This window comes from Streptomyces sp. MI02-7b (assembly GCF_033793585.1).
Lineage (GTDB): Bacteria > Actinomycetota > Actinomycetes > Streptomycetales > Streptomycetaceae > Actinacidiphila.
On the sequence record NZ_JARAWX010000039.1, the window covers coordinates 1 to 57,671 of the forward strand.

The following is a 57,671-nucleotide window of genomic DNA, read 5'->3' on the forward strand; positions in this document are numbered from 1 at the left end:
CATCCGCTGCTTGAAGCGGTACCTCGCCCGAACCGTCTTCAAGATCCTCCGGGCCAGCTTCTCCCAGCCCAACACCACTTGAAATCCATAGGGGCATCGCACTGGACCTGCCTCACGCGCTCGTTGAGTGGGTGACGATGCTGATCGTCACCCGGGAGGGTGACCGCCGCTGCAAACTCCGGCCCTCGCAGCGTGCCCTGGTCGCGCTGGTCTACCTGCGCAAGCACGACACCCTCGCGCAGATCGCCGCCGGCTTCCGCATCAGCGTCGGCACCGCCCACGCCTACGTGCACGCGGTCATCGACCTCCTGGCCCACCGCGCGCCAGGCCTGACCCGCGCCCTGCGCGAGGCAGACGCGGAGTACGTGCTCGTCGACGGCACGCTCGCCGAGTGCGACCGGGTCGGCGACCAACGCGCCGACTACTCCGGCAAGCACCGCCGCCACGGCGTGAACCTGCAGGTCATCACCGACCCACACGGCGAGATCGTGTGGATCTCCCGAGCGCTGCCCGGCCGCACCCACGACCTGACCGCGGCCCGCACCCACCGCATCGTGGCCACCTGCATCCGCCTCGGCATCCCCGCCCTGGCGGATCTGGCCTACCTCGGCGCCGGCGGCACCTTCGCCACGCCAACCAGACGCCCGCCCCGCAAGGAGCCCACCGCCCGGCAAAGTCGACAGCAGCAAAGGCCATCCTCACCCTGGAGAAGCAACGCTGAAAAAACCCAGTGAACCGCGAAGCCCGCCCCGGCGATGCCCGGCAGACTGAAGTGGCTCTCTTATGAGTGGAATTGACGGCTAGTCAGCGAAGCAGTCCGCCCGTGCACATCCGTGTCACCGAGGGTCGCGCATGGGTCTGTACCTGCCTTTCCGGATACCGAGCACGTTGGATCAAAAGTGCCGTAATGCCACGGATAAATTCACCGGACGGCCACCCGGCCGCCGGCACCCTATGCAAGATCAAAGCGTTGACACCCTCTCGGAACTGGTGCTTCGCTGTGCGGCGCACCCCAAGCCACCGTGGAACCAACGCGTCGGCACGGGGCAATGGAGCGAGAGGAAATCGTGAAGTTCACGTCCAAGAGACCTGCGATCGGCACGGTCTTGGGAATCAGCATGCTGCTGGTCGCCGCTACCCCGTCGGCGTCATTGGCACTTGCCACACCCAACGGCACGGCCTCGTCCGCCGCATCGTCCCCAGCCTCGGTTTCGGCCTTCGGAGCGGGCACCGAGATCAAGGCGACTTCGGTCGCCACCGGCGTGCAGCGGTGGATTCCGCTGATCACCGGGGACCGGATCGCGGTGAACGCGAAGGGTGAAATCGTCGGCGCGCGTCCCGCCAAGGGGCGCGAGAACATACCCATCCGGGTGGAGTCCCGCGACGGCCACACCTACGCCCTGCCTGACGACGCCCGGGATCTGGTCCGCATCGGCCGGGTGGACCGGCGTCTGTTCGACATCACCACGTTGAGCTCGCGGGCCTACGCCGACCGCAAGGACTTGCGGCTCATCGTGATGTACGACGCGGCCCGTCCGGCGGCCAGGAAGGCCCTGCGCTCCACCGGCGGCGCCGACGTCGAGCGCACGCTCACCAGCGTCAACGCCGACGCCGTCGCAGCGCCCGCCGACGGCACCGCGGAACTGTGGTCCGCGGTCACCAGCGGTCCCGCCGGCGCCACGAAGCGCTCCGTCGCCCCCGGGATCGCCTCGGTGTGGCTGGACAGCGTCGTCCAGGCGAGCCTCGACAAGAGCGTTCCGCAGATCGGCGGCCCCGAGGCCTGGGCGGCCGGCTTCGACGGCACGGGTACGCGTATCGCCGTTCTCGACTCGGGTATCGACACCAGCCACCCCGATCTGGCCGGTCAGGTCGTCGAGGAGAAGAACTTCTCCGACTCCCCGGACGTCGGGGACCACTACGGTCACGGCACGCACGTCGCGTCGATCACGGCCGGCACCGGCGCCAAGTCCGCTGGCAAGTACAAGGGCGTCGCGCCGGGAGCCCGCCTGCTCAACGGCAAGGTCCTCGGCGACAGCGGCAGCGGCAGCCTGTCCCAGATCATCGCGGGCATGGAGTGGGCCGTCGCCGAGAAGGCGGACATCGTCAACCTCAGCCTCGGCGCCTACGACTCCCCGGAGATCGATCCGGCGGAGGCCGCGGTCAACACACTGTCGGCCGAGAGCGGGACGCTCTTCGTCATCGCGGCGGGCAACAACGGCGAGCTGGGAGCCGGCACCATCAGTACGCCGGGCAGCGCCGACGCCGCGCTCACCGTCGGCGCGGTGGACAAGCAGGACCAGCTGGCCCCGTTCTCCAGCACCGGGCCGCGCGTCGGTGACGGCGGCATCAAGCCGGATGTGACGGCGCCCGGTGTGGCCATCGGGGCCGCGGCCGCACACGACAGCTACCTGGGCAGTGTCGCGCCCTCCGTCGCGGACGGCTACATCGCCCTCGACGGCACCTCCATGGCCACCCCGCACGTCGCCGGCGCCGCCGCGATCCTCGCCCAGCAGCACCCCGACTGGACCGGCGAGGACATCAAGGACGCGCTGGTGTCCTCGACGACGTCCGGCGGGTACACGGCCTTCGAGCAGGGCTCGGGCCGGATCGACCTGCGCAAGGCGATCAAGCAGACCGTCGTCGCCCGCGAGACGTCGCTGTCGTTCGGTCTCGCGCAGTGGCCGCACACCGACGACCAGCCGCTCACCAAGAACCTCACCTACCGCAACACGGGCGACGCCCCCGTCACCCTGAAGCTGACCGTGGACGCCACCGGCCCGGACGGAAACGCCGCGCCGGCCGGGATGTTCACCACTGACGAGCAGGTCACCGTTCCGGCGCACGGCGAGGCGACCGTGAAGGTCACCGCCGACACCCGCCTCGGCGGCGACACGACCGGCGCCTTCACGGGACGGGTCACGGCCACCGGCGACGGGCAGACCGTCGGCACCGCGGTGGCCGTGGACCGCGAGTCCGAGATGTACACCCTCACGGTCAAGACCCTGGACCGCAAGGGCAAGCCGGCGCCGGCCCCCGCCTGGGACGCGCAGATCCAGAGCATGACAGGGCCCACCAGGGGCTCCAACATCTCGCTGTTCGGCGACACGCACTCGGTGCGCGTCCCCAAGGGCCGGTACTTCCTCAACAGCATGGTCCGGGTCGACCCGGAGGGCTCGTACGACCAGGGCGGTGACTGGTTCAACCAGCCCAACCTCGACATCACCGCCGACACCACGGTGACGGTGGACGCGCGCACCGCCAAGCCGCTCGACGTCACCGTCCCCGACCGCTCCGCCGAGTCCGTCCTCGGCTTCTTCAGCGCGGGCATCGAGATGCCCGACGGCTTCGGCACCCGCTACGGGGTCTTCACCAACTCCCTCGCGCAGTACCGCACCGCCCACCTCGGCCCCAAGGCTGCCGAGGGAGACCGGCTGACCCAGCAGCTCATGACGACCTTCTCCACCGGCGTGGATGGGCACGACGAGTACCACCTGGTGTACCAGCCGACCGGCGACCGCTACCTCACCGGCTTCACCCACCACGCCAAGGCACGGGAGTTCGCCGACGTCGAGGTGAAGCTCGGGGCCCCGGCCAAGGGCAAGTTCGGCTTCGTCACGCCGGCCACCGAGGGCGGTGCCGGCCTCGGCACCGTGCACGCCCTGCCCTACACCGGAACCCTGCACCTGCTCTCGGGGAACCCCTCGTGGCAGCTGGGCTTCATGCAGGTCGACGCGAACGACTCCTACGAGTCCTCCTACGACGCCCTGCCGAGGACGTTCACGCCAGGGCGCTCCTACGAGCACGTGTTCAACGTCGGTGTCTTCGGCCCGGACCTCCCGGAAGGCGCGGGACTCGTCGGATTCGTCCGGTCCGACGAGGCGATCGACGGGCGGCTCCCGCTCTTCGCGGACGGCGAGGGGAACATCAACGACAACAACTCACCGATCGAGAACGCGCGGACGTCCCTCTACCGCAACGGTGAGCTCGTCAACACCAGCATCTACCCGCTGGACGTCTTCTACATCGCGGAGAACGAGCGGGCGGACTACCGGGTGACCGTCTCGGTCGACCGCGGCACGGTCGCGGATGTGTCCACGAGCATGACGGCGAGCTGGACGTTCTCCTCCGAGTTCGCCCCGGGGATCACCAAGCTCCCGACCTCCGCGGTGCGCTTCACCCCCGCCCTGTCCCTGGACAACACCGGCAAGGCCCGGGCGAAGGTGTGGGTCCCCGTGAGCGTCCACGGCACCGCCGCGGGCAGGAACCTCAAGTCCCTGAGCGTGTGGGCCTCCTACGACAAGGGAGCCCACTGGCAGAAGCTGAGCGTGCACAACGGCCGGGTTCGGGTCACCAACCCCGCGGCCGGCGGCAGCGTGTCGTTCAAGGCCCAGGCCGTGGACAAGCAGGGCAACACCGTCGACGAGACCATCGTCGACGCCTACCTGACGAAGTAGGGAAGCACACCGAGGACCCGCCTCCCCGAGAGGAGGCGGGTCCTCGCCGCGTGCCGCGGCGTCAGGCCTCGCGCACGTCGCGGTAGGACTCGAGCACGCAGCCACACCTCGGCCCTGCTCCGCCTGGCCGAAATGCTCAACGTGACCGTTTGAGTGGGAATCGCCCTGCACGGGTAGCGTCTGGGGGCACATCGGGCACGGTGTGCCCCCAGACCAGAACAGGACCCCCTGCAATGCGCGTTTCTGTGATCGGCTGTGGCCACCTGGGCATCCCCCACGCTGCGGCAATGGCCGAACTGGGCCATGAGGTCGTCGGTGTGGACGTCGACCAGGCCAAGGTGGACCGGCTCAACACCGGCGAGTGCCCCATCTTCGAGACCGGTCTCCCCGAGCTGCTGGCCCGTCACACCGCGAGCGGTCGACTGCGGTTCACCACCGACATCCGCGAGGCCGCCGCCTTCGCCGAGCTCCACTTCATCGGCGTCGGTACCCCCATCGACGCCGACGGCCGCTCATACGACACCGGCCAGGTATACGGCGCGATCCGGCAGCTCGCTCCCCACCTCGACCGGCCATGCACGATCGTCGGGAAGTCCACCGTGACGGTCGGCACGACCGCTCAGGTCACGGCTCTGACTCAGCGCCTGGCCCCCGCCGGTGAAGCTGTCGAGGTCGTGTGGAACCCGGAGTTTCTCCGGGAGGGCCACGCCGTTGAGGACACGCTCCGTCCGGACCGCCTCATCGCCGGCGTGACCACCGCGGAAGGCGAGAAGGCCATCCGCGCGGTCTACGCCGGGATCATCGACACCGGGGTACCGATCTTCGTCACCGACCCGCAGACCGCCGAGTTGGCCAAGGGCGCCGCGAACACCTTCCTCGGATTGAAGATCAGCTACATCAACGCGGTCGCCGACATGTGCGAGGCCGCCGGCGGCGACGTGTCCCAGATCGTGGACATCCTCGGTATCGACCCCCGTATCGGCGCCGGGGGCATGCGACCCGGCATCGGCTACGGCGGCGGCTGCCTCCCCAAGGACATCCGGGCCTTCACTGCTTCGGCCCGGCAGCTCGGTGCCGACTCCGCTGCGGCCCTCCTGCGCGCTGCCGAAGTGATCAACGAGGACCGCACCGACGCCGCGATGGGCCTCATCACCCGCGCCCTGGGCGACACCATCAACGGTGCCCGCGTCACCGTGTGGGGTGCCGCATTCAAGCCCGGCACCAACGACGTCCGCGAATCCCCGGCACTCGCTCTCGCCCACGCCCTCCAGCACGCTGGTGCCGCGGTCACCGTTCACGACCCGCAGGCCGTGGCCACGGCCATGGTCCGCAACCCCGAACTCGACTACACCGACGACCTGCCTACGTCCGTCGACGGGGCCGACCTCGTGGTGCTGGCTACCGAGTGGCCCGAGTACCACCAGGCCGACGCGCAGGCCCTCGCGCACCGCCCGGCAAGCCCGCTGCTCGTGGACTGCCGGACCGCCCTCGACCCGGAGCCCTGGAGCACGGCGGGCTGGACCGTCCACCAGCTCGGCCGACCGGGGAAGTAGACCGGCCCCGCAGCGCCACTCCGCCGCGCGCTCCCAGCGTTCCCTGGAGGCGCGCGGCTGCTATGCGGGCGTCTGTCGTACCGGGGCGCGGCCCGCTCACGCATCCGGCGGTCGCCGCACGACGCAAATCCCGTCCGGGTTCCACCAGTAGGTGCGCCGGCACACCACCGGGAAGTCGTCGTCCTCCCATCATCTTCACCTGCACCGCGTGCCGCCCGCCCCGGTAGCGGATCTTGTACCAAGCCACGCCGTCGTGCCATCGGCGGCCGACGGCCCCTCGCACGTGGCGGCCGGGTGACCGGCGCGGCCACCGATGGTGAGGTACGTCGCCGCGGCAGGGCGATGGCCGAGAAGGCGTGAACACGACACGCGGCGCCAAGTCGCCAACTCCACCCATTGACCTGGTCGTCGAAGGCACGCGATCTTTCTTCCGGCAACGCGTCACCCGCCCGACAACGTTGTCGGAATTGCCCTGTCCACTCCGTCCTCCATCGGAGTCGCCCCGTGCTCGTTCCCCGTCTCCCACGCCCCCTCGCCGGATACGTCAGGGGTGCCCCTGCCCGGCCATCGGGACCCCGGTGGCGAAAGGCCACCGGCACGGCCGCGGCCCTGCTGCTGGCCGCCCTCGCGGTCCAAGTGCCGCAGCAGAGCCCTGCCGTCGCCGACGACGCCGGGGCCGCGACGCAGTCTCTGTGCGGCACCCCGCAGCCCGGCCACTTCAGTTGCTTCGCGGTACGCCGAGCTGACACCGGCAGCGGTCGCAGCGCCCGGACCGCCGCACCCGACGGGTTCGGGCCGGCCGACCTGCGCTCGGCGTACGACCTGCCCGCGGATGGCGGCGCCGGGGTGACCATCGCGATCGTGGCGGCCTACGACAACCCGATGGCCGAGCAGGACCTCGCGGCTTACCGGGCCCAGTACGACCTGCCGCCCTGCACGGCCGACAACGGCTGCTTCCGCAAGGTGGACCAGCGCGGCGGCACGGACTACCCGCAGCCCAACGACGGCTGGGCCGGCGAGATATCCCTGGACCTGGACATGGTCTCGGCCGTCGCACCGAAGGCGCACATCCTCCTCGTCGAGGCCGACGGCTCCGCCACGGACGACCTCGGCTCCGCCGTCAATACGGCGGTGGCGATGGGCGCCCGCTACGTGTCGAACTCCTACGGCGCCTACTACGACGGCCCGGACCTCGGCGCCCTGGACGCGGCGTACTTCGACCATCCCGGAACCGCCGTGGTGTTCGCCTCCGGCGACTACGGCCACGGGCTGAGCTACCCGGCGTCCTCCCCGTACGTGACGTCGGTCGGCGGCACCTCGCTCAGCAGGAGCGACACCGGTGCGCGCGGCTGGACGGAGACGGTGTGGAGCGGCACGGGCTCGGGGTGCTCCGCCTACCAGCCCAAGCCGGCGTTCCAGACCGGCACCGGCTGCGACAAGCGATCAGTGGCGGACGTCAGCGCGGTCGCCGACCCCGACACCGGCGTGGCGGTCTACAACACCTACTCCGGCGGCGGATGGGGCGTCTACGGGGGCACCAGCGCCTCCGCCCCGATCATCACCGGCATGTACGCGCTGGCCGGGACGCCCGTCGAGGGCACCTACCCGGCCGGATACCCGTACCGCACTCCCGGTGCGCTCAACGACGTGACCACCGGCAGTAACGCCCACTGCTCCGACGACGCGCCCTGCGATCCGGACGGCACGCCCGCGTGCGAGCCCGCGAACAGCTGCACCGCCGGACCCGGCTACGACGGGCCCACGGGCCTGGGCACGCCGCACGGCGTCGGCGCCTTCCGCCCCGGCCCGCACGGCACCGTGACCGGCAAGGTCACCGACAAGGCCACCGGCAAGGCGCTGTCCGGGGCGACGGTACGGCTGGGCGCACTCTCGGCGGTCACCGGCGCGGACGGAAGGTGGTCACTGGCGGCGCCCACCGGCTCGTACCCGCTGGCGGTCAACGCCTTCGGCTACTCCAACAAGGACCTGGGCAAGGTCACCCTCACCGACGGCACGGAGCTGACCAGGAACGCCGCGCTCGCCGCCGTGCCGACCACCACGGTCTCCGGCACGGTCCGGGACGGCGGCGGACACGGCTGGGGCCTCTACGCCCGGCTGACCGTCGACGGCGTACCCGGCACCGTCCACACCGACCCGAAGACGGGCCGCTACTCCGTCCGCCTCGAGCGCGGAAAGACGTACACGCTGCACGCCACCGGCCTCTACCCCGGCTACCGGCCGGCCGAGACGAACGTCAAGCTCGGATCGTCCCCGAAGACCGCCGACCTGACGCTCCCGCTGGTCGGCTCCGGCACCCTCCCACCCGGCTACGCCGTCGACTACCACGGCGGCGGCTTCCAGTCCTTCGACACCGCCGCGAAGCCCGCCGGGTGGAGCATCGTCAACCACACCGACGCCGGCGGCTGGGGCTTCGACGACCCGCTCACCCGCGGCAACCAGACCGGTGGAGACGGCGGCTTCGCCCAGGTCGACGACTACGCCCTCGGCTGGGGCGAGGTCGACACCGAACTGATCAGCCCCACCTACGACTTGTCGGCGCAGACCCAGCCGGCGCTGGAGTTCGACACCGCGCTGCCCAGTCTGTGGCGCTTCAACGACCCCACGGCCGACATCGACGTGACCACCGACGGCGGGGACCACTGGGAGAACCTCTGGCACCACACCGACGTCGTGGAGGGCCCCTCCCACCAGGTGGTGCCGCTCACCGCCTACGCCGGGAAGCCCTCGGTGCGGCTGCGCTTCCACTTCGCCGGCTCCCTGACCGGCATCTGGCAGCTGGACAACATCGCCGTCGGCACCCGCTCGCTGGTCACCGTGCCCGGCGGGCTGCTCACAGGCCGGGTGACGGACGCCAACACCGGCGCCGCGGTGGTCGGCGCGACCGTCTCCGCAGCGAAGACCCCGGAAGACAGCGGCCACAGCATCGCCACACCGGACGACCCGGCCGTCGGCGACGGACTGTACTGGGCCTTCTCCTCCCGTACCGGCCGTCAGGACTTCACCGCCGCCCTGCCATCCTTCGGCTATCCGACCGGGACATCGGCCGTGAAGGTCAAGGCCGACGCCGTCACCGCCGCGGACTTCGCCCTGCGCCCGTCCCGGCTGAAGGCCACCCCCGGCGCGGTGAGCATCACCGTCCCGTGGGGCGGGAAGAAGACCGTCACCGTGAAGGTGCGCAACACCGGCGGCGCCCCGGCCTCCCTCGCCGTCGGCGAGCAGGCCGTCGCGGGAACCTCGGCCCGCGTGTCCGGCGCCGTCAGGGAGCGGACCGCGGCCAGGCCCGATCCGCTCGACGTCGCGGCGGGCACCGCCACGACGAACACCACGGCGGCGGCCCGGACCGCCGGGGCGACCGCCGGGCAGGCGTGGCAGCCGCTCGCGGACCTCCCGCAGCCCATGACCGGGGGGATCGCGGCCACGTACGACGGCGTCCTCTACACCGGTCTCGGCCAGACCCCCGACGGGCAGTGGACCACCGCCCTGCACTCCTACGACCCGGCCACGGCGACCTGGAAGGACCTCGCCCCGGCCGTCACCAAGCGCAGCGGCGCGGCCTACGGGTTCGTCCGGGGCAAGCTGTACGTCGTCGGCGGCAAGAACCGCGCGGGCACGCCGATCGCCGGGGGCGAGGTCTACGACCCGGCGAGCGACACCTGGTCGCGGATCGCCGACGCACCCAAGGCGTACGGGAATTCGGCCGCGGCAGCGGTCGGCGACCGGCTCTACGTCATCGGCGGCTGCACCAGCGTCTCCTGCGGCACACGCGACGTCCAGGTCTACGACCCGGCGGCCGACACGTGGTCCCCGGGTCCGGCCTACCCTCTGCCGACCTCCTGGCAGAGCTGCGGAACCGTCGACGGGACGCTGTACTGCGCGGGCGGTGTCCACCAGAGCGACGGGCAGCCTCCGCACGCCACGGCCGTCGGCTACGCCCTGGACCGTGCCGCGGGCCGCTGGACGCCGATCGCCGACCCGCCGGTCGACTTCTGGGGTGCCGCGACGGCGAGCGGAGGGGGCCGGCTCATGGCCGCCGGCGGCGTGCTGGTCGGGGCCGCAGCGGTGACCAACGAGGCCTACGCCTACGATCCGGCCGCGGACGCGTGGAGCGCGCTGCCGAACCTGCCCCAGCCGCTGTACGCGGCGGCCGGAGCGCCGGGCTGGTCCGTCCTGGGCGGCCTGAGCGCCGACAGGGTGATGCAGACCTCCGCCCTCGAACTGCCCGGCTACGACGCGCCCCACGGGGACGTGACGTGGCTGGCGGCGAAGGCGGGCTCCTCCTCGGTCGGCGCGGGCAGGACGGCGGAGCTGACCGTCACCGTCGACGCCGGCGACATGGGGCCGGCGGACGCGGGCGTGCACCAGGCACGGCTGGTCATCGACAGCGACGGGCCGTACGCCTCCGTCACCGTGCCCGTCACCATGACCGTGGTGGCGCCTCCCGGGTGGACGCACCTCAGCGGCACCGTCAGCGGCGCCGGGCGACAGGGCGGGAGCACCCCGCTGGCCGGAGCCACGGTCCGGGTCGGGACCGCGACCGGCGCGCACACGCTGAGCACCGGGGTCGACGGCACGTACCAGCTGTGGCTCCCGGAAGCCGGACCCACCGTCTCCCTCACGGTGAGTGCCGAGGGCTACCGGACGGCCGAGCACACCGTGCGAACGCGCGGTCGCGACGCCGTCACCGCCGACGTGGTCCTGACCAGGCGATAGGCGTCCTTGCAGAACGCAGTGGGGCCGGCCCGGCGACGGGCCGGCCCCACTGCGTCGAGCGGGGTGGTGACGGACGGGGGGCGGCAGCGTGCGGCGGCGGTGAACGGCATGCCGGTGAGGTCCATCGAGCGGCCCTCGCTCACCGCGGCCAGCAGCGACATGTGCGGGCGGAGCAGCTGCCAGAGTCCGGCGCCGACGACGGTGGCGGGCTTCGGCTCGGAAACGGCGGCGCGCACCAGGCGGGTTCCCGTGCCGTCCGCGGGTTCGAACACCGCGTGGACCTGTGCCTGTACGGCGGTCGCGTGCTCCTGCAAGTCGATGCCGAGGGGCAGCAAAAGGCCCGTCGCCGTGCCGACCAGGGGCACGGCGGCCGCGCCGGGGACAGTGAGCAGCATCGCGCGCGACCACAGGTCGCCCAGCGGCGCGCCGGGAAGTGCTCCATGACCGCGCCCGGGCACGAGGCCGCCAGCTCGGCGGCGAAGCCGTCGAGGAGCGTCGCGAGGCGGCGCAGTGCCGGGTCGGGCAGCATCGCGAAGACCACCTGCGCCGCCCCGGCGACCAGGTCGTGCCAACGAGCACCGGCTCAACCGAGGCGGCGACCGCCAGCTGAACCGAGCGATGCACACGATCACTTTGTGCAGCAGGCCAGGGCGGCGGCAGAGCAGCGGCGGCGTGGACGGCCTCCTGATCCGTGCCAGTGTCCAGGTCCGTTCCGGCCCGCCGATTGACACCGGTCTGGAGGTCAGGCGCCAGGACAGTTCCGGGACCAGGCACTGCGCCACCGCTGTACTGACGTCCGTGAGCGATGAACGGGGTGCTCGTCGCCCTGCCGGAACCGCTCAGCCGCCTCCCTTCTCGACTTCTCACGCATAGCCGGCCGTTCGCCGGGTCAGTCCGCCCGTGCGCGTACCTCATGCCATCGGTGTACCGCAGAGATCACGAATCGTCTGCCCTTCCAGGACTGCGTCCGAAGGCCAGTGACCCGACGCCGCGAGGCCCCCGGATCGTCGGGAATCCCCGCCATGACATGCGGGTCCCATGTAATGGCATCGGTGTTCTATACGAAGCCCCGCGCGTGTGGTTGTGTGCTGAATGCGCCTGCGTTGAGATCTTGACTTTTTGACGCGAGCGCCTCCGCGCATGCCGATCGACCGAAGAACTGATCGTGTCCCACGACACAATTCATCCGGTCGTTTTGCTGCGATTTCCTCCTTCGATAGAAAATGGTATGCCGTGAACGTTCTCGAAGTGGAAGCACTCGACGAGATCGAGCTGCTCGAGATGCTGATCCAGCTTCCCGAGGCCGAGGTTGACCGAGACAAGCGCGAGGTCCGCGCAGCATGCGCAAGCTCTGGAAAGTTCAGCTGGCGATACACCATCTGAGCAGGCGCTGACTGACATTGCGGTGACCCCCGTCACGTGGGGTCACCGCAATTTTTATTGAGCTGTCGGCCCTCTTTGATGTGCACCGCGGGCTGCATGGCGACGAACAAGGGATCATGGATTTGGGTACTATGCAAAATGATCAGGATGAATCGCAGCTTCGGGACCTTGCGCGAGACGCCTTCAGTGGGCGGAATTGGAATGCCATAGACGGGGAGTATTGGTATGAAGTATCGCCGCAGGGTCTGGGTGACCGTATTCAGGGATGGAAAATCCATCTGTCCGCAGTTCCGGATACAGCCTTGGAGGTTTTGCGCCGAACGATAGAAATCGTCACAGCCGAGTGTTGCGCTTTCAAGTTCGTGAGGTCAGTCGCCGACCTGCGGTCCTCTCTTTCTCGCAGCTTCGAAAGATCGGCAAGCGGGAAGTTCATTACAATATATCCAGCCAACGATGATAGATTTCGCGTCCTTGTTGGGCTGCTTGACGATGCCACCAGCCATCTGGCCGGTCCTCGAATATTGTCTGATCGCCGCCTGACGCCCACCAGCCTCGTCCATTATCGCTACGGCGGTTTCAGCCCCATCAGGAAACTGACGGACCTGGGGCAGGAGCAGGACATGCTGGTAGCTCCGGATGGTGGCCTTGTCCCGGATGAACGACTGCCGTACTTCACACCGCCCGCTTGGGCGGTGGACCCCATGGCACCGCCAGAAAAGAAAGTCACCAGAAATTCTGAATCAAAAGCACGTGACCGACGTCTCAACGGGCGTTATATCGTAACGGAAGCAATCCGCCACACCAATAGAGGGGGAATTTATCGGGCATTGGACACCGAAAATGACGTGAAGGTGATAATAAAGCAGGCGCGACCGCATGTGGATGTCAGCCAGGATGGCGACGCTCAAGTGTTGTTGCGCAATGAGGCTGCCGTACTCGCCCGTTTGCGTGAAGCAGGGATTTCTGCCCGGCTCATCGACCAGTTCTTCGTCGGTGAGGATATCTTCATTGTGCAGGAAGAGCTTCGAGGCGAGACCCTCGACGACTGGGTACTCCGTAACGCTTTGCGGGGAAGGAGTTTGAACCCCGCAGACGTCCTCGCATGCTGCCACAACCTCGTAGAACTCGTATCACGTATCCACGACGAGGGTGTGGCAATTATGGATTTCACGCCGTCGAACATTATCAGGTCCGACGACGGGAAACTGCTGCTCGTTGACCTCGAAGCGGCAGCTCCTATAGGGGAGGCTGCGAGCGCTCTGGCGACCCGCTCCTACAAAGCTCCGGAGCTCGGGGACCACAAAGGCATGCCGGCTGCCAACACATACGCCGACCTTTATAGCCTTGGCGCGATTATCTGTTTTCTGGTTCTCGAGCAAGAACCGTACCTTCCCCCCGACGGGGGATCAGGCCGCTCGGATGCTGAGCGACTGCACATGTGGCTTTCGGTCGCAGTTCGTGAAGGAATGGCTCTGGCCGGGAAACTTGCCCCTCTGATTCTTGGCCTCATGGACCCTGATCCCAAGGAGCGATGGGATCTTGAACAGGCATCCCACTTCCTTAGGAGTGGGTACGAAATCCATCGTCGAGGAGGAGATCTTTCGCCGGAAAACGAGGATCTTGACATCATACCCGGAACGCTCTTTCATCTGATTGCTGAGCAAAAGTCAAACGCCGTTGAAATGTGGCCTTCGGGTGCGACAGGACGCGGTCTTATCCCGGCGTCTGTCATGTATGGGGCCTCAGGAGTCGCGGCGACCCTACTTCGAGCGCATAAATCTGGCACCGCTGCGACTGGCGTGAAGCACGATCTGCTTGCCCAGGCCGTCGTGAGAGCCAACCGATGGTTTGATTTCCGTTTCGCCAGACTGGGCCAACGTGTCCTGCCAGGTCTATATGTCGGGCACGCGGGATTTGCCTGGGCGGCTTTCGATCTCGCAACCGCTGTGGGAGACGAAGTAAACAAGCATCGCGCGATTGAGCTCGCGAAATCCCTGCCCGTGAACTGGCACAATCCTGATGTGTTTCACGGGCTCGCCGGAGCTGGTTTGACACTTCTTCATCTATGGCAGGCAACAGGTGACGAAGAACTGGGGCGCAACGCCCGCTCATGCGCTGATGCGATCCTCGATGCCGCGATCGTCCGTGAACACGTCTACTGGCCGCTGCCCACTGGGCCCACGACCACGCACGGTCCCACATCGAAGAGCATGATCTACCAGGGCTTCGCCCATGGCACTGCAGGAGTGGGGAGTTTTTTGCTGCTCTCGGCACAGGTGTGGGGCGACTCAAGGTACCTTGAGTTCGCGATGAAAGCCGGGGCCGGTCTTGCCGCTAATGCGACCGTGGAATCCGATTGGAACGGTCGCGCGCTTGAGTCTTCCTGGTGGGATGTGGACCCGATGAAGCCAGGGGAGCGATATGCCAGCTGGTGCCAGGGTTCGGCTGGAATAGGTGGATTTTTCCTCCGGCTCTGGCAGCACTCAGGCGAAGCGGCTTACCGTGTACTAGCTGAACAGGCAGGTGCGGCGGTTCGTATGTCTGCACGGCATTCCGGTGGCGGCATCTGCCACGGGCTTGCGGGCGCCGGCCACTTCCTTCTGGATCTCGCGGATGCCTTGCAAGAGCCCCGATACCGAAAATGGTCCCACGATGTAGCAGACTGGTTGACAGCGCGCCATTCTCGTGTGGATCATATGCCGATCGCAGGAATCGAGCCGCTTGGCCGCGATACGAAGAGTCTTGATTTTGCATCCGGAAGCGCGGGAGATCTCGATTTTCTTCTCCGCCTGAGATTCGGTGGCGGTGCGCCGTGGATGCCGGTCCTCGATGGCGAACCGCCCACGGCCTCTGACGCCCTGGGCTAGTCGTGCTTGGTCAGGTTGGTATTGGGGCGGCTTTCCGGGTCGGCCTGAACGCGCGGGGGTGGTGATGAAGTGGGCCAACGCCTGTCGGTTACCCTCCTGGCCCAACCGAGATGCCCAGGAGGCCTCAACTTCGGACGCACCCCCCGGTCCGCTGCCTGCTGACGACGTACCATCCCACACCTCCATGCGTACGAGGTGTTGCGACGACCGGTTGAATCCGCCCTCCGATCCGCGATCGGAATGCGCGATGCATCCGGGCTGGAGCCGACCGCGTCCCGCGGCCGTCGTCAGCGCGTCGACGACCAGGGAGGCGCGGTGGTGGTCGGCCAACGAGTAGCCGACGATCTCGCGGGTGGCCAGGTCCAGCCAGGTCGCCAGATACAGCCAGCCCTCGTCTCGTCGGTGGGGAGGTAGGTGATGTCACCGACCAGTTTCCGGCCCGGGGCCGTCGGCCGTGAAGTCGCGGCCGATCAGGTCCGCGGCGGGCACCGCCTCCTTCGCCGGGCGGGTCAGCGACCGGCGCTTGCGCCGGGTGACCCCGGCGATGTCGCGCTCACGCATGATGCGCTCCACTCGCTTGCGGTTGACCCGCCGGTCCAGCCTGCGCAACTCGGCATGGATTCGCGGCACCCCGTAGGTGCACCGGGAGGCGATGTGCAAGACGGTGATCTCGTGGGCCAGGGCGTCGTCGGCGGCCCGGCGGGCGGCGCGGGCCTGCTCGCCGGCCGACCAGGCGTAAAAGCAGGACCGGGCCACTTTCAGCAGCCGGCGCAACAGAGCAACGTTGTGGGTGGCTGGTTTACGACGGTGTGATGAGTCCGGGCGGGCGAGGCCGACCGCAACGAATGGCGCACGTATTCCCAAAAGTGACGCTGAAATTCAATACTTCGCGATTGCTTGCCTGGCATCTTAGGCGGTGCTCACGTAAGGCGTTGAGTTGGACATGTTGCCGCGGAATAGTTTGTCGTCCTCGCCCGCCTGGGCCGCGAGAAACCACACAACTTCTCAAGCAGGCGCCCCAGCGGGGGGTGTGCCATGATTTCTCTGTTCTCGCGCAAAGCGACGCGACCCACGATGCCTTGTCAAAAATTTGAGTGATCGCCCATGGTGTATGCGTTCTCGGTGCCGACTGCCGTGCTGCCGTGCTGCCGTGCTGCCGTGCTGCCGGCAAGGAGAGCTCACCGTAACCGCTTTTCGTGGCCAAGCCGAGGGAACGACAGCAGTCAGGGTGTCCGAAAATTCGGCCGCCAATCCCTCGTCTGGCCATCGTATTTCAATAAGGGGAACAATGGGACTTTTGAGCAAGGTTCGTCTGAGCACCGTCACGGCTTCGGCAGTGGCTCTTGCGGGCGCACTCGTATTGGGGATTCCGACAACCGCATCCGCATCCGAAGTTTCTCCCGGTACGCTGCGGCTCTGCTCTGGGAAGAATTTTGACACCATTTACTGGATCAACGGGACGTCAGCGGCTTACATCGTCCTGCACAACGCCCCCTGCACGAGCCTGAAGGGAAATTCTGTGGTCACCGTCGATGCCCGTGTGTTCGACCACGATTCCCGCTACATTGCCTCTGCAGTGGTGAACATGGGTCAGGGAGCTGGACTGCAAACCGGAGGCACTCTCGGCTCTCCTTACCTCTGGTCATTCTAAGCCTGGTGTAACCTTGCCGGTTCACCTGACCCGCTGATCTTGGATTCTTCCTGAGGCAGCAGGGCGGCCGTTCCTCACGCTTCGAAGTGCCGAGCAACGTCGCGTGAAGTAACGGCCGCTGGTGAAGAGTCTGGCTCCCGAAAGGTCCCGTAGACGCCGGCTGAGCGTGCTGTCCCACTTTCGTGTCAAGTTCTACGGCTGCCTGTACATAAGGCGAACGCGTTCTTCGAGCGTCACCGACGCAGTGCCGTGCGCGGACAGTCCGTTGACATCGCTGCTCGACGTGGCCGTCGAAGATGTGCAGCGAGCCCGGCACCTCTCTGATCGCCCCCGCTTGACACAGAGAGGTGCCGTTCAATGGACAGACCCAATGCCGGTGGTGTTCTGAAGGCTTTTTGTGTACCTCTAGACGGCCAGCCTCCCGTGAGGTGCGGCTGGTGTACTGGGTCCCTGGTCCGGGTCATTGAAGTCCGCCACGGCGCCGTATGTCGCCTGCCGCGGCAACTGACGCGGCAGCACCCGCAAATGCCGGGCTGCCGGGCGCCAACGGAGCCAGCGCCTTTCCAACTGGCTCATTCAAGAGCCGGAGTTCGGACCAGCGACCTGACGGGCCCCCGGGCAGAAGGGCTGAGCGCCCGAGGGTCTCAGTTTCCCACGTCCACCGTGCCTTCTACGGTACGCGGGAGGACCTGGGCAGGTCCGTGTGCGACCTGCGCCGCGTACTCCACTGAGTTCGACAGGAGTTCCGCGTGGCGCGCGTATAGTGCGCGCCCGTTGTGCAGAAACAGCACACGATCCGAGCGCTCCGCCGTGCTGACACGGTGAGCGATGACGACCAGGACACCGCCACGATCCGCGAAGGCTTGCTCCGCCCGAGCCTCGGCTTGCGGATCGAGGCTGCTGGTAGCCTCGTCGAGCACCACCACCGCCGCCGGGGTGAGGTGGACACGGACCAGCGCGACCCATTGCCTCTCGGCCGCGGACAGGTCGTGCCGGGATATCTGTGCGTCGAGTCCGCCCCTGGACCTGAAGGCTTCCGTCGCACCGATCTCGGCCGCCGCGGCCTGGATCTGCTCGTCAGTCGCCTTCGGTGCGAAGAGGCACACATTCTCTCGGAGGGTGCCACGGAAGACGTACGACTCCTGCGGCACTAGGGCGACAGCGCGGTGAACGCCATCGGTGTCAGCAGCGGGCAGCGGGATGCCGCCGAGACTTACCGTGCCCTCGGTAGGGGGGAGCAGCCCGGTCAACAGCCAGGCCAGGGAGGACTTGCCCACGCCGCTCGGGCCTACGACTGCCATCCGCTCGCCCGGGTTCAGGCGCAGGTCAAGGTCCCGAACCACCCAGTCGGCGGCGTGCCCGTACCGGAAGGACACTGATTCGGCTGCGAGGCCGGGCAACGGTGGTATCCGCGCCCCGTCCTTCCTCTCCGGAACGGTGTGACCACTCGTGGAGTGGTGGAGACGCCGGTGGGCCGCAAGGAATGGCGCCAAGGCGCTGCCACCGGATTGCACCAATCCCCGGATCGCCGGGACGAGACCGGTCAGCAGGTAGGTGACAGTGCCGGCCAGTTCGCCCGTGGACAGCCCGTGCCCATCAGGTTGGTACGGGGTGAGGGCAAGGAGGACGACGACGGGCAGATAGCCGCCCACGCCGACTGTGAAGCCCCGGACCAACCCGGTGCGTGCCAATGCTTCGAGAGCGCGGGCCTGTTGGTCCACGGCCGAGTGGAGCTCACGTCGCGCCCGGTCTTGTGCGCCGAGGGCGAGGATGTCGCGGAAGGCGTGCAGGGAGCCGCTGACCCGTCGAGACAGATCCTCGTCGGCGGTGAGCGCGGCAGAGTTCGCGGTCACCAGTGCGCCAAGTTGCCAGGCGAGGCCGCCCAATGCGGCGGCTACACACGGGACCACCACGACCAGGGTTTCGGGAGCCAGGACTGACAGGCCGATGAGCGTGCCGAAGAGCAGTACGGCGGCGTCGAGGCCGACGGCCAACAGAGCCCCCAGCCGGCGGCGCACCGACTCCACCTGGGAGACCAGTTTGGCGGCGGCTGCGTTCCCCGGCGCTCCCGCCCGCAGCGGGGCCGTGACGAGGCTGGTCGTGACGACCCGATGGGTCAGCCGTTCTCGCGTGAGTTCCGACAGGCGTCCCGTACGGCCGACCGATAGGCGGTTCGCCAAGGCGCCGAGGAGCAGTCCGAGTGCCTGAAGGCCCATCCAACCAAGGACCGCGTTCGGGCTGCCGCCGGTCACGACGGTGTCGGTGGCTTTGGCGAGGGCGTATCCCGACAGAGCGGCAGGACCGCTCTCCAAGAGCAGTAGCACGGCCAGGGCTGCGACGCCCCGGGCAGGGAACGAATCCCGTGGTGTGCGCGAACCGCGCCCACGCGTGTTGCCGTGACCATCACGCTTCATGATGCCGTCTTCCCGCACCCGGCGGCGAGTGTCGGCGCGGTCATGAAGACCGCGCAGTAGTCCGGCTCGGCCAGAAGGGTGTCGTGGCGGCCGACTGCGCGGACCCGCCCGCCGTCGAGCCAGATCACGACATCCACCTCCGCCGCGTCCGGGCGACGGGTGGCCAGCAGACGCATGGAGTCCTCCGTGCCTTGCGCCGTCGCCCGCAGCACAGCGGACTCGCTGACGGCGTCGAGGCTGGAGGTGGCGTGGTCGAACACGGTGAGACGGCGGCCGTGGAACAGCGCTCGGGCGATACCGAGGCGCTGCATCTCCCCGCCGGACAGTGCGAGTTCGTCGAGCGGGGTGTCGAACCCCTGCGGAAGGCGTTCGATGATGTGGCGGACGCGTGCGGCCTCGACGGCCATGTTGAGATCGTCCAGGTCGGTGAGGCCGTTCTCGGTCTGGGCCTGGCCGTAACCGAGTGCCTGCCCGAGGGTCTCCCCCACCAGCTGCGGATGTTCGAAGGCCACGGAGACGTCACCAGGCCGCACGGGCGTCCCGTCCAACGTGACCGTCCCTTGGTCCGGGACCAGTAGTCCGGCGGCAACGCGCGCGAGGACTGACGTTTCGTGCGCCGACACACCGACGATCGCCGCCGTGCTTCCCGGCGCCAGCTGGGCATCGACACCGTCCAGAACCGTCCGGCCGTTCTCGGTGACGCGAACGCCTCGCATCTCCAGGCCTGCACGGACCTCCACGTCGCGCGACGCATGGACTGGGCTGGGGACGGGCAGATCGAGCACCTCACGAACCCGCCCGGCACTGACCAGCAGCGCGGTAACGGCGGCGAGATCGGTGGTCTGCGCCGCGAAGGGGATGCCCACTCTCACATAGGCAACTGCCGCGACCACCTGACCGGCCGTCAAAATACCCTGGGCGCCCGCGATCGCCGCGGTGGCCAGGACTGCGATCTGTGCGGCGCCGATGAAGAGAGCCGACCGCCGCCCCACCCGACCGCCGATGCGCCACATGGCCAGACCGGCCGCCCGCTGCTCCGGCAGGCTCGCCAGGATGCGATCTGTCTCCTCGCTGGTCCTGCCGCTCGAACGGATCGTGCGAACGCCTACGAGCGCGTCGTCCAGTGCCTCGACGACCGCCGACTGGTGTTGCTGATAGGAGATGAGTACCGGGGTCAGGCGGCTCCCCACGTGTGTCTGCACGGGCACGCTGACGGCCAGGACAGCAAACAGGACGAGAGCGAGCGCCCAGTGGATGAGCGTGAGAGACACCAGCACATACAACACCGCCGCCACGGCGATAGCAGACCCGATCAGTTCGTAGCTTGCGTCCGCGACGTCCTGTGCGGGTCCACTCAGCCGCGCGCCGACGTCGCCGACCGAGAGACGGCGCAACGCGGGCAGTCCGGACTGCAGCACGCTGTCGATCATGGCGTGGCGCAGTCGGCGCAACGACTCGGCGCGGGCACGGCTGCGTGCCCAGCTGGCGGTTGCGGTAGCGGCACCACCTGCCACGACAAGGAGACCAAGGAGCATGAGACAACTCCACAGTTCCTCGTGGGATGCAGCCACGGCCCGGTCCACGGCGGTACCGACGACGGCCGGTACCAGCAATCCGCTCACGGCGCTCACCACGGAGGCAACGGCGGCCGCAAGGTTCCACGCCCAAGCTTGCCGTGCGGTGTCCAAGAGGAGACGCGCGGCCGCCGGGGCGCCGCTGGGGACATCGGTAAATGCAGTCCGCAGCGGTCTGGTGAGCCACATGGGTCCAGAGACCTTTCATCGATGCAGGCCGGCCGAACAAGCGGTGCGGCGCTGCAAAACATTGTTCAGGTGAGGTGCGGGGTCCACGGACGACCGCCGCCGTGCAACAGACGAAGCAGAAAGGAGGCACTGCCGGCTGCTCCGGAAGCATGCGAGTGGTCAGCACCCGACTCGCCGAACGCGACGAGATGCCGGTCACCCTTGTGGACAGCCTGAGCCGAGACGACAGCCGCGCAGTGCTCGGCCCAAGAGAGGTAGGGCCCATTGGACTTGAGCTCGGCCATGTCCAGGAGGAAGTGGCCCTGCCCCGCAAGTCCATGACACGCGCCGGCTGGGGCAAACGGCACCCCATACGCGACCGCAGCGGCGGCCTGGTCGGCTGTGGTCAAAAAGCGGTCGTCCCTCGTTTCTTCCCATAGTCGCGCCATGAATGTGCCCACTCCCGAGGAGCCGTGGCACCAGTACTCACTGACGGCAGCGATGTGTGGGCCCGCGGGCCACCATGCTGCCTCGGCCTCCACCGACGTTTCCGGCCCCGTGGGAACCCGCACGGTCCGCGTGACAGACGCGCGCAAGAGTGCCTCGCCCGCTCGCAGTGCCGCAGCGAGAAGCTCCGGCTCCTCCAGTTCGCGTGCCACATCGGCCAGGAAGGTGCCGATACCCGCTGCACCATGCGCGAAGCCGTAATAGGTCCTGCGGCCGTCCTCGGCACTCGATGACGGCACAGGCCACAACTGCTCGCCGTCCATGGGCAGCAGACCAGCCAAAACCCGGGCGATCGACCCGGCCCGGTCCAGGAGTACGCGCTCACCCGAGCGCGTCCCGAGGTGAAGCAGGGTCATCCCGGTGCCAGCGAGCCCGTCCATGGCGTCTGGGTTCGGCCACCTGGTCGGGAGATGCAGGGCAAGGTCCAGGGCCCGTTCCCGGGTGATGGTGTCCCCGCACGCATCGGCCACCTCGTACGCAGCCCAGGACAGCCCGGCGTGACCGGAGTACAGGCCGGGAACCAGCCGTGTCTCAGGCTCGACCCCCATGGAGCGGTCGAACCAACGGCTGATGCCGGGCAAGGCGTCGAAGAGAGCGCGCGACAGGTCGCTGTCGTCTTCGTTGAGTAGCGTCGCCGCTCTGGCCACCAGTGTCGCGGGGCCGGACGAGCCGACGTGGACGGTTCGCGGGTCGCGGCCGCGTTGCGCCGGGTCGGCCGCCCACAGCCACCGCTCCTGGGGCGCCGCTGTCCTCGCCAAGTAGCGCAAAGTGTCGCTGAGGAGAGCGCCGGGCGCAGGCAGCAGCAGGGAGGTGGACGAGGAGCGGGACCGTTGCAGGGTGGCCGGCGTGTCGTTTGACGCGCGGCACAATTCCTCCTGAGCACGGTCGAGTGACAAGCGTTCGGCCGGATCGCTTCGTAGGAGTCCCTGGATTACGTCCAGCAGGGTGGAGGCGCCCGACCGCCCCGCGAGAGCGACTCGCAGCCGGCGGATCAGTCGGTCCCCGTCGGCTTCGCCGTCATCCGAGGCAGCCGGCGCGGGGTCCTGCCGCAGACAGAGGAAGGCCAGGATGCCTCCGACTGAGTAGGCATCCAGGGCAGACCCTGCCAGGACCTGCCCTTCCTTGCCGCAGCGTTCAGGTGCTGCGTAGCCGGGGGTGCGCAGACCAGGCACGGGCTGGCCGAAAGGGGTGGCGGTCTCCAGGTCCACCAATCGCAACCCACCGTCAGGAAGGACCATCAGATTGCTGGGGCTGAGATCCACGAGACAGTACGCCTCGGCGTGCACACGCGCGACCAGCGAGCACAGGGCAACGCCCAGGGCGCGGATTTGGCCGAACGTGAACTCCTCTCCGAAATCCCGCAGTTCAGCCACCCTGCGTTCGAGGTCCATGCCGTCGACGGACTCCGTGACGAGGAAACGGTCACCGCTCGCCTCGAAGCAGTCCACGGGGTGCGGGACGGGCACCTCGGGTCTGAGCGCCCGCAGGACACTGGCCTCGCTGATCAGAGCGTCGCGCGCATCCCGTCCGGTTCCGTCCGGCTCGATATGCGACCGTGCCTGTTTGACCACGACGCGCTGGTTGGTTTCCTGATCGATCGCGCGGAACACTCCGCCGCGGTTGGTATGGCGGATCGCACCAGTGATCCGGTACCTTCCGGCCAGCAATGGTTCGCCGCTCCCGGCGGACTCCTCGGCACCCTCCTCGACGGGGAAGGGATCGGCGGCCCACCACGGCGGCTCGAACCAAGCGTGGCGTGGGTCGGGTACCAGACTGCCGTCCGGTGCCACCAGGACTTCCTCGTAACCGCCGCCGGCGTCGGCCAGCGTGCGCGTAACCGTGAAACGCCCGTAGCGGTAGTGGACCAGGCTCTCTGAGTGGAACCGGCGATCGGACAGGATACGTGGTCCGCTCAGACCGACGGTCGCCTCGTGGAGGGCCTGGACGGCTTCGCGGAAGGAACCACTGGCCGGGTACGCGGTGATGAATTTCCCGCTGGTCGCGCGATCGACCGACCGTCCCAGATCGCGCCGGACGGAGTCCTCGTCAGGAAGGTGCTTGAAAGGTATCCCGCGTTCGACGAGAAGCGCTGCAACGCGGTCCAGGACCGTGGCCGCATCCCGGGGAACGCTGGAGATGTGGATTTTCCATCCTTGCGGCGGCATCTGGTGACCGACCGGGGCGAGAAAATGCCAGTCGGATGTCAGCGTGCAGAGCCAGGCATCCTCACGTAGGTGTGCGCGGCTCACCCGCACGAGATCAGGCGTGGCGTCGATCATGAGCGAGGGTGGTTCCTTACGGGTATTGCGCGCCGTGGGCAGACCGGCAGAGGGTTTTTCTGCGGATACAGGTGTGCCGGCGAGCAAGCCCGCCGGCACACCGCAGAATCTCAGAGAGTCCAGCGGGTGAAGATGCTCATGTTCTTGTCGCCGCAGAGAGCGGCGGACACTCGCTCGGCGTCCATCTTGTCGAGCGCGCTGAGGAGATTCATGGCAGTTCCTTTCATCACGAATACTTTCAACGTCGAGGTGTGCTGTCCACGGACCCGGGACACCAACGAGTGGCGGCGTTCACAGAGTGAGGGCACGACTCATTGCCGCGGCGCACTAAATGCCCATGAGGTGCGTGGCCGGAAGCCGGCACCCCCCTCGACGCGTCTAGTAACCATAGGTGGTCATCCCATCTATGGAATAGAACTCTGACGCCAGTTCACCGCCCTTGCGAGCGGAGTCGCCTGCAACCGGGCCGTGTGGCGACAGCAGTGCCGCCCATCGACGATGCCGACCGGCGCCCCACACCCGACCAGGTCCTGCCGCCTCCCCAGGTCTCGCCCACACTCCCTCGGTCAGGTCCGCGACATGGACCGGTTCTGGGGGCAATGCGGTCCGGGACAGACCAGCTGCCCGTCCAGGAGGTTCACCGGGGGGCACCGCTGGGTCCGGCGGGATCGAGACAGTAGCCCTGAGGCCCTGTCGGGAGTGTCTGATAAACGGCGGACTGTCGATCATGGAGTCGCCAAGTAACTGAGATGACGATCGAGCACGAGTCCGTGGCTGATCCGCCCACGTCGGACGGGCAGTTGATCGCGATGCTGGTCGACCGGGCTCGGAGCGAGGGCCTGCAGTTGACGGGCGAGGGCGGACTGCTGCAGCAGTGGACCAAGAGGATGCTGGAGTCTGCCCTGGAAGGCGAGATCACGGACCACCTCGGTTACGAGAAGCACGACGCGGCCGGCCGGAACACCGGCAACAGCCGTAACGGGACCCGGTCCAAGACCGTGCTGACCGATGTCGGACCGGTCGAGGTCAGGGTGCCCCGTGACGTGGAGGGCAGCTTCGAGCCGCAGATCGTGCGCAAGCGGCAGTCTGAGCCGGCACAGTCGCGGGCTCTACTGCCGTATCAGGCAACGTTCGCCATGCTGTTGCTGGGCTGGACACTGCCATACTCGGCGCTATGGGGAGAGCTTCGAGTCGCACCCGATCGTGGGGACCCGGTGATCTGACCGGTGGGCTGGTCGATCAGGTTTTCGCGGAGGTGCGTCACACCGTGCCCGGGTTGATCATCGAACGTCTGGCGGTCGCGCACGCCAATGATGACGACAACGTGTACTACCTGGGTGATGCGGCCATCCTGGATCGCGTCCAGCTCGATACCGGCCCGGATGGTCAGCCGCCCTTCCTGGTTGAGGCCGATGATCGGGTGGTGACCTCAGATGTCGCAGAGGCAGTCGCGGCTGCTTCGCGGGGGCTGGGTTCAGGCGACGTTGATTTTGGCGACGATCTGACGTAGGCGGTTGTCGTTGGCGTGGCGGTTCCGCCAGATGATGTAGCGGCGGATCATGCTGCCCTGTTCTTTGTGGCTGTCGTGGTCGGTGCCGTCGAGGGTGAAGTAGCGCAGGGCGGTGAACTGGGCTTCGATGCGGTTGAGCCAGGAAGAGTTGGTCGGGGTGTAGGCGAGCTCGACGTTGTTCGCCTCGGCCCAGTCCGCGACTCGGCGGCAGCGCTTGGTGGTCAGGTGCGGTGAGTAGTTGTCGCAGACGATAGCGATGCGCTTCTCGGCCGGGTAGAGGCTGCGTAGGTAGCGGCAGAACTCCAGGAACTTCGAGCGGTTCTTGGTCGTCTTGATGTGCCCGTAAAGCTTGTCCTTGCCCAGGTCGTAGGCGGCGAACAGGTGCCTGACCCCGTGTAGTCGGGTGTAGTTTGCTCGTCGCCTCGGCCTGGGACCGCGCTCGGGGTCTTTGTGTGTGCCGCCGCGCTCGGCCCATTGCCGTCCGGGGTGGGGCTGCAGGTTGAGCGGCCCGAACTCATCAACGCAGAAGATGACGGTGGGCTCGCCGTCCTCGGCTATGACCTCGCCGTCGGCGATCGCGTAGAGGTGCTCGACCCGGGCCTTCTTGGCCTCGTAGTCGGGGTCGCGGGAGGTCTTCCAGGTCTTCACGCATTGAAACGAGACGCCCTCCTCGCGGAGCAGAACCCGAAGGCCCTCGTGGCTGATGTCGTCGACCACCCCCTCGGCGACCAGGAAGTCGGTCAGCTTGGCCAGGCTCCAGGTCGAGAACGGCAGGCTGTGCTCGGCCGGCTTGGACTTGGCGATCTTCTTGATCTCGCGGCGCTCGGGCAGGGTGAAGGTCCTCGGGCGTCCGCCTTTGTACTTCGGGTAAAACGCCTCGAAGCCGTCGTTGTTGAAGTCGTGGATCACATCCCGGACCCGGTCCGGGCTGGTGAACGTCACCTCGGCAATCTTCGTCACCGGCATGCCCTGCGCGGACAGCAGTAACATCTGTGCGCGCCGCCAGGTCACCACTGAGCCGGTCCCTCTGCGGATGATTCGCAGCAGGCGTCGGCCCTCGTCATCATCAATCTCACGAACCCGTACGCGTTCGGCCACCCGCACAGCGTGGCGGCCCGCGACTGCCGCAGCGATCACCCAGGCGGCGCGTCACATCACAAGAGGGCAAACGTTGCCTGACGCGGCACTACCTTCCGCTTCCGGCGTTCGCTACCGCGCAAGCTGGTTCTGGCGCTTGCCGCGTCGGTGGCCGTCGCGATCCTCGTGGGGACAGAAGTCGTGCTCTGGTGGTGGTGATGGGGCGTCTTCGGGGCGAAGACTGGCCGTTCACCCCCGCGAGGCAACTCGCGCGCTGCGGTCCGGCGACCTGGTGTGGTCGCCGGACCGCGGGGCCTTCGTCTGGGTCGACGCGCTGACCCAGAAGGTCCGCGAGGACGGCCGCATCATCAACGTCGCCGCGCTGGTCGCGGTGGGTGTCAACGCCGACGGACACCGCGAGGTCCTCGGCCTGGACGCCGCCACCGCCGAGGACGGCGCCGGCTGGCCGGCGTCACCGGCACCCCGGCGCGCAGATCCAGTCCGGCACTCTGGCCCAGTACCCCACGGCGGACGAGCACGCATGACAGCTCGCGCCGCCGGTAGCTTGCGACGCCGGCCGCGTGGCACCCCGCACGGTCCCCCGCATGACAAGCTGTGCTTCCCACTGCCCAAGTCCAGGAGGTCACCATGACTGCAGCGTCTCCATCGCAAGAAGGTTCCGAGCCGGCCAACACCGAGCGCCCCGCCCTGACGCCCGACGAGGACGGTCAGTATGACCTGAAGGCCAAGTTCCGGGAGGCCCTGGCGCGCAAACGCGGCATGCAAGCGGAGGCCACCGCCCTCGCTGCGAACACCGACGCGTCGAAGGCCCGCGGCGCGCACGGCCCGGCTGCCAGCCAGCGGTCGTTCCGACGCAAAAGCGGCGGCTGAGAGGTCGTTCTCGGTGGCGTTACAGCCACCGGATCTTCACCAGCGCGCCCACCACCTGAGTCCACCCGGCGGCGGGTGCTGCGTACCCCTGCTGGTTGCGGGTCAGGTGCCGGTGTCACTGCTGGTGCCGTCGTGGGGCATGGCCAGCGCTGCTGTGTGAGTGCGGATGCGGCGGTATTTCTGCTCGGTGGTGTGCCCGTCCCACTGGGCCCACGGGTCGCCGGCTGGAACCGGCTGGACGTGGTCGAACAGAGACAGGTCGCCGGGCTGGTCGAAGCCGACCAGGAGGGTGAGCTCGGCGATGATCTCGTCGGTCAGCGGCCGTGCCAGGAGATCGCATCACAGCGGCGCCGGTACCCGCCGCTCCCTGGCGCAGACCGGGACACCACACGGCCGCGTCGACCCAACAGCCGGACGCACGGATCTCGCGGCGTCCCTGCGTCAGTTCCGCAGCGTCGTTCCTTGACGACGCCCGATGTCCCACGCCGCGCGGCGCCGGACCGTGGAACAGCTCACCTTCGTCCGCCCCGGGCGACATGAGGGTCACTACGGCACGTCGGGCCGCCCCCGCTCCGGGAGCGGGGCGGCGAACTGCCAGCCGGGGGTGAGGAGCGCGTCGACGGCGGACACTGCTGTGCGCAGGCGGTCCTCGTGCGGGCCGGTCAGCAGCACGTGCGGGAGGGCCCTGCGGGTCAGTTCCTCGTGGAAGCGGGTCGTCATCCAGGTGCGGAGGTGCTCGCCATCGCGGAGGCCGTCGTCCTCGAAGGGGACGCCCGCGTCGTCCGTAAGGAGCCAGAGGTGGTGGCGGGCGCGGGCCGCGATGGATTCGACCTGGGGGTTGGGGGTGCCCATGTAGCGCTCGTGCCAGATCGTGGTGGCCAGGGGGTCCGTGTCGCAGAACAGGACGGGGGAGCCGGCGCGTGCTGCCGCGTTCTCGTCCGCGAGTTGGTGTTCGGCGATCACCCCGAAGTCGGGCGAGGTCCACGTGACTTCGTCGAATGTGGCCTCCGGGCGGACCGCCAGGAGCTCTGCGTACTTCTCCTCGCTGTACGCCCGGCCGTACTCCGGCACCCACCGCGTCGCCGCCCACGCCCCGCCCCGCGCCCGGTAGTGCTCCGCCAGCGCCTCCGCCATCGTCGTCGTGCCCGTCGACTCCGCCCCCACCACGACCACCCTGCGGGTCAGCCCAGCCCGCACCGGGGCCGCCAAGTACGGCCAGCAGCCCACGGGGTCCCTGCGGACGGCCGTGCCCGAGACCGGATAGGTCGTGCGGGCGACGTCGACCGTCACCGGCGTCGCGCCGAAGCGGCGGCCGAGTTCCTCGCCGTACGGCTCCGAGGTGAAAACGGCGTCCACCAGGTCGGGTACCGCCGCCCGGAAGATGGCCATGTGGGCGTCCCACACCGCGGGGTCGGTGACGTCGACGGGGATGTCGTCGACCGCCCCCACGACCTCGATGCCCACCTCCGGGTGCTCCTCGCGCATCCACGCCACCCGGTCCGCGAGCGGGATCGACTCCACCGCGGAGGCGCACACCAGCACCGTGAGCCGGCGGCATCGCGCGGCGGCGGTGCGGACCAGGTGGTGGTGGCCCGCGTGCGGCGGGTAGAACTTGCCCAGCACCAGCCCGTGGTCGAACTCGCTCATGCCAGCGCCTCCTTACGGGCAGCCCCGGCCTCGCTCAGCCACGCGCGCAGTCCGACCGCGCACAGCAGCAGGAAGCCCGCGTAGAGCAGCGAGGTGAGGTAGAGGCCCTTGTACGCGTACAGCGGGATGTAGACGACGTCCGCGGCGATCCACAGGTACCAGGACTCGATCTTCTTCCGGCACTGGCCGTACGTGGCGGCCAGCGACAGCGCCGTGGTGAGCGCGTCCCAGAACGGCACCGTGGAGTCGGTGGCCCGGTCGAGCAGCACGGTCAGGCCCGCGGTGGCGAGCACCGTCGCGGTGGCCAGGATGCGCCAGGTGCGGGCGTCTGTGCGGCTGACGGCGAGATGCCCCGACGCCCCGGCGATCCAGGACCACCATCCGTACACCGCCAGCGCCACGTACACGACCTGCAGGGCCGCGTCCGCGTACAGCCCGGCACCCGCGAAGAGCAGGATGAAGAAGAGGTTGTTCCCGATGCCGACCGGCCAGTTGGCGATGTGCCTTCGGGCCACGAGCCATACGCAGAGCGCTCCGCTGCCGAAGCCCAGCACCTCCACCCAGCTGACGGGCGTGTCCAGCAGGGTGAACAGGGGCTCCTGAAGCGGGGCGAGTATGTCCGCGAGAACCACGCGGTGACCTCCTAAATGTCACCCTGACGATAATCCCCCTGGAGTGCCGGGACAAGCGACTTTTCCCCGCCGCTCAGAGCCACCCCCGCCGGGCCGCCGCCAGCCCCGTCTGGAAGCGGGTGGCCGCCCCGAGTTCCGTCATCAGGCGGTGGATGCGCCGCTGCGTGGTCCGGGCGCTCCAGCCCTGGGTGCGGGCGATCGCCGCGTCCGTGAGCCCCGAGGCCAGCAGGCTGACCAGGGCCAGGGTCTCGGCGTCCGGCTGACCCGCTTCCGCAGGAGTCGGCCCAGCCGCCTCCCCCAGCGGGATCGCCCGCTCCCACTGCGCCTCGAAGAGCGCCTGCAGCGCCACCAGCATCGGCGACGGATGGATCAGATACGCCGCGGACTGGCCGCCCGGAGCCAGACTGAACGGGATGATCGCCGCACGGCTGTCGCTGATCACCAGCTTCAACGGCAACTCCGGCCGCATCCGGGCCTGTTCCCCCGCCCGAATGCTCGGCATGATGTCGTCCTGCAGCCTGCCGGGCCACGCCACCGCCTCGCGGTCGTAGATCACCCGGTGGGTCACCCCGGTCCGCTGCCGCTCCAGCTGGCCGTCCAGATTGCTGCCGGGCCGGTCGACGTACGGAGGGCGGTCGAAGGCGCACACCTCACGGCGCGCCCCCGTCGTCAGCCGGTGCACGGCCTTGCTGATGTCGTCGCGGTCCGTCAGCAGTTCCGCGGCCATGTCCGGGTGGCTGATCCTGGCCGCCTCCCGGTGCGTCTCGACCAGCCGCTGCACCAGTGCCCGCGCGTCGCCGAGCTGCTGCTCCCGCTCGTGGATCAGCGCGCCGACCGCGACATCGGGAGCCGCGGCCGAGAACCTCGGCGGCCGCCCCGCGCTGCGCACCGCCAGGCCGTCCCTGACCAGGCCGGACAGCAGCTTCCCCGCCGCGGGCGCGGCCAGGCCGCACGCGTCCGCGACCTCCGCCGCCGTGCACCGCGGCATCCCCACCAGCGCCGTATATACGCGCTCCGCCTCCGCCGTGAACCCCAGTACGGTAAATTCCATGCCTTCTCCCACACCTCCGTGGCACCAACCGGCCACCTGGCGGAGGTAGGCCACCTTTCCCACCTTGCGTCTCGTCCGCCGCACTTGACATCTTCCAGCAACGAGCGCGCTGCCCCGCGTTGAGGTGGGCGTCAGCGCGCCGCGGTGTGTCCCCCCGCACACCCTCGCCCCGCTGAAAAGGTGTCCCATGTCGCGTGCCCATCCGCACGGCAGACGGCGGCTCGGTGCCGTGTCCGTCACGTCCGTCGTGTTCCTGGCCCTCACCGCCGCACTCCCGGCCTCCGCCGCTCCCGGTCCCGGTCCCGCGGTCGGCGGCTCCGTCCCGTCCCTCGACGGCACCTCGCCGCAGAAGGCGCCGCCCGCCCAGCGCGCCGGCGTCGTCCCGGGCCAGGTGCTGGTGACTCTCTCCCCCCAGACCGCCGTGACCGGCCGCAAGCTGCCGGGCAACCGGGCCCAGGCCCACGCGCCCGGGACCAGCAGCGCCGCCGTGAACGAGAAGCTGAACGCGGTCGGGGCCACCTCGCTCCAGCCGCTCCTCCCCTCCCTGTCGGCCGCGGCCACCGAGTCGATGACCACATCGGCCCGCACGCGGCTGGGCGCCGACGCCGCCGACCTGTCGCGCACCTACGTCGTACGCACCGGGAACCGCGACTCCGCCGCCGTCGCCCGCACCCTCCAGGGCACGCCGGGGATCGCGAGCGCGGAACCGAACCGCTACGTGAACACCATGAACACCGGCGGGCAGCAACTGCCCACCACCGCAAGGGCGTCCGCGAAGCGCACTCCCGCGACCGCTCCCACGCCCGCGGCCTCCCCCGTCCCCGCCAACTTCGCCCTCACCGACTCCGCCCAGGCCTTCCTCAACGCCGGCGGGGTCAACGCGGTGGGCGCCTTCGACATCCTCCAGGGCCGCTACGGGCAGCAGCCCGGCGCCGGCCGCACCATCACCAACGTCTCCGTCGGCGACCTCACGGACCAGGCGATGGCCGACGCCGGTGACGCCTACGTGCAGAACCACGGCCCGACCACCGTGCTCCAGGACGGTCAGCGCTACCTCGACCTCCCCTCCATGCCGCTGATCCCCGCCTACGTCGCCGCTCCCGACGGGAGCCTCAGCGGCACGGCGTCCACCGAGGACCAGGACCCCGCACTCGGCGAAGTCCTCCTCGACTTCAGCGTCATGGCGCCCCTGGCCCACGACCGGCAGCGCCCCGGCCGGACCGGCAGCGACTACACCGACCTGCTCGGTGTCGCCCCCGGTGCCGACTACCGCCTCGTCGTCCCGCAGCAGCCGACGATGGACCAGATCGCGACCGCGCTGCTGGCCGCCGCCCACCAGTCGCCCAAGCCGGACGTCATCACCGCCAGCCTCGGCTTCGGCACCGACGCCCAGGGCTTCCCGGGCCGCTACCTGGAGGACGACCCGTACATCCGGTCCGTCGTCGCCTCGATCGTCCAGAAGGACCACGTCGTGGTGGTGATCTCCTCCAACGACGGAACCCGCCTCTACACCCCCGCCGCCGTCGGCCCCGACGGCGGCAGCACGCCCACCGACACCGCGAAGAGCGACAAGTCGGCCACCGACATCAACGACGTGGCCTACTCCACCACCCCGTCACACGTCCCCGACAGCGGCGCGATAGCCGCCGGCGGCACCACCCTGGACGACACCCTCGCCTCCCGGACCGGGCCCGCCACCACCGCCGAGACCCGGATCAGCGGCTTCGGCACCTTCTCCTCCGGCTTCGGCACCCGCATCGACCTCTCGGCGCCCAGCGACAACATCGTCGCCTTCACCCACACCGAGCGGGGCGACGCGCAGTCCGTCACCCCCGTCCTCAACGGCGGTACGTCCGCGTCCGCACCCGAGATCGCCGCGGCCGCCGCCGTGGTGCTCCAGGCCGCCGGCATTGCCGGGCACCACCTGACCCCCGCACAGGTACGGGACGTCCTGCAGCGCACCGGCCGGGCCGTGCCCACCCCGGCGCAGATCGACCGTGAGCTCAACGTCGGCCGGCAGATCGACGTCACCGCCGCCGTCGAGGACGTCCTCGGGCACCGCGCGAGCGGGACCGCGGCCGTACGGCTGTCGGTCGCCCACCGGGTCACCGCCGGCGCGCTGGGCGGGCAGTTCCTGGAGACCACCGACCCGAACCGCATCGACCTCGGCGACATGGCCTCCGGCGGCAACGGCATGGGCCTGGTGGGCCCGGTCACCTTCGCCGGCGACGTCACCGGCCTCCCGCGCGGTTCGAGCCCCACGTACACGCTCACCGTGGGCACGAAGACCTGGCGCTCCTCCGGCCCGGCGATCCGGGTGACGCCGACCGAACTGCTCGGCGCCGCCGGGCTCCCGGTGGTCTCCGCCTCCGACCGCACGATCACCGTCACCTACCGCGTCCTGACCGGCGGCCGGACCCAGGCCACCGTGCGACGCGTCCTCACCGTCGGTCCGAGCGACGGCCGTTACGTGGAGGGGCCCGCGCCCAAGGCGCCCGCGGTGGTGAAGGCCGGCCACGCGGTCACCGTCAGCTACGACCTGTCCGGCGTCGCCACGACCAGCGACCCGCAGCTCGTCGTGTCCACCGTCGGCCACTGGAACCCCGCCCTCGCGCCCCTGTTCAGCGCCGCCTGGCACCAGCCCCTGACCGCCCCTTCCGGCACGGTCACCATCCCCGCCGACGCGTTCGGCGCCGGAGGCGGCCTCTACGGCATCGGCATCGCCCAGTCCGGCTTCGGCGGCAACCCGAGCCAGACCGGTTACGGGGAGTTCGCGCCCGTCCGCGTCGACGGCGGTACCGCAAGCCAGCGCCCGCAGGCACCGCTGGTCACCGGGCTGGACGGCGTCCCCGCCCACAGCACCCAGGTCACCCGCGCCAAGGCCGGCTTCTCCGTGCGCTACGACGTACGCGACGTGCCGGGTGCGAAGTACGCGCAGGTGGAGTTCGCGGCGCCCGCCCCGACGCTCCACGACTCGCTGAACACCTTCACCAACGCCAACGGCACGGCCCTCGACGGCGACGGCGTCGACGCGCCCTCCACCGCCCACCGCGTCCTGCCCGCCACCAAGGGCAGCGTCGACCTCGACGCCCTGCGGCTGGGCCTGTCCACGTCCACGGTCTACGGCGTGCGCGTCATGGCCCTCGACAGCAAGCACCGGGTCGTCGGCCAGGCCTCCCCCGTCTCCACCCTCGAAGTGGACGACGGCCTCGCCCCGGACGGAAGCACGGTGCTGTCCTTCGCCGCCGCGGGCGACGACTCGGTCGCCGCGCTGCGGACCGTCTCCGGCGCCACCGAGGTCCGGCACTACTCGACCAGGACCGGCCGCTACGGCCCGGTCATCGCGTCGGACAGCGGCGACGGTTCGGAGTACGAGGTCATCGGCGTGGCACCCGCCACGCACCGGGCCCTTGTCGTGCACCAGGCGACGCCGGACGGCGACGTGCTGGTGGAGACCTGGGACACCGCCCGCGACACCCTCGTCGGGCGCACCACGCTCGCCGCGGCCGACTACCGGTTCGTCGTCGGACGCGTCGACGCCGCCCGCTCCCGCGGCGCGGTGCTGCTGCGGGCCGTCGCCGACAACAGCGACCTGGTGCTGCCCGTCGACCTGAAGCACGGCACCACCGACGCCCCCGTCCCGGCCGACCTGCCGGGCGTCGCCAAGGGCTCGTACAGCCTGCTCGACATCGACTCCTCCACCGGCGACGTCTACCTGGCCAAGGGCGCTCCCATCGCCCTGTGCCTGGGCGGCGTCCAGATCCCGCGGGTGAACACCGCGACCCGCAGCGTCACGCTGGTGGGGACCATGTCCGGTTGCAGCAACGGCTTCTCCTCCGACGACGCCGGCACGCTCTACAACCTGTCGGCCACCTCGCCCAGCACCAAGATCGTGCCGACCAGCGTCCTCGGCTCGCTCGACGTGGCGACCGGCGAGACGGACGACCCGGTGGCCGTACGGCGCGGCCCCGCCACGGGGATGGCGGTGGACGGCGCCAACGGGCTCGCGGTGGCGGCGTTCACCGCGCCGGAGGGCACCAGCTACGCGGGCTCCGGCACGGCCGTCGTCGCGGACAACAACGCCACCGGCCAGCTGCTGGTCATCGACGTCACGACCGGGGAGGTGGTGAAGACGCTGACCGGGTTCCAGATCACGGGACACGGCGGTCCCCTGGTCCACGGCGGTGTGATGAACTCCGTCCAGCTGGACCCGGCGACCCGCACCGGCTGGACGTACGGGGCGTACGACGAGCAGATCCGCCAGTTCTCCTACTGAGCGCGAGCGCGCACTGAGGTCCGGGGGCGGGAAGCGATCGGCGCTTCCCGCCCCCGTGGCACGCCCGCCCGCGCCTTTACCGAATCACAACCATGGACACAGGCTCCTGTGCAACCCTCCGCAGTACCGCGGGAGTAGTGGAAGGCGAGCGGTGTGCCGGCCGAACGGCGGCAGCGGCTCCACGCCGGCTGTGCCGACCGAGGAGGAGACTCGAGTTGTCCGGATTCAGAAGTGCATCGATAGCGGCCGCGCTACTGGGCTGCGCCCTGGTGCTCTCGGGGTGCACAGACTCCTCCGGGTCCGGGTCCGACTCCGCCACGGGCACGACCACTTCGCCCTCCCCGGAGGCCTCCGCCCCGGCGGACTCCCCCACCGAGGCGCCTCCTTCGGCCTCGTCCTCCGCCACGACACCGGCGCCGTCGCACAGCCCCACCGTGTCGGCCAAGGCCACGGCCAAGACCCCGTCCAAGGCCCCGCAGGCGCCCGTCTCCGTCCCCGGCTGCCGCAATCTGTCCGCCGGCAGCGAGGTCAAGGCGGCGGTGACGCGGGCCTACACGCGCAGCTACCCCCGCTTCGTCCACATCGCGCCCGCGCCCCACCGGTTCTTCTACGGCCAGTGCGGCACCGTCCGCTACGCCGCCACCCCGTTCGACCCCACCTCCGGCGCGAACGAGGGTGAGCTCGTGGGCCTGCAGGACGAGGGCGGCGCCATGAAGTACTTCCGCGCCGGCTCCGGGGCCGACTGGACGTACCTCACCAGCGACGGCTTCCCCGCGGGCCCGCACGGCTGCGCCGACATCCCGCAGATCCCCCGGGCCCTGGCCACCGCCTGGCGGAACTGCGCCGTCGGGTAAGGGCATTGCTGCGGCCACCGACGCACGCGCACGCGGATTCGAGGGGTGCGCGGGCGTCGGGATGATCCGGCCGATTCCGCTGCAACAGAACCCGGCCCTGTCCCCTGGTGCGAGTGGCAACGGCCGGGGTCAGCCAAAAAGACCACCCATATCCCAGGGGCACCCGACCGGGGCGCCGTACGGGACAAGATCCGGCGAACCGGATGTGGTCGTGGTCTCACGGACAATGACAGCAAGCCGGCGAAGTAAAGGCAATACCTTTGCGGTGCGATGCCACTCGAAGAATGGCCGTAAAATACCCGTTCTGTAATTGACCATGGTGCCGAACTGGCCCTGTGCGTCGATTGCTCGGGCCGCCACGTCGCGTGATTGTCCGGATCCCGCCCACCCTGCCGTCGTACGCGACATCACATGCACATACCGAGTGGACCGGACCCCGGCGCCCCTTCACGCTACCCATGGAGGCCCCTCACCGCCGGGCTGCAACCCACGGTGACATCCCCGGGGCCGCCGAGCGAGTGGCAACGAGCATGGGAGGTCCCCCAGCGTGCCGCAGGACACGCGCACTGACGATTCGCCCACCGAAGAATCCATACCGAGACGTCGCGGTATTCGGCTGCCCACAGCGGTCGTTGTCATCCTGGCCGCGCTGGCGCTGGGCATCACGCTCGCGTCCCGCATCCGGATCGACATCCACATAGCGGCACCGACACTGCCGGCCCTCATCGCGGCGGAATTGATCCGGCGGCTCGTCCGCTCCTTCATTTACCCCAAGGACCGGTGAGCGCCGAAAGCACCGAACCGGCGCAGCGGCCACACCCGTTGCGCCGGCTGCGGGCGTACGCGTCCCCGGTTGCGAGCCGGGCGGCTCACGTATGCGCGGACCGTGGATCCGGGGCGGACGAAATCAGTTGACGCGGTCGGCAGAATGCCACGCATGGGTACAGACATCAGCGGCTTCCTCGAATACCGGGCGCCACAGGACGATCAGGAGCCGCCCTGGCGCACCGCACACGACCTCGGCTCCCTTTACGGGGGCCGTGACTACGATGCGTTCGGTTGTCTCTTCGGGGTCCGCAACTACGCGAACTTCCGTCCCTTGGCCGCATGCCGGGGTCTGCCCGCCGACACCTCGGCCACCGTGAGTGCGCGGTTCGCTCAGCTGACCGAGTGGTACGGCGAGGACGGCTTTCACGGCACCACATGGATCACCTGGGCCGAGGTGAAGGCGGTCGACTGGGACGAGCGAGCGGAGAAGCCCGACAGCCGGATTCATGAGTACCGCCAGACGTCGAACGGGCTCAGGATGACGGGCAAGGCCTCTTGGAGCCCTGCATTCGCCGAGGCTGTCGGTCTGCAAAGAGGCGAAGACCGGGAGTGGCCCGAAGGAAGCGAGTGGCTCATCGGGGAGACGGTCTACAGATCCGTCACCCTCCGCCGCAGGGACGCCGTCATCGAAACCGGCGAGTGGCAATCCGTCTGGGATGCCATGAAAACACTCGCGGCACAGCACGGTGACGACAATGTTCGCCTCGTCGTGTGGTTCGACGACTGACCAGGACGTCCGGGACCGCGCATCACCGGGCGCCCCCTGGACCGTCCCAGGGGATCGTCGTCCGGCTCGCCTGCCGGACCCCTGTTGAGGGGCGCCCAGCGGACCGTGGCCGCCGGTATGCGGCGCGCGGCGGCCTCGCGCGTCCGGGCGCCCGGCGGAAGCTGGACGAGAACGCGCGCCGCCGGCCGAGAAGGCCCGCGGCTCAACTCCTGGAGCCGTTCTGAAGGAACCGTGCGACGACGGCCGCGGCCTGCTCCGGGTGCTCTTCCAGCCACCTGCCGAGGTGCTCGCGGACGGCCTCCCCGACGCAGGCGGACACTGCCGTGTTGCCCAGCACGCTGCGGGTGGCTCCCTCGAACTCGAGACGGTCCAGCTTCACCGACACGACCGCCGTCAGGCCCTCGCAGATCCGCTCGACGCCGAGGTCGGTTTCCGCCGCGGACAACAGTCGCTGCTTTCGTGCGTAGGCGTTGAGCGCGGCCGCCGCGCCGTCGCGGAATCCGGACACATGTGCGCCGCCACCATGGGTGGGGCAACTGTTGGCGAAGCTGCGCAGCCGTTCTTCGCGCGAGGCGCACCACCGCAGGGCGACCTCCGCGCGCCCCTGCATCCGCTCGTCCTCCCACTCGAAGGCGATGACGTCGGGGTGTACGGGCGTGCGCGCCGGCGCGTCGAGGAAGGCGACGAAGTCCCGCGCCCCGCCCGGGAACCGGAACCGTACCGACCGGGGCTCGCCCGGAAGGCGCGTGTCGGTCATGGAGATGGCCAGGCGCCGGTTCAGGAAGGCCAGTTCCCTGAAGCGCTCCTCCAGCACCGCGAACGAGCACTCCACGGTCTCGAAGATGTCGGGATCGGGCCGGAAGGTGAGGGTGGTCCCGCTGCCGTCCGCCGCCCCCACGGCGGTGGGCGGGGCGGCCGCGACTCCGCGCGTGTACTCCTGGACCCAGCGGGTCCCATCGCGCCGGACCTCGGCCGTCAGACGGCTCGACAGGGCGTTGGTGACGTAGGGCCCCAATCCGACCATGTCCAGGTACGCGAGGTCGCGGCCGCGGGCCTGCCCCCCGGAGTGCGCGCTGGTCAGCAGTGCTTCGAGGCCGAAGCCGTCTTCGTCGGCCTCGACAGGGACCCCCGGCCCGTCGTCGGCGACGCTCACGCCGCCGTCCGGGGCGAGCGTGACATCGACGGAGGTGGCACGGCCGGCCAGGACCTCGTTCACCGGCCAGCCCACCACCTCGTACACGGCACGGTGCAGGCCCCGTTCACCGGTCGAGCCGACGTACATCCCGGGCCGCTTCCGAATGCCCTCCCACGCGTGCAGCACCGTGATGTGGCTTTCGTCGTAGCTCGTGATTTCCTCGCTCACAATGTCCCCCTGCGACCGTGTCCAGAAGTGCCGCCCAGCCTAGGCGAATCACGGGAAAGGGCCAGCTCAGGGCCGGTTCGAGGAAAGCGCGGACGGGCGGGTGAGCACCTTCCCGCGTCCCGTTGACCCAAGGAGTCACGGGAGGCGGTGAGATGGGGACCGGACCCCGGCCGAGGCCGCACACGGCCCCTTCGCGGGCTCCGCCGAGGCCTCCGATTTCGCCGCCTCGTCCCTCACGGTGCCGTGGATGTCAGTGACCCCTTGGAAACTGCCGGCCCTGATCAACACACATGATGTCGACTGGACGACCGGCCACTTGCCCGGTCAGGTATGCGGGGTCCCGGACCGTCTCGGGAACATGCCCTCCCCGGACCCCGCAGTACGGGCCAAGGGGTTCGAGGGGTTCCGTGCGGAGGCCCATGACCAAGGAGCCGTCGACCCGTGCACCGCGGCGAGCCTGCTCCGTTCCTGTTCGCCATGGCCGACGACCCGGCCAACCCCGACCGGGCGACGATCGTCATGCTGCTCCTCAGCATGGGGAGCGAGGCTCAGGAGCGTGACCCCGAAGGCATCTACTTCACGGTGAACGGAGTCGAGTCGACCGCTCACGTCGACATCACCGCCGAGATGGCCGAGCGGACGGATGCCTTCGTCCGTTACGCGGCGGACCCGGATCCGTTGGTCCGCCGCCCGGCGATCGAAGCCGTCGGTCTCTTCCTCGCCGACGGCGGGCGTGCCGCCCGCATCGTGGCCGAGCGCCTGCATGCCGCGCACGGGATCGTGGAGCGGTTGCTGATCGTCCGCACGCCGGCGCGTCTGGCCGTCCGGCTGGTGAACCCGTGCGGAGTGAGGGTGGGCGCGCGATGACCGTCCGCACGGGCGGGAAGCGCCCAGCGGACACGACCGGGCCGCGCCCCCGTCATCCCCCGCGCAGCGAGTTCTCACGCCGGAAACGGGCGGGTGTCGTGCCGAGGTGGGCCCGGAAGGCCCGTGAGAACGCGGACTCGGAGTAGTAGCCGACCTGTCCGGCGACGGTCGCGACGGTGGCGTCGGTGGTGGTGAGCAGTTCCGCCGCCGCCATCAGCCGTGCCCGGGTGAGGAAGTCGCCCACAGTCGTCCCGGTGTCCCGCGTGAAGTGGCGCAGGAAGGTGGCGCGGGACATGGCGGCCGTGCGGGCGAGCCGATCGATCGTCCAGTCGGCTCCGGGGTCGTCGAGCATGCCCTCGACGGCCGACGCGATACGGCCGTCGGCCGCCGCGGTCCACAGGGTGGTGCGTGTGGCATCGCCCCGCGCGGTGCGCAGTACCATCGCGAGCAGCACGGTGCACAGGGCGGAAAGGATCGCCGCGGTGCCCTCGCCCTCACGGCGCGCCTCACCGCGCATCAGGGCGCTGAGCATGCGCAGCACCTCGTCGCTCTCGGCCGACTGCCCGAAGGAGACGTGCACCGGGTCGGGCAGGCTCGCGAACAGCAGTGAACCGGCGCCGGCGTCGAAGGTGTAGTGCCCGCAGAACAGGTCGATGACCGGCTCCGCGCCGTGCTCACTGCGCGTGGTCGCGAACACGTCGCCGGCCGTGTCCGCCGTCCCCACCTGGTCGCCTTCGCCGTCGGTGAGCACCCGGTGCGGGGCACCGCTCGGGATCATCACCACGTCGCCGGGGCGCAGGTCGAGCAGGGCGGAGCCCACCTGGAGCCGGCACGTGCCCTCCAGCAGCACGTGGAACGGCGCCTCCAGTTCGCCGTACGCCGGCACCTCCATCCGGGTGCCGGCCCCGAGCAGGCAGCGCTTGTCGAGATCGGCCCTGAGCCGGGCCAGGCGCAGCAGTCGGCTGACAGAGTCCACGGTGCGACTTTCGGGCAGGACAGTGAGACGTTCGAGTCTATGTGCGCCGGTGGCCGGGTCGCAGACTCGACGCATGGAGATCACCACAGCACTCACCGCGGACGTCCTGGTCATCGGCTTCGGCAAGGGCGGCAAGACCGCCGCTCACGCGCTCGCCGAGGCCGGCCGCCGCGTGGTCCTGATCGAGCGGTCCGAGAACATGTACGGCGGCACCTGCCCCAACGTGGGCTGTGTACCGACCAAGATGCTCGTCCACTACTCCGGCACCAAACGCCTCAAGGACGACGCGCAGGAGTTCTTCGCCCACTCGATCGCGGGCGTCCGCGCGCTGACCAGTGCCTTCCGCGCCGGGAACTTCGAGGCGCTGAACGGCAGGGACAACGCGGTGGTCATCACCGGCACGGCCCGCTTCGTCGATCCGTACACCGTCGCCATCGGGGAGGGACCGGACCTCGTCACCGTCACCGCCCCCACAATCCTGGTCAACACCGGCTCGGAGCCGGTGATCCCCCCGATCCCCGGCCTCGCGAGCAGCCCCCACCTGGTCTCCAGCGCGGAGCTCACCCGCACGCGGAACCTGCCCGAGCGTCTCGTCGTCCTCGGAGGCGGGTACCTCGGCCTGGAGTTCGCGGGGATCTACCGGCACTTCGGCACCGAGGTGACGGTCCTCGAAGCGGCCGGCCGGCTCTTGCCCAGGGAGGACGAGGACATCGCCGGGTCCGTCGGGGAGATCCTCAGCGGTGACGGCATCCGCGTCGTCACGGGCGCGAAGGTCACCGAGGTGCGCGACGACGGCGCCGTCTCGACCGTGGTCTACGAGAAGGACGGGCGGACCCACACCGTCGAGGCGTCCGCGCTGCTGCCCGCCACGGGGCGCCGGCCGGTCACGGACGGCCTCCGGCTCGACGCCGCCGGTGTCCGCACCGCAGAGAACGGTGCGATCGTGGTGGACGAGTTCCTGCGCAGCAGCCAGCCGCACATCTACGCGCTCGGCGACGTCAACGGCGGCGAGCAGTTCACCTACATCTCCCTGGACGACGCCCGCATCGTCCTGGACCAGCTCCTGGGTGAGGGCAAGCGCTCCACGGGCGACCGCAGGGCGGTGCCCCACACCCTGTTCATCACGCCCCCGCTGGCGACCGTGGGGCTGACCGAGAGCCAGGCTCGCGCGCAGGGGCTGAACATCAAGGTCTCGCGGGAGAAGGTCGCGGACATCGTGGCCATGCCCCGCGCCTACACGGTCGAGGAGACCCGCGGCGTCATGAAGTTCGTCGTGGACTCGGACACCGACCTCGTCCTCGGGGCCGCTCTGCTCAGCATCGACGCGCAGGAGATCGTCAACACCGTCGCGCTGGCCATACGGCACGGCATCACGGCCACGCAGCTCCGCGACTCGATCTACACCCACCCCAGCTCGACCGAGGCCCTCAACGAGGTCTTCGACAAGCTCATCCGCTGACCGGCGCGGCCCGCCCTCGACAGGCGCCCGGCCGGGCCCGGCGTGCCGTCAGGCCGACGCCGCATGTCTCGACACGCTTCACGTGAGCCCGACGGAACCCGTGTCGGGGCAGGATGCACGCGCCGTCCAGCCATGAGACAAATAGGACAGGGCCGCACGGCAGAGCACAGGCATGCCGCACGCCGCGCACGCCAAACGAGACCGACCAGCCGACCCGCCCTCCGGAAGAGAAACGGACCATGCAGCAGAAGAACAGGCCCTTCGACATCGCCCATGTCCGGATGCACGCGCGCGAACTCGCCGGCGGCGTGTACGCGGTCATGGCGGCGGACGTCGAGGAAACCGACCACACCGCGACCAACGCCGGTTTCGTCGTCGGCGATTCGGGGGTGCTGGTCGTCGAATCACTCAGTAACGGCCGCTTGGCGTCCCAGGTCATCGGCGCGGTGCGCACGGTGACCTCGCTGCCCATCAGATTTCTGGTCAACACCAGTTTCCACGGTGATCATTGCTTCGGGAATTTCGCCTTCCCGGCACAGACGGTGATCATTCACCATGAGGCGACCAAGCGTGTGATCGACGAGCGCTTCGAGCAGGACCGCGCCTTCATGATCGACTTGCTCGGCGCGAACGTCGGCATCGAGGAGGTAGTGCCCCGCTCGGCGGACCTTGCGGTGTCCGGGTCGTGCTCCCTGGACCTGGGAGGCAAGCATGTGGACATCGACCACATCGGCTTCGCCCAGACCGACGGCGACCTGGTCGTCCGCATGCGTGAGGACGACATCGTCTTCGTCGGGAACATGCTGCAGGCGCCGCCGCCGGCATTCCCGTGGCTGCTGGAGGGGCGGGCCGACGAGGCACTCGCCACCTACCGGCGCCTTTACGACATCCTCGACGACGGCACCCTGATCGTGCCGGGCCACGGCCGGACCATGCGCCGTGCGGACATCCTGCACTCGATCGCCTACCTCGAGAAGCTGACCGGTCTGGCACGGGACGCCCGGGACAAGGGACTGCCGGACGACCTGGCCCGCCGAGCACTCGAGATGAAGGAATACAGGGACTACAGCATGTACGACTTCATCCACGTCCAGGTCAACATCCCCGCGGTGCTGAACGCGCAATGAGCAGCGTGCGCACGACGGCACCAGAGCCGGCCCATCCGGCGCGGGACGGGGGCCTGAACTGCGCCGGTACATCGGCACGCACCTGCCGGAGACCCGCCGCACCGCCGCTCCAATCGACGTCCGGTCAGGCATCGGTGCGCGTCCCGCGGGTGGCGCCCGCCGACGCGGCCACCACGCACAGCACCGCGATCCACTGCGTCCAGCGCAGTGACTCCTGGAGGACGACCAGCCCGACGAGGGCCGCCATCGCCGGTTCGAGGCTCATCAGGATGCCGAAGACGCGCGGCGGGATCCTGCGCAGGGCCTCCAGGTCCAGCGAGTACGGGATCACCGAGGACAGCAGGGCCACGCCGAGCCCCGCGAGTAGGACCCACGGCTGGACGAGCGCCGTACCGCTGTCGGCCACGCCGAACGGCACGGCGATCAGTGCCGCGACGGCCATGCCCAGGGCCAGGCCGTTGCCTTCCGTGGTGTGCCGGCCCAGCGCGGCGCCGACCAGGATGTACAAGCCCCAGCACGTGCCCGCGGCGAGGGCGAACAGCAGGCCTACGGTGTCGAGATCGCCGCGTCCCTCCGTCAGCAGGAGCACACCGCCCGCCGCGAGCGCGACCCAGAGGGCGTCCAGCCATCGCCGCGACCCCGCCAGGGCCACCGTCAGCGGGCCGAGGAACTCGACGGTCACCGCGATGCCCAGCGGAATGCGGGCCAGAGAGAGGTAGAAGCAGAGGTTCATGGTGCCGAGGGTCACGCCGTAGCCGAGGACCACCGTCCAGGTGCGGCGGTTCATGCGCGGGGAGGGCCGCCAGACCGCGATCAGCACCGCCGCCGCGAAGCACAGGCGCAGGGCGACGGTCCCGAAGCTGCCCACCGCGTCGAACAGGTTCTTGGCCAGTGCGGAGCCCAGTTGCACGCTGACGATGCCGAGCAGCACCAGTGCCGTGGGCGGGATCGCGCCGAAGGCCCGTCCGCTCAGGGTGGTCGGGGCGGTCCGGGGGGAGGACGGGTCACGGCTGCCCGCGTCGGCGTTCATGGTGGCCACACAGGGATTCTCGGCGGCCTGGCGCCGCACGTCACGTGAATAGCAGGCCTGGATCCTTCCACCAGGGGCGACAGTATCCTGTATACGACCAATCAACAGCCCGACCCCGGAGGGGACATGAAGGATCTGAATCCCGATGTGGTGCTGGGGATGGCAGCCCAGGCACCCGACGGCGTGGTGATCATCGACCGCGAAGGACTCATCCGCTACTGGAACCACGGCGCGGAACGCATCTTCGGGTTCCCGGCCGCCGAGGTCACCGGCCGCAGCCTGGACGTGATCATCCCCGAACGGCACCGTCAGCGGCACTGGGACGGCTTCCAGAAGTCGATGGCCACCGGCTCCACTCAGTACGGGGACGACGACCTCCTGACCGTTCCGGCGGTGGGCGCCGGCGGCCGGAAGCTGTCGATCGAGTTCAGCGTAGTGCTGCTGAACGACGCCGACGGGCAGCCGGGCCACGTCGGGGCGGTCATCCGCGACGTCACCGCGCGGCGCGCCAAGGAGAAGGAGCTGTACCGCCAGGTGGCGGACGCCAAGGCGTCGCAGGCGACGTAGGCCGGGCGCCACGAGCACGGGTGCCCCGCACGCGCGTCGCGTGCGGGGCACCCGTGGCCGTACGGAGGGGTCAGACGACGACGTTGCCCTCGTGGAGCGCGCGGATGGCGTCCGCGTCGTAGCCGAGGTCCGCGAGGACCTCGTCGGTGTGCTCGCCGAGCAGCGGGGCGCCGGTGATCTCGGGCTTGAAGCCGGAGAACTTGATCGGGCTGCCCACGGTCAGGTAGGTGCCGCGCTCCTTCTGCTCGACCTCGACGATCGTGCCGCTCTTGCGCATGTCGGGGTCGGCGGCCAGCTCCTTCATGCTGAGCACGGGCGCGCAGGGCACCTCCCACTCGCGGAGGATGTCGACCGCCTCGTACTTGGTCTTGTCGGCCAGCCACTTCTCGATCTCCGCGAAGATCTCGAAGATGTGCGACTGGCGCGCCTTGGCGGTGGTGTACTCCGGGTCCTCGACCCACTCGGGCCGGCCGATGGCCTCGGCGGTCCGCTTCCAGTTCTGCTCCTGGATGGTGAAGTAGATGTAGGCGTTGGGGTCGGTCTCCCAGCCCTTGCACTTCAGGATCCAGCCGGGCTGGCCGCCGCCGCCCGCGTTGCCGCCGCGCGGCACCGTGTCGCCGAACTCGCCGTTCGGGTACTGCGGGTACTCCTCCAGGTAGCCGACCTTCTCCAGGCGCTGCTGGTCGCGGAGCTTGACCCGGGTGAGGTTGAGGACGGCGTCCTGCATGGACACCGACACCTTCTGGCCCAGGCCGGTCGCGTTGCGCTGGATGATGGCGGTCAGCAGCCCGATCAGCAGGTGCATGCCGGTGTTGCTGTCGCCGAGGGCCGAGCCGCTGATGGTCGGCGGGCCGTCCCAGAAGCCGGTGGTGGACGCGGCGCCGCCGGCGGCCTGGGCGACGTTCTCGTAGACCTTGAGGTCGTTCCAGGACGAGTCGTCGTTGAAGCCCTTGACCGAGCCGAAGATCAGGCGGGGGTTGAGCTGGTGGATGTGGTCCCAGCCCAGGCCCATGCGGTCCATCGCGCCGGGCGCGAAGTTCTCGACCAGGATGTCCGCCTCGCGGATCAGCTTCTCCATGACCTCCTTGCCCTCGGGGGTCTTGGTGTTGATGGCCAGCGAGCGCTTGTTGCTGTTGAGCATCGTGAAGTAGAGCGCGTCGAGGTCGGGGATGTCCCGGAGCTGGTTGCGGGTCACGTCGCCGCCCTGGGGGCGCTCGACCTTGATGACGTCGGCGCCGAACCAGGCGAGCATCTGGGTGCACGCGGGACCGGCCTGGACCCCGGTGAAGTCGATCACCTTGATTCCGGCGAGCGGCTTGTCACTCATGGTGGCTTCCTTCTGGTGAATGTTCGCGGTGCGGGTGGTGGGCTGTGCTGGCGGGATGACGCGGGGTGCGGGCGGGCGAGTGGTGACGGGCGGTCACTTCTTCGCCGGCACGATGTTGCCGACGGTGATGCCCTTCGGGTTGAGGTGCGAGATGTGGCCGCTCTCGGTGCCGGCCGAGGGGTCGATCACGCAGTCGATGAGGGCCGGGCCGCCCGAGGCCAGCGCCTCGGTGAGGGCGGCGGTGACCTCGGCGGGCGTGGTCGCGCGGTAGCCCTTGCCGCCGAACGCCTCGATCATCAGCTCGTGGCGGGCCGAGGACATCAGCGTCGTCGGGGACGGGGCGTCGTCCAGCGGGTTGACGTCGTCGCCGCGGTAGACGCCGCCGTTGTTCATGATCACGGTGACCACGGGGAGCTTGTAGCGGCAGATCGTCTCCAGCTCCATGCCGCTGAACCCGAAGGCGCTGTCGCCCTCGACGGCCACCACCGGCGCGCCGCTCTCCACGGCGGCGGCGATCGCGTAGCCCATGCCGATGCCCATGACGCCCCACGTGCCGCTGTCCAGGCGGTGCCGCGGCACGTGCATGTCGATCACGTTGCGCGCGATGTCCAGGGCGTTGGCGCCCTCGTTGACGATGTACGTCTCGGGGCGCTCGCGCACGACGTCGCGTACCGCCTTCAGTGCGCCCATGAACTGCATCGGGTGCGGGTCGGCCTTCAGTCGCTCGGCCATCTTGGCGACGTTCTGCGCGGAGCGCGCCGCCAGCTCCTCGCGCCAGGCGGCGGGGGCGGAGATCTGGCCGGGCTTGGTGCGCTCGGCGAGCGCGTCGAGCACCGACTCGATGTCACCGACGAGCGGGGCGGCGATGGGCTGGTTGCTGTCCATCTCCTTGGGCTCGATGTCGACCTGGATGAACTTCGCGTCGGGGTTCCACTGCGGCGCCTCGCCGTGGTTCAGCAGCCAGTTGAGGCGGGCGCCCACCAGCATCACGACGTCGGCCTTCTTCAGCGCCAGCGAGCGGGCGGTGGCGGCCGACTGCGGGTGGTCGTCGGGCAGCAGGCCCTTGGCCATCGACATCGGCACGTACGGGATGCCGGTGGACTCGATGAACTCGCGTACCTGGTCGTCCGCCTGGGCGTACGCGGCGCCCTTGCCGAGGACCACCAGCGGCCGCTGAGCGCCGGCCAGCAGCTCGATCGCGCGGTCCACCGCCTCGGGCGCGGGGATCTGGCGCGGCGCGGGGTCGACCAGACGGCTCACCGTCCTCGCGCCCTCCTCGGCGTTCATGATGGAGCCGAGCACCGCGGCGGGGATGTCGAGATAGACACCGCCGGGGCGCCCGGAGATCGCGGTGCGCAGCGCGCGGGCGATGCCGCGGCCGATGTCCTCGACCCGGCTCACGCGGTAGGCGGCCTTGCAGAACTGCTGGGCGGCGGCGAGCTGGTCCATCTCCTCGTAGTCGCCCTGCTTGAGGTCGACCAGATGGCGCTCGCTGGAGCCGGAGATCTGCACCATCGGGAAGCAGTTGGTGGTGGCGTTCGCCAGCGCGACCAGCCCGTTGAGGAAGCCCGGCGCGGACACCGTCAGGCACACGCCCGGCTTCTTCGTCAGGTAGCCGGCCGCCGCCGCCGCGTGTCCCGCGTTGCTCTCGTGGCGGAAGCCGATGTAGCGGATGCCCTGCGCCTGGGCGAGGCGGGCCAGGTCGGTGATCGGGATGCCGACCACCCCGTAGATGGTGTCGACATCGTTCGACTTGAGCGCGTCGACGACCAGGTGGTACCCGTCGGTGAGCTCGGCCGGAACATCGGCGGTCGCCACGGTCTCCAGTGGTGAGGGGGCGGTCATGGTCCGAGGTCCTCCTTGGGCAGGTCATGCGAGTGCGGCTACTCGTCTCACCATCCGCAGCGCGCACGCCCGCGTCCAAGACCTATCGGCGACCAGCCCATAAGCAGCGTCTATCAACGCATGCCGCAGCCGCCCGGAGCACCCTTGATAGACGTCCGCTATCGACCGTTCACCAGCGCGTATTGGACGTGTGCCGGGCGCCCCGCCCAGTCTCGCTGGGGAGACGGCTCAGCAGGGCGGGCCGGCAAGGCCTGGCCCGACGGCCCCGGCGCCAAGGAGGTGCGGTCATGACCGTTCCGGCCGCAGCATCCGTGCGCGACCCGAACCGGTACCGGCCGCCGGCCATCGGCGGCCTCGCCGATCTGCTGGACCGGCACGTCCGCGAGCGTCCCCGCGCCCGCGCGCTCGTGGTCACCGGGGACCGGGTGGAGCTCTCCTACGGCGCGCTCTCCGCCCTGGCCGACGACGTGGCCGCCCGGCTCGGCGGCACGGGGCTGCGCCGCGGGGACGTGGTGGGCCTGGCGTGCGCCAACACCGCCGAGTTCGTCGTCGCGCTCCTGGGCGGGGCGCGCGCGGGGCTGGTGGTCGCCCCCGTGGACCCGGCGCTGCCCGCGTCCCAGGTGTCCGCCCGGCTGGAGGCGCTGGGGGTGCGGGCGCTGCTGACCGGGCCGTCCGCCGGCGAGGCGGCCCCGGTCACGCCCTCCGGCGTCCCCGCCTGGCCGCTGCGCGTGGCGGTGTCCCGCGCCGGTACGGCGTCCGCGGCCCTGAACGCCGACGCGCCCGCGCCGGCCACCGCAGCACGGGGCGCGGCCCGCGAACTCACCGTCGGCGACGCCCTGGTGCTGTTCACCGCGGGGACCACCGACCAGGCCAAGATGGTCCCCCTCACGCACGCCAACGTGGCCGCGTCCGTGCGGGGCATCTGCGCCACCTACGAGCTGGGGCCCGGTGACGCGACCGTGGCGGTGATGCCGTTCTTCCACGGCCACGGACTCTTCGCCGCGCTGCTGGCCTCCCTGGCGAGCGGCGGCTGCGTGCTGCTGCCCGCGCGCGGCCGGTTCTCGGCGCACACGTTCTGGGACGACATGCGGGCGGCGGGCGCCACCTGGTTCACCGCGGTGCCGACCATCCACGAGATCCTGCTGGACCGCTCGGCGATCGACCACCCGGGCCCACGGGCGCCCGCGCACAGCCCGCCGCTGAAGTTCGTGCGCAGTTGCAGCGCTCCCCTGAACGCGGCCACCCAGCGGGCGCTGGAGCGCGCGCTGGGTGCGCCGCTGCTGTCGGCGTACGGGATGACGGAGTCCACCCACCAGGTGACCAGCGAACCGCTGCCGCGCCACGGGTCGTTGAAGCACGGCTCGGTCGGCCGCTCGACCGGGGTGGAACTGCGGGTCGTGGGCCCCGGCGGGCGGCCCTGCCCGGCCGGCGCCGAGGGCGAGGTGTGGGTGCGCGGGGCCACCGTCGCCCGCGGCTACCTCGCCGACCCGGCCGAGACGGAGCGCAGTTTCGGCGACGGATGGCTCCGTACGGGCGACCTCGGCACCCTGGACGAGGACGGGTACCTCTTCCTGACCGGGCGCATCAAGAACCTGATCAACCGCGGGGGCGAGAAGATCTCGCCGGAGCACGTCGAGGACGTGCTGGCGGGCTGTCCCGGTGTCGCGGAGGCCGCCGTGTTCGCCGTGCCCGACGCGACGTACGGTCAGCGCGTCGGCGCGGCCGTGGTCCTGTCGCGGGGCGAGAGCGTCGGGCCGGAGGAGATCCTGCGGTACTGCCGCGCCCGGCTGGCCGCCTTCGAGGTGCCCGACCGGCTCTCCGTCGTCGCCGCGCTCCCGCACACCGCCAAGGGAGGACTCGACCGGGCGGCGGTGGGCGCGCTGTACGCGGACGCTGCGGACGGCACGGACGCCGCGGACCGGCACCGCGGGCCCGGTCTCACCTGACGCGGTGCTCGGCCGGCAGCGGCTCGTCGAAGAACTCGTCCAGCGCCAGGCCCGCCGCCGCGTTCATGAACGCCCGTGCCGCGACCGAGCCGGGGGTCGCGGAGTGGATCGCGACCGACACCTGCGCCCGGGCGTCCGGCTCGACCAGGCGGACCGCCCGCATCCTGCCCAGCGGCGGCATCGCCCGCAGCCAGGTGTGCGGCACGATGCTCGCGCACGCGCCGGCGCCCACGCTCGCGTACAGGGCCGCGACGGAGTCGGTCTCCACCTGGGGCGTCACCACGACGCCGCTCTCCGCGAAGGCGCTGTCGATGACCTGACGGATCCTCATGTCGGTGGTCAGCAGGGCGAGCGGCAGCTGTGCCGCGTCCGACCAGCGCATCGTGTCGGCCGGGGACAGCAGCTGGTCGCTGGGCGCGAGCAGCATGTAGCGCTCCTCGTACAGCGACATCACCTGGAGGTTCTCCCGGTCGTGCGGTGCGAAGTGAGCGATGGCGGCGTCGAGTTCGAACGCGAGCAGCTGGCGGTGCAGCTCCGTGGTCGACAGCCGGGAGCGGACCTGCACCTTGGCCAGCGGGTGCGCCGCGCAGAACGCGGCGACGGGCAGCACGAGGGTCGTGGACGCCGTGGGTTCCGTGCCCAGCCGCAGGGTGCCGGTGATGCCGGACTGGACGGCGGCGACCTCGGCCTTGAAGGCCTCCTGCTCGGCCAGGATCCGCTTGGCCCACACCACGAGGCGTTCGCCCTCGGGGGTGAGGCCCTGGTAGTTGTGGCCGCGGTTGATCAGGGTGACGTTCAGCTCGCGTTCGAGCTTGGCGATCGCCGCCGACAGCGCGGGCTGGGACACGTAGCAGGACTCGGCCGCCCGCGCGAAGTGCCTCTCCCTGGCCACCGCCACGAAGTACTCCAGCTGACGGAACAGCATGAACGACTCCTCTCTGCCTGGGGCCGTGGCCGCGCCGGGCGCTTCCCGCTGGAGTCGCAAGGCCGTCAGTGGTGCCGCTGGTCGCGGTCCGGCCCGGTCAGCCTATCGAGCGCGATCCCGCGGCCCGCGCGCCCGGCCCGGCCCCGGGTCCCGGCACGGTCTGCGCCGGGACCCGGGGCCGCGCCACTGCTCCGATCCTCGTGCGGGCACCGCCCGCCTTACGCGGGCTCCGCCTTGTGGGCGCTGTCGTCGATCTCCCAGCCCGCCGCGGCGCGTTGCGCCAGCAGGTCGGTGGCGGCGTGGACCGTGCGCAAGGCGGGCGCCTCGGCTCCGGAGATGTCTGCCATCTCCACCACCGCCGTGACGATGGCGTCGAGTTCGAGTTGCTTGCCGGCCTCCAGGTCCTGGAGCATCGAGGTCTTGTGGTGCCCGACGCCTTCCGCGCCGCGCAGCCGCTTCTCGATCGAGATGTCCGGGGTGCTGCCGACCCTGGCCGCGATGTCGAGGGTCTCCTCCATGAGCTGGGTGACGAGGCGCCGGGTGTGCGGGTGCCTGCAGATCTCGACCATGGTCGCCCGGGTCAGGGCGCTGATCGGGTTGAACGCGACGTTGCCCATCAGCTTGATCCAGATGTCGTCGCGCAGGTCGGGCTCCACCGGGCTCTTGAGACCGCCCGCGATCATGGCCTCGCTCAGGGCCGTGCACCGGTCCGAGACCCCGCCCGCCGGCTCGCCGATGGAGAAGCGGGTGCCCTCCAGGTGCCGGATGACCCCCGGGGCCTCGATGACGGTGGCCGGGTAGACCACGCAGCCGATCGCCCGCTCCGGTGGCAGCACCTTGCTGGTGGCGCCGCCCGGGTCGACCGACTCGATCCGCCGTCCTTCGTAGGGACCGGGGAGTCGGTGGAAGTACCACCACGGGATGCCGTTCTGGGCGGCCACCACCGCGGTGCTGTCGCCGATCAGCGGGGCGACCAGTGATCCGGAGGTCGGGTACGCGTGTGCCTTCAGACCCAGGAAGACGTAGTCCACCGGACCGATCTCGCCCGGGTCGTCCGTGGCGTGGGGCCGTGCCACGAAGTCACCTCGCGGACTGAGTACCCGGACCCCGTCCGCGCGTATGGCCCGCAGATGCTCACCTCGGGCGATCAGGTGGACGTCGGCGCCACCACGGTGCAGTGCCGCGCCCCAGTAGGCGCCGATCGCACCGGCTCCGAGGACTGCAATTCTCACGGCGGCTCCTCTCGATTCGAGCGGGAATGAATACTGTATGCAGTGCTGTCCGGCGATGTACAGTCCCTACACGGAAAGGCGCACGCCCGTACCCGGGCCCCCACCGCGGCCCCGCGACGGGCTGGGCCGGCGTCAACGCCCCACAAGGCGGCACAACTCACACCCCTGACTGGTTGGCCGGGCACCCATCGGGGGAAACCTTCGCCGCACACGCTGTGCCGGCGCGCCACCGCGCACCGAGGCCGGCCCACCGTCGCAAGGAACGCACCGCTGGGCACGTCCGCCGGCGGCTCGTGGTGAAGGCCCACGTCAGGACAGCCGGCCGGGGCAGGCGCAGGACGGCCGACGGCTCGCCTGGCAACGGCACCGGTTTGTCAGTCGGAAGGGACGGAACAGGAGAGCGATGTCGGATTCACCACCACAGCAGATCGGTGTCGTCACCGAGTCCACCGCCGGGGAGACCCGCGTGGCGGCCACACCGGACAGCGTCCGCAAGCTCCGGGCCATCGGTTACGAGGTCGTCGTGGAGTCGGAGGCCGGCACGGCCTCGGGCTTCTCCGACGAGGCCTACACCGAGGCCGGCGCACGGATCGGCGACGCCTGGCAGGCGGACGTCGTACTCAAGGTCAACGCGCCCTCGCAGGAGGAGATGGCCAAGCTGCGCGACGGGGCGACCCTCGTCGGGCTGATCGGCCCCGCGATCAATCCGGGCCTCGTCGACGAACTCGCACGGCGGCCGATCACCGTCCTGTCGATGGACGCCGTGCCCCGCATATCCCGGGCCCAGTCGATGGACGTGCTCAGCTCGATGGCCAACATCGCGGGCTACCGGGCGGTGATCGAGGCCGCCCACGTCTTCGGGCGCTTCTTCACCGGCCAGGTCACCGCGGCGGGCAAGGTGCCGCCCGCGAAGGTCCTGGTGGCCGGCGCGGGCGTGGCCGGTCTCGCGGCGATCGGCGCGGCGGGCAGCCTGGGCGCGGTGGTGCGGGCCACCGACCCCCGGGCCGAGGTCGCCGACCAAGTGCGGTCGCTGGGGGCTGAGTTCCTCGCCGTGGAGGTCGAGCAGGAGGCGAGCGGCGACGGGTACGCCAAGGCGACCACCGAGGCGTACGACCGGCGCGCGGCCGAGATCTACAGCGAGCAGGCCGCGGACGTCGACATCATCATCACCACCGCGCTGATCCCCGGCCGCCCGGCGCCCCGGCTGATCACGGCCGCCGACGTGGCGTCCATGAAGCCCGGCAGCGTCATCGTCGACATGGCCGCGGCGCAGGGTGGCAACGTCGAGGGCACGGTCAGCGGGAAGGCGATCGTCACCGGCAACGACGTGACGATCATCGGCTACACCGACCTCGCGGGCCGACTGCCCGCCCAGGCCTCGCAGTTGTACGGGACCAACCTCGTCAACCTGCTCAAGCTGCTGACGCCCGGCAAGGACGGGCGGCTGACGCTGGACTTCGACGACGTCGTGCAGCGGTCGGTGACCGTGGTGCGGGACGGCGAGAAGACCTGGCCGCCGCCGCCCGTCCAGGTGTCCGCCGCGGCGCCCGCGCAGCCGGCGACCGCCGCCGCCCCTGCCGCGGCCCCGCAGGCCAAGGAGGCCCGCCTGACGCCGGGCCTCCGCTACGGCCTCGTCGGCCTGGGCATGATCGCGATGTTCCTCCTGGTCGCCTTCTCCCCCGCCCAGCTCATCGGCAACTTCACGGTGTTCGCGCTGGCCGTGGTCATCGGCTACTACGTGATCGGCAAGGTCCATCACGCCCTGCACACCCCGCTGATGTCGGTCACCAACGCGATCTCCGGGATCGTGGTGGTCGGCGCGCTGCTGCAGATCGGCCACGACGGGGTGCTCGTCGCCGTGCTGTCGCTCGTGGCGATCACTCTGACCACCGTGAACATCTTCGGAGGATTCGCCGTCACCCGCCGCATGCTCGGCATGTTCTCGAAAGGCTGAGGATCGATGACCGCAACAACGGCCGCACAGGCCGCCGACATCGTCGCCGCGCTGCTGTTCATCTTCAGCCTGGCCGGGCTCTCCCAGCACCGCACCTCCCGCGCCGGGGTCGCGTACGGCATCGGAGGCATGGCGCTGGCGCTCGTCGCCACCGTCGTCGTCGCCGCACGGGACGTCTCGACGGGCGCCGTCCTGCTGATCGTCCTCGCCACGGCCGTCGGCGGCTCCGTGGGCCTGTGGCGGGCCCACAAGGTCGAGATGACCCAGATGCCGGAGCTCATCGCCGTCCTGCACAGCCTCGTCGGCCTGGCCGCGGTGCTGGTCGGCTGGAACAGCTACCTGGAGGTCGAGGCGCACGGCGCGGAGCAGACCCGGATCGCCTCCGAGCTGCTGCGGATCCACCACGCCGAGGTGTTCATCGGCATCTTCATCGGCGCGGTGACCTTCACCGGATCGATCATCGCATTCCTGAAGCTGTCGGCCCGGATCAAGTCCCGGCCGCTGACGCTGCCGGGGAAGAACGCCCTCAACCTCGGCGCGCTGGCCGCCTTCGTGGCACTGACGGTCTGGTTCGCCGTCAGCCCGAGCCTGGGGCTGATGATCGCCGTGACCGTCCTGGCGCTCGCGCTGGGCTGGCACCTGGTCGCCTCCATCGGCGGCGGCGACATGCCGGTCGTCGTCTCGATGCTCAACAGCTACTCGGGCTGGGCGGCCGCCGCGGCGGGCTTCCTGCTCGACAACAACCTGCTCATCGTCACCGGCGCGCTGGTGGGCTCCTCCGGCGCCTACCTGTCGTACGTGATGTGCAAGGCGATGAACCGGTCCTTCATCTCGGTGATCGCCGGCGGCTTCGGCATCGAGGCGGCGCCGAGCGGCGACGCCGAGCAGGGCGAGCACCGCGAGACCAGCGCCGAGGAGACCGCAGAACTGCTGGAGAACGCCACCTCCGTGATCATCACCCCCGGTTACGGCATGGCGGTCGCCCAGGCCCAGCACCCGGTGGCCGAGCTGACCGCCGCCCTGCGCGAGCGCGGGGTGACGGTGCGGTTCGGCGTGCACCCGGTGGCCGGGCGGCTGCCCGGGCACATGAACGTGCTGCTGGCCGAGGCCAGGGTGCCCTACGACGTCGTGCTGGAAATGGACGAGATCAACGACGACTTCGCCGGCACCACCGTGGTGCTGGTCATCGGCGCCAACGACACCGTCAACCCGGCCGCGCAGGAGGACCCGGCCAGCCCGATCGCCGGCATGCCGGTGCTGCGGGTGTGGGAGGCCGAGAACGTCATCGTCTTCAAGCGGTCCATGTCCTCGGGGTACGCGGGCGTGCAGAACCCGCTGTTCTTCCGCGAGAACAGCCGCATGCTCTTCGGCGACGCGAAGCAGAGCGTGGAGGGCATCCTGCGGGCGCTGAGCGCGACGGACACCGGCTCCGCGGCCTCGCGGCCGGGCCCGCGGACGTCCGAGCAGCCCTCGCACGCCTGACCGTGTGCCGGGCCCGGCACCGGGCGGGGCGGGAGGGCATCGGCCCTCCCGCCCCGCCCGGTGCGGGTCACCCGCCCCCACCAGCGTCAACTGCCGTACGGTTACCAAGTTTTGTACAAGACCCCAGGTAGATTGCATACTAAAACCTGTATCCTGGCTCCGTCACCGAACCGCAGTCCGATGAGGGGGCCCATGCGCGACACACGCACCGCCGCAGCCGCCACCGTCCGGATCAAACGACCGGCGCCGCTGCGCCAGGCCGTCTACGACGCGCTGATCGACCTGATCATCAACGGCACGCTCACCCCCGGCCAGCACCTGGTCGAGGCCGAACTCGCCGAACACCTCGGCGTCAGCCGCCAACCCGTACGCGAAGCCCTCCAACGCCTCCAGACCGACGGCTGGGTCGACCTCCGCCCCGCCCAAGGCGCCTTCGTCCACGCCCCCACCCAGGAAGAAGCCGCCCAACTCCTCAGCGTCCGCGCCGTCCTGGAGACGCACTCCGCCCACGGCGCCGCGCTGCACGCGACCGAGGAGGACGTGGCCCGCCTGTGGGAGCTGCAGGAGGCCGGCATCGCCGCCTTGGCGGCCGACGACGCGCGGGGCATCGTGGAGGCCAACGCGGCCCTGCACGGCTTCATCACCGAGCTGTCCCGCAACAAGGTGCTGGCGGAACTGATCCCCCAGGTCGACCGGCGGGTGCGCTGGTACTACATGCCCATCGCCAAGCCCCGCGGCAAGGAGGCCTGGACCGAGCACGCCTCCCTCATCGACGCGATCGCCGAGGGCGACGCGGAGCGCGCGGAGGAACTGATGCGCTGTCACACCCAGCGCACCACGGACTTCTACGGCCGGCAGATCGCCGCCGCCGGCGCCCGGAACGGGTGACCGGGTGACGGGCGCCGCCCCGTCTCCCCGTAACGTCAGGGGAAATGGGGCGGGGCCGGACGAAGCAGGGAGCGCACCCCACCGGCCGGCCCCGCTCCCGTGACGCGGACGACCCGGCGCGGAACTGCCGCTGGACCGGGCCGGGCTCCGTTCGCCCGCGCACGTCTTGCGGGAGGGGGCGCCGGGGCGGGCGCCCCCTCCGGTCCCGTGCCGCTCAGCCGCTGCTCGCCTCCGCGGGGGACGGCTCGGCCGCCGGGCCGCCGGCGGCCTGCTGCGCCTGGACGACGGCCTCCGCCACGTGCGAGGGCTTCGGCTGGCGCAGGAACAAGGTGATCGCGGCCGACAGGAAGGCGATGCCCCCGGCCAGGCTGTAGCCACCGGTGTAACCCCAGGCACTGATCACCGAGGCGGCCAGGCCGCCGCCGAAGACACCGCCGAACAGCTTGGCGCTGTAGACCAGACCGTAGTTCTGCGCGTTGTTGTTCTCGCCGAAGTAGTCCGGCACGAGCGCGGCGAACAGCGGGTAGAAGGCACCGCCGCCGAAGCCGTTGACGAACGCGAAGAACAGGAAGAGGGGTTCGTTGTGGGCCTGGCCCGACCACAGGACGCCGAACTGCGCCACTCCGGCGACGACCAGGACCAGCGTGAGCGTCCGCTTGCGGCCCAGGGTGTCGGACAGCCAGCCCACCGCCGCCCGGCCGACGCCGTTGACCACGGCGAGCACACCCGCTGACGACGCGGCCACCAGCGGCCCGAAGCCGAGGCTCTTGGCGAACGGCACCTGGAAGTTGATGCCGAAGAGCGACACGCCGCCGATGCACACCAGCGCGAACCACATCAACGGCAGCTGCCCGGTCCTGATCGCCTGCATCGGGGTGAACTGGGCCTTCGCCGGGGGGTTCTTGGCCAGCCGCTTCGCGACACGCGCGGAGTCCTCGGTCGTGACCCGGTTCAGCGGGTCCACGTCCTGCGGCCACCAGCTCTTGGGCGGGTCCTTGAAGAACATGCCGCACACGCCCACGACGACCACCATGAAGACCGCGATCAGGTCGAGGACCAGCTTGAAGTTCCCGGGGTGGAACCAGTAGCTGAAGACGAAGATGAAGGGCAGAGTGCCGTAGGCGAAGCCGCCGTTGACGAACCCGGTGCGGGCGCCCTTGTTGTCCGGGTACCACTTGCCGACCATGTTGATGCAGGTCGCGTACACCAGACCCGCTCCGGTGCCGCCCAGCACCGAGTAGCCGAGGATCACCACGACGGGGTTGCCGAAGTGCGCGACGGCCGAGAGGCCGAGGCCGGACAGCAGCGCGCCGGCGAGCATGGCCGTCCTGGCCGGCAGGACGCCGGTCTCCCTCAGCCGTCCGGCGGGGAACGCCACTCCCGCCTGGAAGACCGCCCATACGCTGGCGATCCAGAACGCCTCCGTGAGGGTCCACCCGTGGGCGCTCTCCAGCGTCGACTCCGCGGAGCTGTAGCCGTACTCGAAGACGCTGACACCCATCATCGCGAACCACGGCAGCCAGACCATCCAGGCCCGGGGCCTGCCCAGGATGGACCGGTCGGACTCGCCGACCCGGTACACGCGGCCGTTCACGTCGGTGACTTCCCG

Annotated in this window: 35 protein-coding genes and 5 pseudogenes (1 of these 40 running past the window's edge); 22 read left to right on the plus strand and 18 right to left on the minus strand. The window is 69.8% G+C overall.

What is annotated here, in order from left to right; translation table 11 throughout:
• Nucleotides 1–137 precede the first annotated feature (137 nt).
• The 4 genes and pseudogenes from PV364_RS37975 to PV364_RS37990 form a co-directional block, all read left to right on the plus strand.
• Nucleotides 138–674 (plus strand): annotated as a pseudogene (locus tag PV364_RS37975) (transposase family protein); the annotation flags it as partial.
• Nucleotides 675–1,067: 393 nt separating this feature from the next.
• Complete coding sequence (locus PV364_RS37980) at nucleotides 1,068–4,454, plus strand: S8 family serine peptidase (protein WP_319665494.1); 3,387 nt, start codon at nucleotides 1,068–1,070, stop codon at nucleotides 4,452–4,454.
• Nucleotides 4,455–4,687: 233 nt separating this feature from the next.
• Nucleotides 4,688–6,007, plus strand: coding sequence for a UDP-glucose/GDP-mannose dehydrogenase family protein (locus tag PV364_RS37985; RefSeq protein ID WP_319665495.1), 1,320 nt, complete (start codon nucleotides 4,688–4,690; stop codon nucleotides 6,005–6,007).
• 504 nt (nucleotides 6,008–6,511) lie between these two features.
• Nucleotides 6,512–10,738 (plus strand): carboxypeptidase regulatory-like domain-containing protein, encoded by a 4,227-nt coding sequence (locus tag PV364_RS37990; protein ID WP_319665496.1) that lies wholly within the window; start codon nucleotides 6,512–6,514, stop codon nucleotides 10,736–10,738.
• Between the two features lie 95 nt (nucleotides 10,739–10,833).
• Here PV364_RS37990 and PV364_RS37995 read toward each other — a convergent pair.
• Nucleotides 10,834–11,306 (minus strand): annotated as a pseudogene (locus PV364_RS37995) (hypothetical protein); the annotation flags it as partial.
• A gap of 665 nt (nucleotides 11,307–11,971) precedes the next feature.
• Here PV364_RS37995 and PV364_RS38000 point away from each other — a divergent pair.
• Together PV364_RS38000 and lanL (PV364_RS38005) are read left to right on the plus strand one after the other, a co-directional pair.
• Nucleotides 11,972–12,121, plus strand: coding sequence for a hypothetical protein (locus PV364_RS38000; RefSeq protein ID WP_319665497.1), 150 nt, complete (start codon nucleotides 11,972–11,974; stop codon nucleotides 12,119–12,121).
• 116 nt (nucleotides 12,122–12,237) lie between these two features.
• Complete coding sequence (gene lanL, locus PV364_RS38005; RefSeq protein WP_319665498.1) at nucleotides 12,238–14,988, plus strand: class IV lanthionine synthetase LanL; 2,751 nt, start codon at nucleotides 12,238–12,240, stop codon at nucleotides 14,986–14,988.
• A 231-nt stretch (nucleotides 14,989–15,219) separates the two neighbouring features.
• On the opposite strand, the pseudogene PV364_RS41445 reads toward lanL (PV364_RS38005), so the two are convergent.
• The 5 genes and pseudogenes from PV364_RS41445 to lanL (PV364_RS38025) form a co-directional block, all read right to left on the minus strand.
• A pseudogene (locus tag PV364_RS41445) lies at nucleotides 15,220–15,372 on the minus strand (IS3 family transposase); the annotation flags it as partial.
• A 36-nt stretch (nucleotides 15,373–15,408) separates the two neighbouring features.
• Complete coding sequence (locus tag PV364_RS38010; RefSeq protein ID WP_319665499.1) at nucleotides 15,409–15,762, minus strand: IS3 family transposase; 354 nt, start codon at nucleotides 15,760–15,762, stop codon at nucleotides 15,409–15,411.
• Between the two features lie 1,521 nt (nucleotides 15,763–17,283).
• Nucleotides 17,284–18,891 carry an ABC transporter ATP-binding protein gene (locus PV364_RS38015; protein WP_319665500.1) on the minus strand — a complete coding sequence of 536 codons (1,608 nt, stop codon included), beginning with the start codon at nucleotides 18,889–18,891 and terminating at the stop codon, nucleotides 17,284–17,286.
• Between the two features lie 158 nt (nucleotides 18,892–19,049).
• Entirely contained in the window at nucleotides 19,050–20,816 is a 1,767-nt protein-coding gene (locus tag PV364_RS38020) for an ABC transporter ATP-binding protein (protein ID WP_319665501.1), read from the minus strand.
• Between the two features lie 65 nt (nucleotides 20,817–20,881).
• Nucleotides 20,882–23,581: a class IV lanthionine synthetase LanL gene (gene lanL, locus PV364_RS38025; RefSeq protein WP_319665502.1), complete on the minus strand. Its 2,700-nt coding sequence runs from the start codon at nucleotides 23,579–23,581 to the stop codon at nucleotides 20,882–20,884.
• An 809-nt stretch (nucleotides 23,582–24,390) separates the two neighbouring features.
• Here lanL (PV364_RS38025) and PV364_RS38030 point away from each other — a divergent pair.
• A pseudogene (locus PV364_RS38030) lies at nucleotides 24,391–24,666 on the plus strand (transposase); the annotation flags it as partial.
• Nucleotides 24,667–24,857: 191 nt separating this feature from the next.
• Complete coding sequence (locus PV364_RS38035) at nucleotides 24,858–25,091, plus strand: hypothetical protein (protein ID WP_319665503.1); 234 nt, start codon at nucleotides 24,858–24,860, stop codon at nucleotides 25,089–25,091.
• On the opposite strand, the gene PV364_RS38040 is transcribed toward PV364_RS38035, so the two are convergent.
• Nucleotides 25,056–26,189, minus strand: coding sequence for an IS630 family transposase (locus tag PV364_RS38040; protein ID WP_319665504.1), 1,134 nt, complete (start codon nucleotides 26,187–26,189; stop codon nucleotides 25,056–25,058). The genes PV364_RS38035 and PV364_RS38040 overlap by 36 nt on opposite strands.
• 295 nt (nucleotides 26,190–26,484) lie before the next feature.
• Between PV364_RS38040 and PV364_RS38045 the strand changes: the two are divergent.
• Both PV364_RS38045 and PV364_RS38050 read left to right on the plus strand, forming a co-directional pair.
• Nucleotides 26,485–26,634: pseudogene (locus tag PV364_RS38045) on the plus strand (transposase); the annotation flags it as partial.
• Between the two features lie 182 nt (nucleotides 26,635–26,816).
• Nucleotides 26,817–27,059 carry a DUF5302 domain-containing protein gene (locus PV364_RS38050; RefSeq protein ID WP_319665505.1) on the plus strand — a complete coding sequence of 81 codons (243 nt, stop codon included), beginning with the start codon at nucleotides 26,817–26,819 and terminating at the stop codon, nucleotides 27,057–27,059.
• A 546-nt stretch (nucleotides 27,060–27,605) separates the two neighbouring features.
• On the opposite strand, the gene PV364_RS38055 is transcribed toward PV364_RS38050, so the two are convergent.
• The 3 genes from PV364_RS38055 to PV364_RS38065 all read right to left on the minus strand — a co-directional run bounded on the left by PV364_RS38055 (nucleotide 27,606) and on the right by PV364_RS38065 (nucleotide 30,389).
• A complete protein-coding gene (locus tag PV364_RS38055) occupies nucleotides 27,606–28,706 on the minus strand; it encodes an AAA family ATPase (protein ID WP_319665506.1) in 1,101 nt (366 codons plus the stop codon).
• Nucleotides 28,703–29,338, minus strand: a complete 636-nt coding sequence (pnuC, locus tag PV364_RS38060; protein WP_319665507.1) for a nicotinamide riboside transporter PnuC — start codon at nucleotides 29,336–29,338, stop codon at nucleotides 28,703–28,705. The genes PV364_RS38055 and pnuC overlap by 4 nt, the downstream gene beginning before the upstream one ends.
• Nucleotides 29,339–29,411: 73 nt before the next feature.
• Nucleotides 29,412–30,389 carry a helix-turn-helix domain-containing protein gene (locus PV364_RS38065; protein ID WP_319665508.1) on the minus strand — a complete coding sequence of 326 codons (978 nt, stop codon included), beginning with the start codon at nucleotides 30,387–30,389 and terminating at the stop codon, nucleotides 29,412–29,414.
• A gap of 187 nt (nucleotides 30,390–30,576) precedes the next feature.
• On the opposite strand from PV364_RS38065, the gene PV364_RS38070 reads away from it, so the two are divergent.
• From PV364_RS38070 to PV364_RS38085, 4 genes are all read left to right on the plus strand, one after another.
• On the plus strand, nucleotides 30,577–34,665 hold the full coding sequence (locus PV364_RS38070; protein WP_319665509.1) for a S8 family serine peptidase: 4,089 nt from the start codon (nucleotides 30,577–30,579) through the stop codon (nucleotides 34,663–34,665).
• Between the two features lie 434 nt (nucleotides 34,666–35,099).
• On the plus strand, nucleotides 35,100–35,519 hold the full coding sequence (locus tag PV364_RS38075; RefSeq protein WP_319665510.1) for a hypothetical protein: 420 nt from the start codon (nucleotides 35,100–35,102) through the stop codon (nucleotides 35,517–35,519).
• 547 nt (nucleotides 35,520–36,066) lie between these two features.
• Nucleotides 36,067–36,303 carry a hypothetical protein gene (locus PV364_RS38080; protein ID WP_319665511.1) on the plus strand — a complete coding sequence of 79 codons (237 nt, stop codon included), beginning with the start codon at nucleotides 36,067–36,069 and terminating at the stop codon, nucleotides 36,301–36,303.
• A gap of 153 nt (nucleotides 36,304–36,456) precedes the next feature.
• Nucleotides 36,457–37,074, plus strand: a complete 618-nt coding sequence (locus PV364_RS38085) for a hypothetical protein (protein WP_319665512.1) — start codon at nucleotides 36,457–36,459, stop codon at nucleotides 37,072–37,074.
• A gap of 202 nt (nucleotides 37,075–37,276) precedes the next feature.
• Here the strand turns inward: PV364_RS38085 and PV364_RS38090 are convergent, their stop codons facing one another.
• On the minus strand, nucleotides 37,277–38,437 hold the full coding sequence (locus PV364_RS38090) for a DNA gyrase subunit B (protein WP_319665513.1): 1,161 nt from the start codon (nucleotides 38,435–38,437) through the stop codon (nucleotides 37,277–37,279).
• 441 nt (nucleotides 38,438–38,878) lie between these two features.
• Between PV364_RS38090 and PV364_RS38095 the strand changes: the two genes are divergently transcribed.
• Nucleotides 38,879–39,304 carry a hypothetical protein gene (locus PV364_RS38095; RefSeq protein ID WP_319665514.1) on the plus strand — a complete coding sequence of 142 codons (426 nt, stop codon included), beginning with the start codon at nucleotides 38,879–38,881 and terminating at the stop codon, nucleotides 39,302–39,304.
• A gap of 52 nt (nucleotides 39,305–39,356) precedes the next feature.
• Here the strand turns inward: PV364_RS38095 and PV364_RS38100 are convergent, their stop codons facing one another.
• A complete protein-coding gene (locus PV364_RS38100) occupies nucleotides 39,357–40,280 on the minus strand; it encodes an AraC family transcriptional regulator (protein ID WP_319665515.1) in 924 nt (307 codons plus the stop codon).
• A gap of 73 nt (nucleotides 40,281–40,353) precedes the next feature.
• Between PV364_RS38100 and PV364_RS38105 the strand changes: the two genes are divergently transcribed.
• Together PV364_RS38105 and PV364_RS38110 are read left to right on the plus strand one after the other, a co-directional pair.
• Nucleotides 40,354–41,739, plus strand: coding sequence for an FAD-dependent oxidoreductase (locus PV364_RS38105; RefSeq protein WP_319665516.1), 1,386 nt, complete (start codon nucleotides 40,354–40,356; stop codon nucleotides 41,737–41,739).
• Between the two features lie 113 nt (nucleotides 41,740–41,852).
• Nucleotides 41,853–42,866, plus strand: coding sequence for an MBL fold metallo-hydrolase (locus PV364_RS38110; protein WP_319665517.1), 1,014 nt, complete (start codon nucleotides 41,853–41,855; stop codon nucleotides 42,864–42,866).
• A gap of 124 nt (nucleotides 42,867–42,990) precedes the next feature.
• On the opposite strand, the gene PV364_RS38115 is transcribed toward PV364_RS38110, so the two are convergent.
• Nucleotides 42,991–43,896, minus strand: coding sequence for a DMT family transporter (locus PV364_RS38115; RefSeq protein ID WP_319665529.1), 906 nt, complete (start codon nucleotides 43,894–43,896; stop codon nucleotides 42,991–42,993).
• A 126-nt stretch (nucleotides 43,897–44,022) separates the two neighbouring features.
• Here PV364_RS38115 and PV364_RS38120 point away from each other — a divergent pair, with 126 nt between their 5' ends.
• Nucleotides 44,023–44,463, plus strand: a complete 441-nt coding sequence (locus PV364_RS38120; RefSeq protein ID WP_319665518.1) for a PAS domain-containing protein — start codon at nucleotides 44,023–44,025, stop codon at nucleotides 44,461–44,463.
• A 70-nt stretch (nucleotides 44,464–44,533) separates the two neighbouring features.
• On the opposite strand, the gene frc is transcribed toward PV364_RS38120, so the two are convergent.
• Complete coding sequence (frc, locus tag PV364_RS38125) at nucleotides 44,534–45,790, minus strand: formyl-CoA transferase (protein WP_319665519.1); 1,257 nt, start codon at nucleotides 45,788–45,790, stop codon at nucleotides 44,534–44,536.
• Nucleotides 45,791–45,883: 93 nt separating this feature from the next.
• Nucleotides 45,884–47,635 carry an oxalyl-CoA decarboxylase gene (gene oxc / locus PV364_RS38130; protein WP_319665520.1) on the minus strand — a complete coding sequence of 584 codons (1,752 nt, stop codon included), beginning with the start codon at nucleotides 47,633–47,635 and terminating at the stop codon, nucleotides 45,884–45,886.
• A gap of 287 nt (nucleotides 47,636–47,922) precedes the next feature.
• Between oxc and PV364_RS38135 the strand changes: the two genes are divergently transcribed.
• On the plus strand, nucleotides 47,923–49,581 hold the full coding sequence (locus PV364_RS38135; RefSeq protein ID WP_319665521.1) for a FadD7 family fatty acid--CoA ligase: 1,659 nt from the start codon (nucleotides 47,923–47,925) through the stop codon (nucleotides 49,579–49,581).
• On the opposite strand, the gene PV364_RS38140 is transcribed toward PV364_RS38135, so the two are convergent.
• Both PV364_RS38140 and PV364_RS38145 read right to left on the minus strand, forming a co-directional pair.
• Entirely contained in the window at nucleotides 49,574–50,506 is a 933-nt protein-coding gene (locus tag PV364_RS38140; RefSeq protein ID WP_319665522.1) for a LysR family transcriptional regulator, read from the minus strand. The two genes, PV364_RS38135 and PV364_RS38140, sit on opposite strands and share 8 nt — an antisense overlap.
• A 218-nt stretch (nucleotides 50,507–50,724) precedes the next feature.
• Entirely contained in the window at nucleotides 50,725–51,738 is a 1,014-nt protein-coding gene (locus PV364_RS38145; RefSeq protein ID WP_319665523.1) for a 2-dehydropantoate 2-reductase, read from the minus strand.
• Nucleotides 51,739–52,141: 403 nt separating this feature from the next.
• Here PV364_RS38145 and PV364_RS38150 point away from each other — a divergent pair, with 403 nt between their 5' ends.
• The 3 genes from PV364_RS38150 to PV364_RS38160 all read left to right on the plus strand — a co-directional run bounded on the left by PV364_RS38150 (nucleotide 52,142) and on the right by PV364_RS38160 (nucleotide 56,062).
• Complete coding sequence (locus tag PV364_RS38150) at nucleotides 52,142–53,692, plus strand: Re/Si-specific NAD(P)(+) transhydrogenase subunit alpha (protein WP_319665524.1); 1,551 nt, start codon at nucleotides 52,142–52,144, stop codon at nucleotides 53,690–53,692.
• A 6-nt stretch (nucleotides 53,693–53,698) separates the two neighbouring features.
• Nucleotides 53,699–55,174, plus strand: a complete 1,476-nt coding sequence (pntB, locus tag PV364_RS38155; protein ID WP_319665525.1) for a Re/Si-specific NAD(P)(+) transhydrogenase subunit beta — start codon at nucleotides 53,699–53,701, stop codon at nucleotides 55,172–55,174.
• A gap of 192 nt (nucleotides 55,175–55,366) precedes the next feature.
• Nucleotides 55,367–56,062 carry a GntR family transcriptional regulator gene (locus PV364_RS38160; protein ID WP_319665526.1) on the plus strand — a complete coding sequence of 232 codons (696 nt, stop codon included), beginning with the start codon at nucleotides 55,367–55,369 and terminating at the stop codon, nucleotides 56,060–56,062.
• A gap of 214 nt (nucleotides 56,063–56,276) precedes the next feature.
• On the opposite strand, the gene PV364_RS38165 is transcribed toward PV364_RS38160, so the two are convergent.
• Nucleotides 56,277–57,671 carry the 3' portion of an OFA family MFS transporter gene (locus PV364_RS38165; protein ID WP_319665527.1) on the minus strand. Its footprint extends 36 nt past the window's final position, so 1,395 of the gene's 1,431 nt are visible here — the last part of the coding sequence; its start codon lies beyond the right edge, outside the window — the gene reads right to left on this strand; its stop codon occupies nucleotides 56,277–56,279.

What these genes read in the sequence shown, in the direction of transcription:
- lanL (WP_319665498.1), top strand. Translation starts at nt 12,238, where the DNA reads ATGGATTTGGGTACTATGCAAAATGATCAGGATGAATCGCAGCTTCGG.
- pntB (WP_319665525.1), top strand. Translation starts at nt 53,699, where the DNA reads ATGACCGCAACAACGGCCGCACAGGCCGCCGACATCGTCGCCGCGCTG.
- PV364_RS38105 (WP_319665516.1), top strand. Translation starts at nt 40,354, where the DNA reads ATGGAGATCACCACAGCACTCACCGCGGACGTCCTGGTCATCGGCTTC.
- PV364_RS38115 (WP_319665529.1), bottom strand. Translation starts at nt 43,896, where the DNA reads ATGAACGCCGACGCGGGCAGCCGTGACCCGTCCTCCCCCCGGACCGCC.
- lanL (WP_319665502.1), bottom strand. Translation starts at nt 23,581, where the DNA reads ATGATCGACGCCACGCCTGATCTCGTGCGGGTGAGCCGCGCACACCTA.
- PV364_RS38135 (WP_319665521.1), top strand. Translation starts at nt 47,923, where the DNA reads ATGACCGTTCCGGCCGCAGCATCCGTGCGCGACCCGAACCGGTACCGG.
- PV364_RS38140 (WP_319665522.1), bottom strand. Translation starts at nt 50,506, where the DNA reads ATGCTGTTCCGTCAGCTGGAGTACTTCGTGGCGGTGGCCAGGGAGAGG.
- oxc (WP_319665520.1), bottom strand. Translation starts at nt 47,635, where the DNA reads ATGACCGCCCCCTCACCACTGGAGACCGTGGCGACCGCCGATGTTCCG.
- PV364_RS38070 (WP_319665509.1), top strand. Translation starts at nt 30,577, where the DNA reads ATGTCGCGTGCCCATCCGCACGGCAGACGGCGGCTCGGTGCCGTGTCC.
- PV364_RS38065 (WP_319665508.1), bottom strand. Translation starts at nt 30,389, where the DNA reads ATGGAATTTACCGTACTGGGGTTCACGGCGGAGGCGGAGCGCGTATAT.
- PV364_RS38055 (WP_319665506.1), bottom strand. Translation starts at nt 28,706, where the DNA reads ATGAGCGAGTTCGACCACGGGCTGGTGCTGGGCAAGTTCTACCCGCCG.
- PV364_RS37985 (WP_319665495.1), top strand. Translation starts at nt 4,688, where the DNA reads ATGCGCGTTTCTGTGATCGGCTGTGGCCACCTGGGCATCCCCCACGCT.
- PV364_RS38085 (WP_319665512.1), top strand. Translation starts at nt 36,457, where the DNA reads ATGGGTACAGACATCAGCGGCTTCCTCGAATACCGGGCGCCACAGGAC.
- PV364_RS38110 (WP_319665517.1), top strand. Translation starts at nt 41,853, where the DNA reads ATGCACGCGCCGTCCAGCCATGAGACAAATAGGACAGGGCCGCACGGC.
- PV364_RS38150 (WP_319665524.1), top strand. Translation starts at nt 52,142, where the DNA reads ATGTCGGATTCACCACCACAGCAGATCGGTGTCGTCACCGAGTCCACC.
- PV364_RS38160 (WP_319665526.1), top strand. Translation starts at nt 55,367, where the DNA reads ATGCGCGACACACGCACCGCCGCAGCCGCCACCGTCCGGATCAAACGA.
- PV364_RS38050 (WP_319665505.1), top strand. Translation starts at nt 26,817, where the DNA reads ATGACTGCAGCGTCTCCATCGCAAGAAGGTTCCGAGCCGGCCAACACC.
- frc (WP_319665519.1), bottom strand. Translation starts at nt 45,790, where the DNA reads ATGAGTGACAAGCCGCTCGCCGGAATCAAGGTGATCGACTTCACCGGG.
- PV364_RS38120 (WP_319665518.1), top strand. Translation starts at nt 44,023, where the DNA reads ATGAAGGATCTGAATCCCGATGTGGTGCTGGGGATGGCAGCCCAGGCA.
- PV364_RS38020 (WP_319665501.1), bottom strand. Translation starts at nt 20,816, where the DNA reads ATGTGGCTCACCAGACCGCTGCGGACTGCATTTACCGATGTCCCCAGC.